59 protein-coding genes and 1 pseudogene (1 of these 60 only partly in view) are annotated in these 55,407 nt (G+C 62.4%); 31 read left to right on the forward strand and 29 right to left on the reverse strand.

What is annotated here, in order from left to right:
* Window positions 1–302: 302 nt before the first annotated feature.
* Window positions 303–930 (reverse strand): annotated as a pseudogene (locus AC0L14_RS27760) (glutathione S-transferase family protein).
* 110 nt (window positions 931–1,040) lie between these two features.
* Window positions 1,041–2,252, reverse strand: a complete 1,212-nt coding sequence (locus AC0L14_RS27765) for an NADP-dependent isocitrate dehydrogenase (RefSeq protein WP_473637712.1) — start codon at window positions 2,250–2,252, stop codon at window positions 1,041–1,043.
* A 217-nt stretch (window positions 2,253–2,469) separates the two neighbouring features.
* Between AC0L14_RS27765 and AC0L14_RS27770 the strand changes: the two genes are divergently transcribed.
* The 9 genes from AC0L14_RS27770 (at window position 2,470) to AC0L14_RS27810 (ending at window position 10,121) form a co-directional block, all read left to right on the forward strand.
* A complete protein-coding gene (locus AC0L14_RS27770) occupies window positions 2,470–3,315 on the forward strand; it encodes an RNA methyltransferase (protein WP_473751425.1) in 846 nt (281 codons plus the stop codon).
* Window positions 3,316–3,386: 71 nt separating this feature from the next.
* Window positions 3,387–4,043 carry a hypothetical protein gene (locus AC0L14_RS27775; RefSeq protein WP_473637714.1) on the forward strand — a complete coding sequence of 219 codons (657 nt, stop codon included), beginning with the start codon at window positions 3,387–3,389 and terminating at the stop codon, window positions 4,041–4,043.
* A gap of 115 nt (window positions 4,044–4,158) precedes the next feature.
* On the forward strand, window positions 4,159–4,971 hold the full coding sequence (gene murI, locus AC0L14_RS27780) for a glutamate racemase (RefSeq protein ID WP_473637715.1): 813 nt from the start codon (window positions 4,159–4,161) through the stop codon (window positions 4,969–4,971).
* Between the two features lie 62 nt (window positions 4,972–5,033).
* A complete protein-coding gene (locus AC0L14_RS27785) occupies window positions 5,034–5,222 on the forward strand; it encodes a DUF3008 family protein (RefSeq protein WP_095490797.1) in 189 nt (62 codons plus the stop codon).
* Between the two features lie 537 nt (window positions 5,223–5,759).
* Complete coding sequence (gene rpsD / locus AC0L14_RS27790; RefSeq protein ID WP_029353615.1) at window positions 5,760–6,377, forward strand: 30S ribosomal protein S4; 618 nt, start codon at window positions 5,760–5,762, stop codon at window positions 6,375–6,377.
* A gap of 137 nt (window positions 6,378–6,514) precedes the next feature.
* Window positions 6,515–7,399, forward strand: a complete 885-nt coding sequence (ttcA, locus tag AC0L14_RS27795; protein WP_473487911.1) for a tRNA 2-thiocytidine(32) synthetase TtcA — start codon at window positions 6,515–6,517, stop codon at window positions 7,397–7,399.
* Window positions 7,389–8,216, forward strand: coding sequence for an inositol monophosphatase family protein (locus AC0L14_RS27800; RefSeq protein ID WP_473751426.1), 828 nt, complete (start codon window positions 7,389–7,391; stop codon window positions 8,214–8,216). Before ttcA ends, AC0L14_RS27800 begins: the two co-directional genes overlap by 11 nt.
* Before the next feature lie 232 nt (window positions 8,217–8,448).
* A complete protein-coding gene (ppaT, locus tag AC0L14_RS27805) occupies window positions 8,449–9,627 on the forward strand; it encodes a pyridoxamine--pyruvate transaminase (protein ID WP_473751427.1) in 1,179 nt (392 codons plus the stop codon).
* Between the two features lie 86 nt (window positions 9,628–9,713).
* Complete coding sequence (locus AC0L14_RS27810) at window positions 9,714–10,121, forward strand: energy transducer TonB (protein ID WP_123149989.1); 408 nt, start codon at window positions 9,714–9,716, stop codon at window positions 10,119–10,121.
* Window positions 10,122–10,141: 20 nt separating this feature from the next.
* Here the strand turns inward: AC0L14_RS27810 and AC0L14_RS27815 are convergent, their stop codons facing one another.
* From AC0L14_RS27815 to AC0L14_RS27835, 5 genes are all read right to left on the reverse strand, one after another.
* Window positions 10,142–11,386 (reverse strand): multidrug effflux MFS transporter, encoded by a 1,245-nt coding sequence (locus tag AC0L14_RS27815; RefSeq protein WP_473751428.1) that lies wholly within the window; start codon window positions 11,384–11,386, stop codon window positions 10,142–10,144.
* Window positions 11,387–11,496: 110 nt separating this feature from the next.
* A complete protein-coding gene (gene grxD / locus AC0L14_RS27820) occupies window positions 11,497–11,832 on the reverse strand; it encodes a Grx4 family monothiol glutaredoxin (protein ID WP_029353656.1) in 336 nt (111 codons plus the stop codon).
* Between the two features lie 442 nt (window positions 11,833–12,274).
* The gene (locus AC0L14_RS27825) at window positions 12,275–12,508 is read right to left on the reverse strand and encodes a BolA/IbaG family iron-sulfur metabolism protein (RefSeq protein WP_023674714.1); all 234 of its coding nucleotides are present in this window, start codon (window positions 12,506–12,508) and stop codon (window positions 12,275–12,277) included.
* An 86-nt stretch (window positions 12,509–12,594) separates the two neighbouring features.
* Entirely contained in the window at window positions 12,595–14,835 is a 2,241-nt protein-coding gene (gene purL / locus AC0L14_RS27830) for a phosphoribosylformylglycinamidine synthase subunit PurL (RefSeq protein ID WP_473751429.1), read from the reverse strand.
* A gap of 148 nt (window positions 14,836–14,983) precedes the next feature.
* Window positions 14,984–16,396, reverse strand: a complete 1,413-nt coding sequence (locus tag AC0L14_RS27835; RefSeq protein ID WP_473751430.1) for an aminotransferase-like domain-containing protein — start codon at window positions 16,394–16,396, stop codon at window positions 14,984–14,986.
* Window positions 16,397–16,488: 92 nt separating this feature from the next.
* On the opposite strand from AC0L14_RS27835, the gene AC0L14_RS27840 reads away from it, so the two are divergent.
* Window positions 16,489–16,722, forward strand: a complete 234-nt coding sequence (locus AC0L14_RS27840) for a DUF1127 domain-containing protein (protein WP_473528264.1) — start codon at window positions 16,489–16,491, stop codon at window positions 16,720–16,722.
* Between the two features lie 91 nt (window positions 16,723–16,813).
* On the opposite strand, the gene AC0L14_RS27845 is transcribed toward AC0L14_RS27840, so the two are convergent.
* The 5 genes from AC0L14_RS27845 to purC are packed head-to-tail and all read right to left on the reverse strand — an operon-like array spanning window position 16,814 to window position 19,292.
* Window positions 16,814–17,224 carry a hypothetical protein gene (locus tag AC0L14_RS27845; RefSeq protein ID WP_473487918.1) on the reverse strand — a complete coding sequence of 137 codons (411 nt, stop codon included), beginning with the start codon at window positions 17,222–17,224 and terminating at the stop codon, window positions 16,814–16,816.
* 51 nt (window positions 17,225–17,275) lie between these two features.
* Window positions 17,276–17,944 carry a phosphoribosylformylglycinamidine synthase subunit PurQ gene (gene purQ / locus AC0L14_RS27850; RefSeq protein ID WP_352934825.1) on the reverse strand — a complete coding sequence of 223 codons (669 nt, stop codon included), beginning with the start codon at window positions 17,942–17,944 and terminating at the stop codon, window positions 17,276–17,278.
* A complete protein-coding gene (locus AC0L14_RS27855) occupies window positions 17,941–18,195 on the reverse strand; it encodes a hypothetical protein (protein WP_473487919.1) in 255 nt (84 codons plus the stop codon). The genes purQ and AC0L14_RS27855 overlap by 4 nt, the downstream gene beginning before the upstream one ends.
* An 18-nt stretch (window positions 18,196–18,213) precedes the next feature.
* On the reverse strand, window positions 18,214–18,456 hold the full coding sequence (gene purS, locus AC0L14_RS27860) for a phosphoribosylformylglycinamidine synthase subunit PurS (protein WP_023798246.1): 243 nt from the start codon (window positions 18,454–18,456) through the stop codon (window positions 18,214–18,216).
* A 41-nt stretch (window positions 18,457–18,497) separates the two neighbouring features.
* On the reverse strand, window positions 18,498–19,292 hold the full coding sequence (gene purC / locus AC0L14_RS27865) for a phosphoribosylaminoimidazolesuccinocarboxamide synthase (protein WP_023674725.1): 795 nt from the start codon (window positions 19,290–19,292) through the stop codon (window positions 18,498–18,500).
* Window positions 19,293–19,569: 277 nt separating this feature from the next.
* Here purC and AC0L14_RS27870 point away from each other — a divergent pair, with 277 nt between their 5' ends.
* Both AC0L14_RS27870 and AC0L14_RS27875 read left to right on the forward strand, forming a co-directional pair.
* Window positions 19,570–19,890, forward strand: a complete 321-nt coding sequence (locus AC0L14_RS27870; RefSeq protein ID WP_473751431.1) for a DUF1476 domain-containing protein — start codon at window positions 19,570–19,572, stop codon at window positions 19,888–19,890.
* Between the two features lie 209 nt (window positions 19,891–20,099).
* Window positions 20,100–20,873 (forward strand): HpcH/HpaI aldolase family protein, encoded by a 774-nt coding sequence (locus tag AC0L14_RS27875; RefSeq protein ID WP_473528263.1) that lies wholly within the window; start codon window positions 20,100–20,102, stop codon window positions 20,871–20,873.
* On the opposite strand, the gene AC0L14_RS27880 is transcribed toward AC0L14_RS27875, so the two are convergent.
* On the reverse strand, window positions 20,870–21,418 hold the full coding sequence (locus AC0L14_RS27880) for an RBBP9/YdeN family alpha/beta hydrolase (RefSeq protein WP_473528262.1): 549 nt from the start codon (window positions 21,416–21,418) through the stop codon (window positions 20,870–20,872). The two genes, AC0L14_RS27875 and AC0L14_RS27880, sit on opposite strands and share 4 nt — an antisense overlap.
* Before the next feature lie 305 nt (window positions 21,419–21,723).
* On the opposite strand from AC0L14_RS27880, the gene AC0L14_RS27885 reads away from it, so the two are divergent.
* Window positions 21,724–22,536 carry a VOC family protein gene (locus AC0L14_RS27885; protein ID WP_473751432.1) on the forward strand — a complete coding sequence of 271 codons (813 nt, stop codon included), beginning with the start codon at window positions 21,724–21,726 and terminating at the stop codon, window positions 22,534–22,536.
* A 16-nt stretch (window positions 22,537–22,552) separates the two neighbouring features.
* Here the strand turns inward: AC0L14_RS27885 and AC0L14_RS27890 are convergent, their stop codons facing one another.
* The 4 genes from AC0L14_RS27890 to AC0L14_RS27905 are packed head-to-tail and all read right to left on the reverse strand — an operon-like array spanning window position 22,553 to window position 25,728.
* On the reverse strand, window positions 22,553–23,125 hold the full coding sequence (locus AC0L14_RS27890) for an RBBP9/YdeN family alpha/beta hydrolase (protein ID WP_473487924.1): 573 nt from the start codon (window positions 23,123–23,125) through the stop codon (window positions 22,553–22,555).
* Window positions 23,125–24,432 (reverse strand): adenylosuccinate lyase, encoded by a 1,308-nt coding sequence (purB, locus tag AC0L14_RS27895; protein ID WP_473528259.1) that lies wholly within the window; start codon window positions 24,430–24,432, stop codon window positions 23,125–23,127. Before purB ends, AC0L14_RS27890 begins: the two co-directional genes overlap by 1 nt.
* 59 nt (window positions 24,433–24,491) lie before the next feature.
* Complete coding sequence (locus AC0L14_RS27900; RefSeq protein ID WP_473528258.1) at window positions 24,492–24,956, reverse strand: hypothetical protein; 465 nt, start codon at window positions 24,954–24,956, stop codon at window positions 24,492–24,494.
* 46 nt (window positions 24,957–25,002) lie between these two features.
* Window positions 25,003–25,728, reverse strand: coding sequence for a DUF2259 domain-containing protein (locus tag AC0L14_RS27905; protein WP_473528257.1), 726 nt, complete (start codon window positions 25,726–25,728; stop codon window positions 25,003–25,005).
* A gap of 141 nt (window positions 25,729–25,869) precedes the next feature.
* Here AC0L14_RS27905 and AC0L14_RS27910 point away from each other — a divergent pair, with 141 nt between their 5' ends.
* Window positions 25,870–26,124, forward strand: a complete 255-nt coding sequence (locus tag AC0L14_RS27910) for a DUF2171 domain-containing protein (protein WP_473528256.1) — start codon at window positions 25,870–25,872, stop codon at window positions 26,122–26,124.
* 47 nt (window positions 26,125–26,171) lie between these two features.
* Here the strand turns inward: AC0L14_RS27910 and AC0L14_RS27915 are convergent, their stop codons facing one another.
* Together AC0L14_RS27915 and AC0L14_RS27920 are read right to left on the reverse strand one after the other, a co-directional pair.
* The gene (locus AC0L14_RS27915; RefSeq protein WP_473528275.1) at window positions 26,172–27,191 is read right to left on the reverse strand and encodes a P1 family peptidase; all 1,020 of its coding nucleotides are present in this window, start codon (window positions 27,189–27,191) and stop codon (window positions 26,172–26,174) included.
* Window positions 27,191–28,264, reverse strand: coding sequence for a branched-chain amino acid ABC transporter substrate-binding protein (locus AC0L14_RS27920; protein WP_473528255.1), 1,074 nt, complete (start codon window positions 28,262–28,264; stop codon window positions 27,191–27,193). The genes AC0L14_RS27915 and AC0L14_RS27920 overlap by 1 nt, the downstream gene beginning before the upstream one ends.
* Before the next feature lie 191 nt (window positions 28,265–28,455).
* Here AC0L14_RS27920 and AC0L14_RS27925 point away from each other — a divergent pair, with 191 nt between their 5' ends.
* From AC0L14_RS27925 to AC0L14_RS27955, 7 genes are read left to right on the forward strand one after another with little or no spacing between them, the layout of a single operon-like run.
* The gene (locus tag AC0L14_RS27925; protein WP_123150093.1) at window positions 28,456–28,950 is read left to right on the forward strand and encodes a flavin reductase; all 495 of its coding nucleotides are present in this window, start codon (window positions 28,456–28,458) and stop codon (window positions 28,948–28,950) included.
* Window positions 28,951–28,982: 32 nt separating this feature from the next.
* On the forward strand, window positions 28,983–29,912 hold the full coding sequence (locus AC0L14_RS27930) for an AAA family ATPase (RefSeq protein WP_123149974.1): 930 nt from the start codon (window positions 28,983–28,985) through the stop codon (window positions 29,910–29,912).
* A gap of 3 nt (window positions 29,913–29,915) precedes the next feature.
* A complete protein-coding gene (locus AC0L14_RS27935) occupies window positions 29,916–31,166 on the forward strand; it encodes a vWA domain-containing protein (RefSeq protein ID WP_473751433.1) in 1,251 nt (416 codons plus the stop codon).
* A gap of 28 nt (window positions 31,167–31,194) precedes the next feature.
* Window positions 31,195–31,533: an XdhC family protein gene (locus tag AC0L14_RS27940; RefSeq protein ID WP_065008152.1), complete on the forward strand. Its 339-nt coding sequence runs from the start codon at window positions 31,195–31,197 to the stop codon at window positions 31,531–31,533.
* A gap of 10 nt (window positions 31,534–31,543) precedes the next feature.
* A complete protein-coding gene (locus AC0L14_RS27945) occupies window positions 31,544–32,248 on the forward strand; it encodes an XdhC family protein (RefSeq protein ID WP_473487931.1) in 705 nt (234 codons plus the stop codon).
* Window positions 32,245–33,855, forward strand: coding sequence for an NTP transferase domain-containing protein (locus tag AC0L14_RS27950; protein ID WP_473487932.1), 1,611 nt, complete (start codon window positions 32,245–32,247; stop codon window positions 33,853–33,855). Before AC0L14_RS27945 ends, AC0L14_RS27950 begins: the two co-directional genes overlap by 4 nt.
* A 32-nt stretch (window positions 33,856–33,887) precedes the next feature.
* The gene (locus AC0L14_RS27955) at window positions 33,888–34,763 is read left to right on the forward strand and encodes an alpha/beta hydrolase (RefSeq protein ID WP_473487933.1); all 876 of its coding nucleotides are present in this window, start codon (window positions 33,888–33,890) and stop codon (window positions 34,761–34,763) included.
* Here the strand turns inward: AC0L14_RS27955 and AC0L14_RS27960 are convergent.
* Window positions 34,760–35,809, reverse strand: a complete 1,050-nt coding sequence (locus tag AC0L14_RS27960) for a DUF1176 domain-containing protein (protein ID WP_473528254.1) — start codon at window positions 35,807–35,809, stop codon at window positions 34,760–34,762. The genes AC0L14_RS27955 and AC0L14_RS27960 overlap by 4 nt on opposite strands.
* A 122-nt stretch (window positions 35,810–35,931) precedes the next feature.
* On the opposite strand from AC0L14_RS27960, the gene AC0L14_RS27965 reads away from it, so the two are divergent.
* Window positions 35,932–36,438, forward strand: coding sequence for a DUF1993 domain-containing protein (locus AC0L14_RS27965; RefSeq protein ID WP_473528253.1), 507 nt, complete (start codon window positions 35,932–35,934; stop codon window positions 36,436–36,438).
* 43 nt (window positions 36,439–36,481) lie between these two features.
* Here AC0L14_RS27965 and AC0L14_RS27970 read toward each other — a convergent pair whose 3' ends face one another.
* Entirely contained in the window at window positions 36,482–36,646 is a 165-nt protein-coding gene (locus AC0L14_RS27970) for a hypothetical protein (protein WP_023798224.1), read from the reverse strand.
* A 369-nt stretch (window positions 36,647–37,015) separates the two neighbouring features.
* Between AC0L14_RS27970 and AC0L14_RS27975 the strand changes: the two genes are divergently transcribed.
* Together AC0L14_RS27975 and AC0L14_RS27980 are read left to right on the forward strand one after the other, a co-directional pair.
* Window positions 37,016–38,083, forward strand: a complete 1,068-nt coding sequence (locus tag AC0L14_RS27975; protein WP_473487935.1) for an aldo/keto reductase — start codon at window positions 37,016–37,018, stop codon at window positions 38,081–38,083.
* A gap of 60 nt (window positions 38,084–38,143) precedes the next feature.
* On the forward strand, window positions 38,144–39,403 hold the full coding sequence (locus tag AC0L14_RS27980; RefSeq protein WP_473528252.1) for a cysteine desulfurase-like protein: 1,260 nt from the start codon (window positions 38,144–38,146) through the stop codon (window positions 39,401–39,403).
* An 18-nt stretch (window positions 39,404–39,421) separates the two neighbouring features.
* On the opposite strand, the gene AC0L14_RS27985 is transcribed toward AC0L14_RS27980, so the two are convergent.
* The 5 genes from AC0L14_RS27985 to AC0L14_RS28005 form a co-directional block, all read right to left on the reverse strand.
* A complete protein-coding gene (locus AC0L14_RS27985) occupies window positions 39,422–40,453 on the reverse strand; it encodes a histone deacetylase family protein (protein WP_473487937.1) in 1,032 nt (343 codons plus the stop codon).
* The gene (locus AC0L14_RS27990; protein WP_473487938.1) at window positions 40,450–40,965 is read right to left on the reverse strand and encodes a GNAT family N-acetyltransferase; all 516 of its coding nucleotides are present in this window, start codon (window positions 40,963–40,965) and stop codon (window positions 40,450–40,452) included. The genes AC0L14_RS27985 and AC0L14_RS27990 overlap by 4 nt, the downstream gene beginning before the upstream one ends.
* Before the next feature lie 220 nt (window positions 40,966–41,185).
* A complete protein-coding gene (gene kce, locus AC0L14_RS27995) occupies window positions 41,186–42,115 on the reverse strand; it encodes a 3,5-dioxohexanoate:acetyl-CoA acetone transferase (protein ID WP_473528251.1) in 930 nt (309 codons plus the stop codon).
* 2 nt (window positions 42,116–42,117) lie between these two features.
* On the reverse strand, window positions 42,118–43,497 hold the full coding sequence (locus AC0L14_RS28000) for an aminotransferase family protein (RefSeq protein ID WP_473528250.1): 1,380 nt from the start codon (window positions 43,495–43,497) through the stop codon (window positions 42,118–42,120).
* A gap of 1 nt (window position 43,498) precedes the next feature.
* Window positions 43,499–45,139: a N,N-dimethylformamidase beta subunit family domain-containing protein gene (locus AC0L14_RS28005; protein WP_473528249.1), complete on the reverse strand. Its 1,641-nt coding sequence runs from the start codon at window positions 45,137–45,139 to the stop codon at window positions 43,499–43,501.
* A 157-nt stretch (window positions 45,140–45,296) separates the two neighbouring features.
* Between AC0L14_RS28005 and AC0L14_RS28010 the strand changes: the two genes are divergently transcribed.
* From AC0L14_RS28010 to AC0L14_RS28040, 7 genes are all read left to right on the forward strand, one after another.
* Window positions 45,297–45,545 (forward strand): ParB N-terminal domain-containing protein, encoded by a 249-nt coding sequence (locus AC0L14_RS28010; RefSeq protein WP_473751434.1) that lies wholly within the window; start codon window positions 45,297–45,299, stop codon window positions 45,543–45,545.
* A gap of 137 nt (window positions 45,546–45,682) precedes the next feature.
* The gene (locus AC0L14_RS28015) at window positions 45,683–46,168 is read left to right on the forward strand and encodes an SRPBCC family protein (protein WP_473528248.1); all 486 of its coding nucleotides are present in this window, start codon (window positions 45,683–45,685) and stop codon (window positions 46,166–46,168) included.
* Window positions 46,169–46,197: 29 nt separating this feature from the next.
* Window positions 46,198–47,151, forward strand: a complete 954-nt coding sequence (locus AC0L14_RS28020; protein WP_473751435.1) for an alpha/beta fold hydrolase — start codon at window positions 46,198–46,200, stop codon at window positions 47,149–47,151.
* A gap of 246 nt (window positions 47,152–47,397) precedes the next feature.
* Window positions 47,398–47,796: a GFA family protein gene (locus tag AC0L14_RS28025; protein ID WP_473487943.1), complete on the forward strand. Its 399-nt coding sequence runs from the start codon at window positions 47,398–47,400 to the stop codon at window positions 47,794–47,796.
* 167 nt (window positions 47,797–47,963) lie between these two features.
* The gene (locus tag AC0L14_RS28030; protein ID WP_473487944.1) at window positions 47,964–48,194 is read left to right on the forward strand and encodes a hypothetical protein; all 231 of its coding nucleotides are present in this window, start codon (window positions 47,964–47,966) and stop codon (window positions 48,192–48,194) included.
* Window positions 48,195–48,414: 220 nt separating this feature from the next.
* Entirely contained in the window at window positions 48,415–49,428 is a 1,014-nt protein-coding gene (locus AC0L14_RS28035; protein ID WP_473487945.1) for a glycoside hydrolase family 25 protein, read from the forward strand.
* Window positions 49,429–49,633: 205 nt separating this feature from the next.
* A complete protein-coding gene (locus AC0L14_RS28040; protein WP_473751436.1) occupies window positions 49,634–51,832 on the forward strand; it encodes an esterase-like activity of phytase family protein in 2,199 nt (732 codons plus the stop codon).
* A gap of 322 nt (window positions 51,833–52,154) precedes the next feature.
* On the opposite strand, the gene AC0L14_RS28045 is transcribed toward AC0L14_RS28040, so the two are convergent.
* From AC0L14_RS28045 to AC0L14_RS28055, 3 genes are all read right to left on the reverse strand, one after another.
* Complete coding sequence (locus tag AC0L14_RS28045; protein WP_473487947.1) at window positions 52,155–52,364, reverse strand: type II toxin-antitoxin system HicB family antitoxin; 210 nt, start codon at window positions 52,362–52,364, stop codon at window positions 52,155–52,157.
* Between the two features lie 4 nt (window positions 52,365–52,368).
* Window positions 52,369–52,446 (reverse strand): type II toxin-antitoxin system HicA family toxin, encoded by a 78-nt coding sequence (locus AC0L14_RS28050; RefSeq protein ID WP_245265364.1) that lies wholly within the window; start codon window positions 52,444–52,446, stop codon window positions 52,369–52,371.
* Between the two features lie 130 nt (window positions 52,447–52,576).
* Window positions 52,577–55,407: the 3' portion of a vitamin B12-dependent ribonucleotide reductase gene (locus tag AC0L14_RS28055; RefSeq protein WP_473528245.1), read on the reverse strand. 937 nt of this gene lie beyond the right edge of the window; the window shows 2,831 of its 3,768 coding nt (coding positions 938–3,768); its start codon lies beyond the right edge, outside the window — the gene reads right to left on this strand; it ends in the stop codon at window positions 52,577–52,579.

The raw sequence follows: 55,407 nt of genomic DNA on the forward strand, positions 1-55,407 counted from the left end.
TGGCCGCCAAACCGTCGAACAAAGGGATGGCCGCCTTGAAAAGGCCCCTTGACAGCGAAAGCCCCATACAAGGTGGCCGCCCACGGATCTTGCCTTTGGCAAGCCCGAGGACAGGCTCCGCGGCCGGAGAGGGGGCCTGCGCAATCAGACGAAAAGAAAGCCTGTGTCGGACGTATGAAAGACGTTCGAGGCTGGGTGTGCCGATTTCCCCTCTCCGTCTCGGCTTCGCCGAGCCACCTCTCGCCGCAAGCGGGGCGAGGAACCCAAGTTCTGGCCAAAGTTGCCATACCTCGCGCAGCGGTTCATTCAGCCTTTTCGGTCTTCGAAAAGCTCTCCCGCCCGGCGATGAGCGCGAACCAGTCCCGAATATCTGGAAATTCGGCCAGCAGCTTTTGCCCCTCCGCGACCTTGACGAAATAGCCGATGATGGGTGCTGCATGCAGGTCGGCGAGCGTCAGTTCCGCTCCCAACAGCCATGGCCCCTCGGCCTTCAGCGATGAGAGCGCCTGTAGTGTCGTTCTCGCCTGCCGAAGCCCATTGGCGATCAAAGCCTCGTCGGGCGCCCTTTTTCTCCAGCCGCTCGACGGCGACATCCCAGACCATGGCCCGATAGGCATAGGCGTCGAGCATGCCGATGATCTGGTTCATGGTTGCGTGAGGTCGGGCTTCGACTGGCTGCAACGCCGGTCCGTCGAAAGCCTCGTCGACATAGCAGGCAATCGCGCTGGTCTCGTAGAGGCGGAACCCGTCGTGCTCGAAGGCAGGGATGCGGCCGAACGGGTGATGGTCGAAATACCAGCCCGGAATGCCACCCGCCGCAAAGATGTCGACCGGCACAAGTTCGTAGTCGATGCCTTTTTCCTCGAGCACGAGGCGGACGATTCGCACGTAGACGCTGTAGTCCGCCCCGTAGACGACGGGTTTGGCCATGACGCTCACTACTGCGCCGCGCGTCTTTTCAGACGCGCAAAGGACGCTGTAGCACTTTGATTTTGCGCATGATCTTGTCCGAAAATGATTCCGATTTTCAGGGTCATGCGTCAGGCCATCGCCTTCTGCAGATTTTCGTCGATCTTGTCGAGGAAGCCGGTGGTCGAAAGCCATGGCTGGTCGGGACCGATCAGCAGCGACAGATCCTTGGTCATGAAGCCGGCCTCGACGGTCTGAATGCAAACTTTTTCCAGCGTCTCGGCAAAGCGCTTCAGCTCGGCATTGTCGTCGAGCTTGGCGCGATGGGTGAGGCCCCGGGTCCAGGCGAAGATCGAGGCGATCGAATTGGTCGAGGTTTCCTCGCCCTTCTGATGCTGGCGATAGTGGCGGGTGACGGTGCCGTGCGCGGCCTCCGCCTCCACCGTCTTGCCGTCCGGCGTCATCAGCACCGAGGTCATCAGGCCGAGCGACCCAAAACCTTGCGCCACCGTGTCCGACTGCACGTCGCCATCATAATTCTTGCAGGCCCAGACATAGCCGCCCGACCATTTCAGGCTGGAGGCGACCATGTCGTCGATCAGCCGGTGCTCGTACCAGATCTTTTTCGCCTTGAATTCGGCTTCGAACTCAGCCTCGTAGACTTCCTGGAAAATGTCCTTGAAGCGGCCGTCATAGGCCTTGAGGATGGTGTTCTTGGTCGAGAGGTAGACCGGATAATTGCGCAGCAGGCCGTAATTCAGCGAGGCGCGGGCGAACTCACGGATCGACTCGTCGAGATTGTACATGGCCATGGCGACGCCGGCGGCCGGCGCATCGAACACATCATGCTCGATCACCGTGCCGTCCTCGCCGACGAACTTGATCGTCAGCTTGCCCTTGCCGGGAAAGCGGAAGTCGGTGGCGCGGTACTGGTCGCCGAAGGCATGACGGCCGACGATGATCGGCTTGGTCCAGCCGGGCACCAGCCGCGGCACGTTCTTCATGATGATCGGCTCGCGAAAGATGGTGCCGCCGAGGATGTTGCGGATGGTGCCGTTCGGCGACTTCCACATCTTCTTCAGCTTGAATTCTTCGACGCGCTGCTCGTCGGGCGTGATCGTCGCGCATTTCACGCCGACGCCATGTTTCTTGATGGCGTTGGCCGAATCGATGGTCACCTGATCGTTGGTGGCGTCGCGGTGCTCGACGCCGAGGTCATAGTATTCAAGTTCGAGGTCGAGATAGGGGTGGATCAGCTTGTCCTTGATGAACTGCCAGATGATGCGGGTCATCTCGTCGCCGTCGAGTTCGACGACCGGGTTCGCCACCTTGATCTTCGCCATGGAAAGAATGCCTCATTGTTGGGGATCGTAACGGCCTTGCCCGCATGGCTTTGGCCGGGGATGCGCCCGTATATCAAAGCATTTTTGGCCGCGCAAACGGCGATCCGCGCCAGCGGGCTCGCCCCTGGCATCGGGCGTTCCTTACCAAAGCTTCATTTTCGCGGCCGGATATGGCAGGGGACGCTGAAATGCCGCAAACAGCAGTTCATTGACACCCATGCAAGCCAGCAACGACATCCCTCCTGCCGCAGGCCCGGCGATCATCCTGGTCGAGCCGCAGCTCGGCGAGAATATCGGCATGGTCGCGCGCGCCATGGCGAACTTCGGCCTTGCCGAACTGCGCCTCGTCAATCCGCGCGACGGCTGGCCGAGCGACAAGGCGCGCGCCGCCGCGAGCCGCGCCGACCATGTCATCGATGCCGCTAGAGTATTCGACGATCTGGCCTCGGCGGTCGCCGACCTGAATTTCGTCTTCGCCACCACGGCGCGCGCGCGCGATAATTTCAAGCCGGTGCGCGGACCGGTCGAGGCGGGCAGGGCGCTGAGAGCGCGCCAGCGATCCGGACAGCGCACCGGCATCCTGTTCGGCCGCGAGCGGTTCGGGCTCTACAATGACGAGGTCGGCCTGGCCGACGAGATCGTCACCTTCCCGGTCGATCCCGCCTTCTCTTCGCTCAACATCGCCCAGGCGGCCCTGCTGATGTCTTATGAATGGATGAAGTCGGGCTTGGAAGATGAGACGAAAACCAATTTTTCCAGCCCCGACATGATGCCGGCGACCAAGGAACAATTGCACGGCCTGTTCGCGTACCTGGAAGGCGCGCTCGAAGCGCGCGGCTATTTCCGCCCGGCGCCGAAGAAGCCGAAGATGGTCGACAATCTGCGGGCGGTGCTGACGCGCGCCGGCTTCGCCGAGCCGGAGCTCAAGGTGCTGCGCGGCATAATATCATCGCTGGACAGGTTCTCGCCGGCCATGCCGCGCGGCGACGGATCGCCGGGCGATGATCCAAGACGGCTTCCGGCAGCGGCGGCACGCGCCCGCAAGGTGACAGACAAAGAATAGAACCGATCGTGAGAACGGCTGCTTCACCAGTAACTGAATTTTATTCGATATGATCCATCGTCCGGCGAAGGGTGGATCCTCGGATGTTTAACTCAAATATCGGTCGTCTTCGCTTTTTCTTCTATTCCGCGGCCCTGCTGGTTGCGGAAATTGTGACATTTGTGCTTTGCATCGTATCGACCATCGGCATCGAGGGATTGGCCAATTCGAAACCTGGTCCTTCCAGGGAAGGGCTGGCCGCGGCCGTTCTCGTCGCTTCGCTGGTGATCGTGCTGTTCCGCGCGAATTTCGCCCGGCGTCGAAGCCGCGACGCGCAAGGACCCAAATGGATCCTTTGGTCATACATTGTGTTCTCGGCCCTGTTTGCGATTCTGCAGGCCGGCACTGTTCTTGTCGTGAAATTCGACGGCGAAGATTCGCATTCCGGCCTTAACCTGCTGGGACTCGCTCTCGTCGGGCTCTGGGCGGTCATCTTGGCGGCCAAGCCGGCGGGGGACAGCTTTGCGGATATGGCGTCTTCCCTAAGTTTCGATGATCTCGACCCTCCCAGGCCGTTGCGCGGCGGCCGGGCGCCCCATTCAGAGTCGGCCGCCGGCGTGACGGCCCAGGCTCCGGCGTACGCCATGCGCGCCGCACCGGCGCCGTCGAACCATCCTGCATCTCAACCTGCGTCTCTGCCAAACAGCCGGCCGCGGTCCGGCGGCTTCGGCAAGCGGGGCCTTGTGTGATCATCTCGCCGCATCAAGGCCATGATGGTTGCAGATAGAACCGTGCCAGGTAAAACGCATCATTGGCCTAAGCCTAGGCCAGCCTTCTCTCCCCAGCTCCCTTTCCTGAATGACAATGACCGATCTCTCAAACGCCCGCCCGATCCTGATGTTCGATTCCGGCATCGGCGGCCTGACGGTGCTGCGCGAAGCGCGCGTGCTGATGCCCGACCGCCGATTCGTCTATGTCGCCGACGACGCGGCTTTCCCCTATGGCGCTTGGGAGGAGCCGGCACTGAGGGCGCATATACTGGAACTGTTCGGCAAGCTGCTCGACCGTTTTTCGCCGGCCATTTCGGTCATCGCCTGCAATACCGCCTCGACGCTGGTCATCGATGCGTTGCGCGAAAGATTTCCCGGCCATCCTTTCGTCGGCACGGTGCCGGCGATCAAGCCGGCGGCGGAACGCACGCGCTCCGGGCTGGTTTCGGTGCTGGCGACGCCCGGCACCGTCAAGCGCCAGTATACGCGCGACCTGATCGGCAAATGGGCGCAGAAATGCCATGTCCGGCTCGTTGGCAGCGACAATCTGGCGGGACTGGCCGAGGTCTATATGCGTGAGGGCTTCGTCGATGAAGAGGCCGTGCGTGCCGAAATCGCGCCATGCTTCGTCGCACATGATGAGCTGCGGACCGACATCGTCGTGCTTGCCTGCACCCATTACCCTTTTCTGGCCAACCGCATGCGCAAGACGGCACCTTGGCCGGTCGATTGGCTCGATCCTGCCGAGGCGATCGCGCGACGGGCGCTCTCGCTGCTCGCGGACACCGAGGCCAGGAATGGCGGCGAGGCGTTGCCGGAAGGCGCCGATCTTGCCGTCTTCACCTCAAAGAGGGTTGATTTCCCGACTCGCCGCCTGATGCAGGGGTTTGGGCTGGCGATTTCCTGATATCTGGGAACATCACCCGGACCGGTGCGTTTTTCCCTCATTGCAAGACGGGAGAAACGATCATGCCAGCCACATCAAAGGCCCAGCAGAAAGCCGCCGGCGCGGCATTGTCCGCCAAGCGTGGCGAAACCAAAAAGAGCGAACTCAAAGGCCCTTCGAAGGGAATGTACAAATCCATGAGTGAAAAGCAGCTCGAGGAATTCGCCGAGACCAAGCGTAAGGGCCTGCCCGAGAAGAAATCGAAACACTAGCCTGCCGCGTGTCCGACTGGGCGCACCCCCAATGGGCGGTCGTTTCCGGGTCCACGTTTGACCAACCAGCGGTCAAACACAAAGCCGGTGCTACCAGGCCCGGTGGCCGCGCCGTACCTTGTAGCGGATGACCTTGCGATGACCACGATGCGGCATAACTTGTGATGTTTGTGTCCGCGCCAATGCCTGGCCTGCGCCGGCTCCGGCGCAAATGCCATCGAGCACTGCATTCAACGTCGAGGACCGCCTGCCATCACCAACGCCAGCCGCTGCAAGCTTGACACCAGTTAAATCTCCGTCTAATCAGCCCACCAACACCGGGCCTCAGCGTCCGGTGGCTTCTTTTTATGTGCGCAAGGCGTTTGGAAAGCCGCTCTATTCTTTCCGGAGTCTTGTCTAGAATGACGTGTCCCGTGGGTCTTCCGCCGCGTTGCGTGGGAAAACCCTGTCAGGTCTCGAAAACGGGGGCCAGAGGAGGGCGCGTTTCCTTCACCCGGACCATGAGGTTCCGGGTCTGTTGTTTTGAAAGGGAATGCGATGAGCAAGCGCGAATCCGCGAAATACAAGATCGACCGCCGTCTCGGCGAAAACATCTGGGGCCGCCCGAAATCCCCGGTCAACAAGCGCGAATACGGTCCCGGCCAGCACGGCCAGCGCCGCAAGGGCAAGCTTTCCGATTTCGGCCTGCAGCTGCGTGCCAAGCAGAAGCTGAAGGGTCACTACGGCGACGTTTCGGAAAAGCAGTTCCGCAAGGTCTATGAAGAGGCGGACCGCCGCAAGGGCGACACCTCGGAGAACCTGATCGGCCTGCTCGAATCGCGTCTCGACGCGGTCGTCTACCGCGCCAAGTTCGTGCCGACCATTTTTGCCGCTCGCCAGTTCGTCAATCACGGCCACATCAATGTCAACGGCAAGCGCGTCAACATCGGCTCATACCGCTGCAAGCCGGGCGACGTCATCGAAGTGCGCGAAAAGTCGAAGCAGCTGGTGATCGTCCTGGAATCGGTAGGCTTGGCCGAGCGCGACGTGCCTGATTACATCGAGGTCGATCATAACAAGATGACCGCGACCTTCGGGCGCATCCCCGGCCTGTCAGATGTTCCCTTCGCCGTGCAGATGGAACCGAACCTGGTCGTGGAATTCTATTCGCGCTGATCGATTTTCTTCATCTGCGACATCATCGAAGGCCGCCCTCGAGGCGGCCTTTTCTTTGGAGTTCTGAAAATCGATTTCGATTTTCGGGCCGATGCGCTACTCCGGGCAGCAACAAGGACTTTTGGGGCCGCCGCGCCATGAACATGCTGCCAGAAACAATCGAACCGATCGCTGATGCCGCAGGCGGCTTTCATCCGCTGTTTGCCGATGTGCCGTCCTCCGTCGAATTCAACAAGCTGCGCAAGCGGCTGCTGCGTCACGCCCGTCAGGCGATCGACGATTTTTCGATGGTCAGGCCCGGCGATCGCTGGCTGGTCGCCTTGTCTGGCGGCAAGGATTCCTACGGCCTGCTCGCTGTGCTGCTCGACCTCAAATGGCGCGGGCTGCTGCCGGTCGACCTGTTGGCCTGCAATCTCGACCAGGGCCAGCCGAACTTTCCGAAACACATTCTGCCCGATTATCTCAACGCATACGCCATTGCGCACCGCATCGAATATCAGGACACCTATTCGGTGGTGACCGACAAGCTTCCCCAGGGCAGCACCTACTGTTCGCTGTGCTCGCGGCTCAGGCGCGGCCATCTCTACCGCATCGCACGGGAGGAGGGCTGCTCGGCTTTGGTGCTCGGCCACCACCGCGAAGACATTCTCGAAACCTTTTTCATGAACCTGTTCCATGGCGGGCGCCTCGCCGCCATGCCGCCAAAACTGCTCAACGACGACGGCGACGTCATGGTGCTACGGCCGCTCGCCTATTGCGCCGAGGCCGATCTCGAAAAATTCGCCGGCGCCATGAAGTTCCCGATCATCCCGTGCGATCTGTGCGGCAGCCAGGACGGCCTGCAGCGCAATGCGATGAAGGCGATGCTCGACGACTTGGAAAAGCGCATGCCCGGCCGCAAGGACACGATGATCCACGCCATGACCAACGTGCGGCCCTCGCATCTGCTCGATCGCAAACTCTTCGATTTCGCCGCACTCAATGAAACCCTGACACGGCAAGACATCCCCAATGACATTTGACGATACCGCGATCGACTGGCTCGCCAAGCTTCTATCCGACGCCGCCATTGCCGAGATCATGCCGCGCTTTCGCCGGCTGGATGAGGGCGACATCCGCCAGAAGACCTCGGCAGCCGATCTGGTGACGGAGGCCGATGTGAGTGCCGAGCGGCTCATCACCGTCAGGCTGCGTGAGCGCTACCCCCAGGCGATGATCGTCGGCGAGGAAGCCTGCTCCGACGACCCGGCGCTCCTCCAGGGCCTCGGCGAAGCCGATCTCGCCTTCGTCATCGATCCCGTCGACGGCACTTTCAATTTCGCCTCAGGCGTGCCGCTGTTCGGCGTCATGCTGGGCGTCGTGGTGAAGGGCGAGACCGTCGCCGGCATCATTCACGATCCCATCGGCGAGGACTGGCTGATCGGCGCCAGGGGTGCTGGCAGCCACATACGGCATGCGCATGGCACTTTGGAGAAGGTGCATGTCGCCGAGCCTGCGCCGATCTCGCAAATGACCGGCGCGGTTTCCTGGCAATATATGCCCGAGCCGGAACGGTCACGGCTGGCGCGCAACCAGACGAAGTCCTTGTCGCAATTCGGCTATCGCTGCGCGGCACACGAATACCGCCTGCTGGCGAGCGGCCACGCCCACTTTGTCGTCTACAACAAGCTGATGCCGTGGGATCATCTGGCTGGTGTGCTGATCCATGCCGAGGCAGGTGGTTACGCGGCGCGTTTCGACGGCAGCACCTATCGGCCTTCGCATGTCGGCGGTGGCCTTCTTGTCGCACCGGACGAAGCAAGCTGGCGCGAACTGCGCCGGGAACTCTGGGCGGAATAGGCCGTGCGGGATAGATCCGGTCCCAAGCGCAAGCCGATCATGTTCACCATCGACGCGGCCTACACGCAGAAGAGCCTTGAAACGTCGTGCTAGGCGGCCTTCAATTCGATGCGCAAGGTGAAGAAGCTCGCCGGCGCCGAGCTGATGTATTCGCACGACATGGATAACTTCAAACCTATCGGACCGGCACGCAATTCTACGGCTGACCGCCGCCAATGCGGAGACAAAGACCATGCGCTATTTCGAACACGCCGAACCGGTCATCACGCTCACCGCCGGGCCGGTGAACGCCTATGCCGACGTGCTACGCGGCCTCGGCCGCACCGTGCTCTACGACTACGACCCGGCGTTCCAGCTCTTTTACGAGGCGGTGGTCGACAAGGCGCAGAAGGCAATGCGGCTGTCGAACAAGCCGGTCATTCTCCATGGCGAGCCGGTCCTTGGCCTGGAGGCCGCCGCAGCCTCGCTTATCACGCCCGACGACGTCGTGCTCAACCTTGTCTCGGGAGTCTATGGCAAGGGATTTGGCTATTGGGCGAAGCGCTATTCGCCGCGTCTGCTCGAAATCGAGGTGCCCTATAATGAGGCGATCGACCCGCAGGCGGTTGCGGCAATGCTGGAAGCGCATCCGGAAATCACCATCGTTTCCGTCTGCCACCACGACACGCCGTCGGGCACCATCAACCCGATCGACGCCATCGGCGCGCTGGTTTCGGCGCATGGCGTCTATCTGATCGTCGACGCCGTTTCGTCCTTCGGCGGCATGAAAACGCATCCTGAGGACTGCAAGGCCGACATCTATGTCACCGGCCCGAACAAATGCCTCGGCGCACCTCCCGGCCTGACGATGATGGGCGTCAGCGAGCGCGCCTGGGCCAAGATGAAGGCAAATCCACTGGCGCCACGCGCGTCGATGCTCAGCATCGTCGACTGGGAGCATGCTTGGTCGAAGGACAAGCCGTTTCCATTCACGCCGTCCGTGGCGGAGATGAACGGGCTCGACGTCGCGCTCGACCTCTATCTCAACGAGGGCCCGGCGGCGGTGTGGGCGCGCCACGCGCTCACCGCCAAGGCCATGCGCGCCGGCGTCGCCGGCATGGGTCTGTCGATCTGGGCCGCCAGCGACAATATCGCATCGCCGATCACGACCGCCGTCCGGACGCCCGAAGGCATCGATGAGACGGCGGTTCGCCAGGCCGCGCGCGCCCGCTACGGCGTGATGTTTTCGTCGGGCCGCGGCGGAACATTGGGCAAGCTGACACGCATCGGCCATATGGGCCCGACCGCCCAGCCGATCTATGCGATCGCGGCGCTGACGGCACTTGGCGGCGCGATGAATACTTTGGGCCAGGAACTCACGGTCGGCAAGGGCATCGACGCGGCGCTCGCCGTTATCGACGCTGACGTCTGAAGGGATTCATGCGACGCGCTGATACTCGATGAAGGCTTTCGTCGAAAATTCGATTACATTTGTCCGCGCGAAACCGGAGACCCGAGATGAAATCTCGGTTCGCAATTGTCGCACTGGTCCTTGCCCTTGCCTTGGTTGCCGGTCCGAACGCGGCAAGATCGCAGGAACGCGCATGTCGCAGTCCCGATCCCGTCGACACCATAGATGAGATGTTCTCCGCGATCTTCGCCTGTTGGGAGCCGCCGCCCGGAACCGCGGGCATGACCCTGACGCTGCAGTTCTCAATTCGCCGAAACGGCACACTTATCGGCAAGCCTCGCGCCACCTTCTCCCGTTTAGGGAATGATGACACCCTCAACCGGGCCTTCGTGGCTTCCGTCCTCGATGCTCTCGATAAGGCCCTGCCACTGCCCGTTTCGGACAGCATGGGGGGAGCGATCGCAGGGCGTACGCTGTTCCCTCGCTTCACAGCAGCGAGTGGGGGTGCATCCTAAAGCGTGTCCGGCAATGTGCATTAAACCGGCGGGTTTTGCGGCTGGAAGAACCTGCCGCGCTCGGCGATCAGCACCATCACCAATGCGCCAAGCGACACGCTGCAGAATCCGGCGGCCAAGGGCGTCACCGTGCCGTTGAAGGCTTGGCCGATCAGCGTGCCGAGCACGCCGCCGAGGAAGGTCTGCATGAAGCCCAGAATGGACGACGCTGTCCCGGCCAATTGGCCGAGCGGCTCCATGGCGAGCGCGTTGAAATTCGCGCCGAGTGCGCCGAACGGGACCATCGTGCAGGCAAAGAAGGTGATGAAAAGCCAGAGCGGCATCTTCATTTGGATGGAAACGACCAGCCAGGCGAGGCTGATGGCCAGAAACAAGAGCAGCGCGCTTTGCGACAGGCGGCGCATGCCGATGCGGCCGACAAGGCGCGAATTCAGATAGCTCGAAAAGGAGAGCACGCCGGCGATCCCTGCGAAAATCACCGGGAACATCTCGCCGACTTTGAACACATCGACATAAATCTGCTGTGCCGAGGCGATGAAGCCGAACATGGCCGCGAAGATGAAGGTGCTGGCAAAGGCGTAGCAGAGCGCGATGCGATTGGTCAGAACGATGCGGAAACCGCCAAGGACGGATGAAGCCGTCAGCGGCCGGCGATATTCGGGATGCAGCGTTTCCGGCAGCCGCAGCAGCGACCAGGCTGAGACGACCAGTGCGCCTGCCGCCATTGTGATGAAGATCCAGTGCCAGGAGGCAAACAGCATGATGAACTGGCCGATGCCTGGCGCCACTACCGGAATTGCCATGAACACCATGAAGATCAGCGACATGACTTCGGCCATGCGCCGGCCGTCGAAGGTGTCGCGCACGATCGAGACGGCGATGACGCGTGTAGCGGCCGCACCAATGCCTTGCACCAGCCTGCACAGAAGAAGAATAGCGAATGATGGGGCGATGGCCGCAGCAGCCGCCGCTGCGACGTAGATAACCAGTCCGACGACGAGCGGAGCGCGGCGTCCGAAGCGGTCCGAGATCGGTCCGAAGAAGAGCTGTCCGCCGCCAAAGCCGAGAATATAGGCGGCAATCACATATTGGCGATGGTTTTCATTTTCCACGCCCAGCGAAGCGCCGATCTGCTGCAGCGCCGGCAGCATGATGTCGATGGCCAGCGAGTTGAGCGCCATCAACGCCGCGCACAGCGCGATGAATTCCCAGCGCGGAATGGGCAAGGTGCTTGCCTGTTGCTGCGCTTCTGCATGCTGATCCACGGCAAAGTCCGATCTTCAAACGAAAAAGCGCCGGCGCACCGGCGCATTCATTCGTCTTGTGCCCCGATACCGGGGAGATAATCAGCTTGGCGAAGTGCCCTAAATGTTCGTCAGGCGGCGCCTTTGACGCTGACGCCCTTTTCGACGAGGAACGTCTGCAGTTCGCCAGCCTGGAACATCTCGCGGATGATGTCGCAGCCGCCGACGAACTCACCCTTGACGTAGAGCTGAGGGATCGTCGGCCAGTTGGAATATTCCTTTATACCTTGCCGCAGCTCGGCCGAGGTCAGCACGTCGACGCCCTTGTAGTCGGCTCCGATGTAGTCGAGGATCTGCACGACTTGACCGGAAAACCCGCATTGCGGGAAACCGGGCGTGCCCTTCATGAAAAGGACGACGTCGTTGCCCTTCACTTCGCTGTCGATGTAGTCGTTGATACCGCTCATAGAGAATCCTTTCATGCCAGCGGGAGTCGGGCTCGAAACATACCCTTTCAAATAAACCCATAGGTTGCCTGAAACAAGACGTTTGCCGCATCGTCACGCAAATGGCGCAAAAGGATGGCTTGATATTGGGCCAAGAGCATCGGCCAGCTGTTTTCCCAAGGAAGCGATAACAGGGCGAGATGGCGCGGCAATCCTGATTGGCATTGTGCTCGTTACTCTGGCCTTGATCTGGTGGCTCAGGCAATCGCGATCTGGTGCTCGCAAGTCAGTCTCGGCAGCTTTGCGCGCCTGTTCCGCAATGCGCTGCACTGTCCCAACGCGCTTTTCTTCGACGGAGTGGTCTCGGCGCTGTCGAATGGCGAGAGGATGATGGCCGGCGGAAACTATCCGGTAGGGCCAATGATTGCCGTCGAAAAAGTAACGAGGGGTTGGACGCCGAAGCTCAGTCCGGCACACTGGTCTGCAAAGCGAGCGCGTGCAGCACGCCGCCCATATTGCCCTTCAGCGCGTCATAGACCATCTGATGCTGCTGGACGCGGCTTTTGCCGCGAAAGCTTTCGGCCACCACCTCGGCCGCATAATGGTCGCCGTCACCGGCCAGGTCGCGGATCGTCACCTTGGCGTCCGGAATGCCTTCCTTGATCAGCCTTTCGATGTCGTGCGCGTCCATTGCCATGCGAGGATTCCTTGTTCAGGTCGTGATCTCATAGATATGATCGAAATGGCGGATGAACCACACCCAAACGACCCCACTCGATCATGTCAGGGGTCCACGACCTCATTTGCCATGAAGCGAGGAAACCAGGATTCATGGGCAGCGGTCAATTCGCCGATAGGGATCGCCCGTGCCTCGCCGAGTTTCAGGTTACTACCGCCGGTCGAGCCGATCCACGGCGCAAAAATACCGAGCTTGCTCTGCTGTTCGCGAATGGCGTCCCATTCCTTGCTTTGCGGATCGATCGACAGCGTCAAGAGATAGCGGCCCTGATCCTCGCCGAACCAGACCGGGATCGGATCGGTCCCGACCAGGCCGGGGACGGTTGCGCCGATGCCGGACGCCATCGCCATCTCGGCCAGCGCGACAGCAATGCCACCATCGGAAACGTCGTGCGCCGCGGTAACGACGCCGGAGTCGATCAGGGTGCGCACATGGTCGCCGACGCGCTTTTCATGGTCGAGGTCGACCGGCGGTGGCGGGCCGTCGGTGCGGCCATGAATGTCGCGCATGTAGGCTGACTGGGCGAGATGCGTTCCCCACATGGATGGCGCGCCGACCAGCAGGATCATCTGGCCCTCGGCGGCAAAGCCGATCCGCGCCATCTTGGACCAGTCGGCGATCAGCCCGACGCCGCCGATCGTCGGCGTCGGCAAAATGCCTCGTCCGTTGGTTTCGTTGTAGAGTGAGACATTGCCGGAAACGATCGGGAAGCCGAGCGCGCGGCAGGCGTCGCCAATGCCTTTCACGGCGCCGACCAGCTGGCCCATGATCTCGGGCCGTTCCGGGTTGCCGAAATTGAGATTGTCGGTGGCGGCGAGCGGCAGGGCGCCGGTGGCGGTAAGATTACGCCAGCACTCGGCCACCGCCTGCTTGCCGCCCTCGTAAGGATCGGCCTCGCAATAGCGCGGCGTCACGTCGGAGGAGAAGGCGAGCGCTTTGGTCGGATGACCTTCGACGCGCACCACGCCGGCATCGCCGCCCGGAAGCTGCAGCGAATTGCCCTGGATCAGCGTGTCGTACTGCTCCCATACCCAGCGGCGCGATGACAGGTCGGGTCCGCCGAGCAGTTTCAGCAGCGCCTCGGCGACGTCGGCTTGTGGTGCATCGCTGGCAGCCAGGGGCACCGGCTTCTTCGGTTCGGCCCAGGGACGGTCATATTCCGGCGCCTGGTCGCCAAGGTCCTTGATCGGCAGGTTGGCGACCTCGTCGCCCTGGTGCAGCACGCGAAAGCGCAGATCGTCGGTGGTCTTGCCGACAATGGCGAAGTCGAGGCCCCATTTGTGGAAGATCGCCTCGGCTTCCTTTTCCTTTTCGGGGCGCAGCACCATCAGCATGCGCTCCTGGCTCTCCGACAGCATCATCTCATAGGCGCTCATGCGCTCCTCGCGCACCGGCACCTTGTCGAGGTCGAGCTCGATGCCGAGGTCGCCCTTGGCGCCCATCTCGACCGCCGAGCAGGTGAGACCAGCAGCACCCATGTCCTGGATGGCGATGACGGCACCGGACGCCATCAGTTCGAGGCAGGCTTCGAGCAGGCATTTTTCGGTGAAGGGATCGCCGACCTGAACGGTGGGCCGCTTCTCGTCGATCTTGTCGTCGAACTCGGCCGAGGCCATGGTGGCGCCGCCGACACCGTCGCGGCCGGTCTTGGCGCCGAGATAGACGACCGGCAGGCCGACGCCCTTGGCTTCCGACAGGAAGATGGCATCGGTCTTGGCAAGCCCCGCCGCGAAGGCGTTGACCAGGATGTTGCCATTGTAGCGCGCGTCGAAATTGACCTCACCGCCGACCGTCGGCACGCCGAAGGAATTGCCGTAGCCGCCAACGCCGGCAACCACGCCAGCGACGAGGTGCCTGGTCTTGGGATGATCCGGCGCACCGAAGCGCAGCGCATTCATCGCCGCGATCGGCCGCGCGCCCATGGTGAAGACATCGCGCAGGATGCCGCCAACGCCGGTCGCCGCACCCTGATAGGGCTCGATGTAGGAGGGGTGGTTGTGGCTCTCCATCTTGAAAATGACGCAGTCGCCGTCGCCGATATCGACCACGCCGGCATTCTCGCCCGGCCCCTGGATGACCTGCGGCCCGGTGGTCGGCAGCGTGCGCAGCCACTTTTTCGAGGATTTGTAGGAGCAGTGCTCGTTCCACATCGCCGAAAAGATGCCGAGCTCGGTAAAGCTCGGCTCGCGCCCGACCAGGTCGAGGATGCGCTGATATTCGTCGGGCTTCAGCCCGTGCGCGGCAATGAGTTCCGGAGTGATCGGCACGGAATTGGAAATGGTCATGGGCGGCAATTTATATCCTTGGGATCGAGTCCCCTCTTATCGCAAGCGCGAAGGCCGATACACCCATCAAGCGACGAAAAACGATGGAAAGCCACAGGGGCAGCAACCAGCGAAAGATCGCTACTCGATCCGCAGGTTTCAAGCTGACTCAGGAGAAACTGTCGTAACCGGCACGGCCTTCGTCCAGAAGCCGCCTCATCGCGCCGACGCCGCCCGCGATGTCCTCTCGCCGACTCGGCTGTGAAACGCCGAAACGCACGCCGTGGAAAACCTGCTCGGAACGGCCCGCCTTGAACTCGTCCTCATCATCGATAAGCACGCCATGTTCGAGACAGGCATTCTTGAACGTGCCGGAAAGCCATGGATCAGGCAGGGTGAGCCAGACAAAGGGCACATTGTCCACGGCCTTGAAGTCGAACCCGGCCAGCGTCTCGCGCACGATCGCAATGCGCGCATTGATCTCGACGATGCTGCGCTTGCGCATCTCGCTGGCCTGGCCGGACAGCACCAGCCGGCTACACACTTCGGCCAGCAGGAAGGGGAGGCCGCCCGTCAGCATCTTGTGAGCGACCCGGATCCGGTGGCGATAGGCCGGCGGACAGGCGAGCCAGCCGCCGCGAACACCAGCCGCGACGGATTTCGACAGGCCGCCGGCAACGATGGTCCGTTCGGGGGCATATTCGGCCAAGAGCGGCGTCGGGTCGTCGGTCAGATCGCCATAGAGATCGTCCTCGATCAGGACGACATTGTGTTCGCGCGCGACGCGCGCGATAGCCTCGCGCCGCGCTGCCGACAGCGTCACCAGTGTGGGGTTCTTGGCCGTCGGCATCAAGAACATCATTTTCGGGTGTTTTTGCGCGCAGACGCGCTCGAAATCGTCTGGATCGATGCCTTCCTCGTCGGACGCCACCAGCGCGGTCCGGCGGCCGATCAGGCCGGCGCTGCGTGAAATCTGCGAGTAGGTGAGGTGCTCGAAGACGACATAGTCGCCAGGTGAGGTCAGTGCGGCAATCGCCGCCATAACCGCGGCATGGGTGCCGAGCGTCGGAACGATCCCAGCAGAGCTTGGGCGAAACGAATTCCGCGACAGCCAGTTGCAGCCGGCCTCGGACCAGCGGTCGGGAAAATCCCGCGTATAGCTTGAAATCTCATACGGATGGTCCTGCGCCGCACGCGAGAGCACATCGGCGACAATGTCGCCCTGGCCAATATCAGGCGCGGCCGTGCTGTCGAAGCGCAGCTTGCCGAGAGGCGCATCGATAGAGCGCGTGCCTTCCACCTGCGGATCGGGCGCCAACAGATCGGTTTTGGTGTCATGCCGGCCCAGGACATAGGTTCCGCGTCCGACTTCGCCGCTCACCAGCCCCCGCTCGCGCAGCAATTGGTAGGCCCGGCCAACCGTGCCGACGGTCGTGCCGATGTCGTATGCCAGATCGCGCTGCGGCGGCAGTTTTGCCCCCGCATCGATCACGCCGCGGTCGATGTCCGTTTCAATGGAATCTGCAAGCCGTTGATACAGGGGTCCGGAGCCGGACTTAAGGTCGGGAAGCCAATTTGTCATGGTGACAATTTTCTATATTGCACCGAATTGAGAGTCAATACATATCGATTTCGCAATAAAAAGGTACAATCTCGAATTCTGGTGGCAAGAAAATGGCTGCAATAGATACAATCCGTTACACGAGAGCTGAATTGCCCGGAGGCCGGCAAGGCTACATCCGCCGCCTGGTGCGCACGGTCCAGTCACTCGCAAACCGGATCGGCAGCCTGCTGGATCGCAGGCGCAGCCGTCTGGTCTTGCTGGAAATGACCGACGATCAGCTCAAGGACATCGGCATCTCGCGCGCCGATGCCCATCGTGAGGGTCTGAGGCCGTTCTGGGACTGAGAATGCGTCTCGCGTGCCCCCGTCTCGAATAGCGGCGTGGTATATCGGCAGGCCCACCAGGCTGGCGATCTGCAGCAAGCGGGCCGTGACGCTACGCAGCCGCACCGCAGGCCGGATTGCCTGTTTGCCAGCGCGCGATGTCCGAACCGATGCGTTCACCGAGCGGCTCGTTCATCAGCGGACCGTAGACGTCGACGCGGCGTGAATTGCCTTGCGCCTGCACGACCAGCAACGGCTTTCCGCCATAGTGCTTGGCTGGGACCAGCAGGAAGCGCGGTGTGCCGGTGAATGAATTCAGCTCATTGGCCATCTGATAGGGCTTGAAGGCGGGATCCTTGCTGGCGATCCAGCATTTGTGGGCGGCGATCGCCACCTGTTCCATGGCAAGCAGTGCCGCGCTCTTACCCGAAGCCGCCGGCGCGTTCTTCGGCTTCGATTGGCAGGAGGCGAGCACAAGGCCGACGGTGGCGACGAGAGCGAGGCGGGCAATCGTCTGTCTCATGGTCAGGCGGCGCCTATTTCGAGTTCGGAAAAGGGATGAGCGCCGAAGATATCAAGCGGCGATGCCGAGGGCACTTTCGAACAGTGCCCGGCCGTCGCTGCCGCCATGCGCCGCTTCGATCAGGTTCTCGGGATGCGGCATCAGGCCGAGCACATTGCCCTGGCCGTTGATGATGCCGGCAATGTCGTTTATCGAGCCGTTGGGATTGGTGCCTTCCGCATAGCGGAACACGACCTGGCCTTCGCCTTCGAGCCTGCGAAGCGTCTCGGCGTCGGCAAAGTAATTGCCGTCGTGATGCGCCACCGGCGAGCGGATGATCTGGCCCGGCTGATAGCGGCGGGTGAACATCGTGTTCGCGTTGGCGATCTGCAGCTTGACTTGCCGGCAGACGAATTTCAGCGATGTGTTGCGCATCAAGGCGCCCGGCAGCAGCCCGGCCTCGACCAGGATTTGGAAGCCGTTGCAGACGCCGATGACCATGACACCCTTGGCCGCCTTTTCGGCGACCGCCCGCATCACCGGCATGCGCGCGGCAATGGCGCCGCAGCGCAGATAGTCGCCGAAGGAAAAGCCGCCGGGAATGGTGATCAGGTCGACGTCGGGGATTTCGGTGTCGGTCTGCCAGACGGTGACCGGTGGCGTTCCCGAAATCTTGGTCAGCGCCGCGATCATGTCGCGGTCACGGTTGAGGCCTGGCAGGAGGACGACGGCTGATTTCATTTTGGTTCGTAAGGCCTCTGGGCTTCGGCAAGTTCGCGCAGGTCTAAGCGCCGTTCAATATGTTCCAGGCACTCGTCCTCGCGAGCCAGCACGCAGTAGATGTTCTTCACGTCACCCTCGGTGGCAATGAGGTGGCCGCGGATGGAGCCGAGTTCGGACCTTACCTCCCCGAGCGTCAAATCCATCCTGTCCAGCCGCGACTGAATGGACCTGAGGACTTCAAATATCAAGCTTCCATCAAGCTCGGCCATCTGCCCTCCGGCACAACCTCAGGTAATGGCCACACTATAGTTCTCAATCACCGTGTTCGCCAGAAGCTTGTCGCACATGGCTTTGAGATCGGCCTCCGCCTTGGCCTTGTCGCTCTCCGCAAGCTCGACGTCGAAGACCTTGCCCTGCCGCACCTGGCCGACGCCGTCAAAGCCCATTCCGGACAGCGCATGTTCGATCGCCTTGCCTTGCGGGTCGAGCACGCCGTTCTTGAGGGTTACGGTAATGCGGGCCTTGATCACGCTGGACATGCTCCTGTTCGAAGTATTGCGCGGCAAAAAACTCAGTGCGGCTTGCCTTTGACGCCATCGGTCGAGGCGACGAGCACCGGCCCGGCGGGGCGCGGCGGCTCGTTCTCGTTCATGATGCCAAGGCGGCGGGCGACTTCCTGATAGGCTTCGACGAGACCACCCATGTCGCGGCGGAAACGATCCTTGTCGAGCTTGTCCTGCGTCGCCACGTCCCACAGACGGCAGGAGTCCGGCGAGATCTCGTCGGCAACGACGATGCGCATCATGTCGCCTTCGAACAGCCGGCCGCATTCGATCTTGAAGTCGACGAGCTGGATGCCGACGCCCATGAACAGGCCTGAAAGGAAGTCGTTGACGCGGATGGCCAGCGCCATGACGTCGTCGATCTCCTGCGGGCTCGCCCAGCCGAAAGCGGTGATGTGCTCTTCAGACACCATCGGGTCGTCGAGCGCGTCGGCCTTGTAATAGAATTCGATGATCGAGCGCGGCAGCACGGTGCCTTCCTCGATGCCGAGACGCTTGGCCAGCGAACCGGCAGCCACGTTACGCACCACCACCTCGAGCGGGATGATCTCGACTTCCTTGATCAGCTGCTCGCGCATGTTGAGCCGGCGGATGAAATGGGTCGGAATGCCCATCCGGTTGAGATGGTTGAAGATGTGCTCGGAAATGCGGTTGTTGAGCACGCCTTTGCCATCGACGATTTCGTGCTTCTTTTTGTTAAAAGCGGTCGCGTCGTCCTTGAAGAATTGGATCAGTGTTCCCGGCTCAGGTCCCTCATAGAGGATCTTGGCCTTGCCTTCATAAATGCGGCGGCGATTTTTCATCTGATCTTTTCTCTGGATTTCCGGGCAGGCGGCATGCGACCAGTTCCTGTCCGTTTGCCTAAATTAGTGCGGCAACGGTAGGGGTTCAATGCCGGTGTCTATCCCAATCACACTGTTTGCTCAATCGGCAAATCCTTTCAATCACCGCTTTCCGGAATGAAATGCCGCAGCGCAGCAAGTGACATACCATATTGACCGGCCCGCGGGCTTTTGGTTTGTGCTGCGGCAATACACATATTTCGACTGCCAACGAATCGGATTTGACCGGAGGGATGCCATGAGCAGCATGAAAGATCGCGAGGAGGGCTTCGAGCGCAAGTTCGTAATCGACGAGGAACTCCGGTTCAAGGCTTCGGCCCGCCGCAACAAGGCGCTCGGCCTGTGGGCCGCCGAAAAGCTCGGCAAGGCCGGGGCCGACGCCGAAGCCTATGCCAGCCAGGTCGTCCTCGCCGACATCGAGGAAGCCGGCGATCACGACGTTTTCCGCAAGATCCGCAAGGATTTCGACGAAGCCGGGGTCGCCCAGTCGGACCATCAGATTCGCCGCACCATGGACGACCTGATGGCGCAGGCAATCGAGCAGATCAAGAACACCTGATCCTTGCTCTGAGCCAATTGACTCACTGGACCAATCGACCGCCTGGTCTCTCCAGGCGGTTTTTCTTTGCCTTTGCGGTCGTTTCCGGCTGAACTGCATTAGAGCGACATGCATCCATTCGGACGCACAAAGTACGCTCTAAAACTTTGAGTCCTCGCATCGGGCTTTCCGATTTTTTGGGCCGATGCGAGCGAATAAGGAAGGCGCCCATGTCCCTGAAGTCACGCCTTGCGGCCGATGAAACGTTGTGCACCGCATGGTCTGGCGTGCCTGATGCCCTGACGGTCGAGATTCTTGCCAGACAGGGTTTCGATGCCGTCACGCTCGACATGCAGCATGGCGGACATCACGAGGACAGCGTGCTGCGCGGCCTTGGGCCGGTGCTGGCCGCCAACAAACCGGCGCTGGTGCGCATTCCGGTCGGCCGTTTCGACATGGCCAGCCGCGCGCTCGATTTCGGCGCCGAGGCGGTGATTGCGCCGATGGTGAATTCGGTGGCGGACGCGCGGCTGTTTGCCGCCGCCATGAAGTACCCGCCACTCGGCGAGCGCTCCTGGGGCCCGACCTATGCCTTTCCGCGTCATGGCAAGGGCGACTATGCCGACTGGCTGCGCGACAGCAACGAGCGCACCATGGCCTTCGCCATGGTCGAAACGCGCGCCGCCCTCGATGCGCTCGACGGCATCCTCGACACGCCGGGTATCGATGGCATCTTCCTTGGCCCATCGGATTTCTCGATTGCCTGGTCGAACGGCGCCGCCGTCAACTCGACGCTCGAAAGCATGATGGAAACTGTTGCCTCGATCGCCGAGCGGACACGCAAGGCCGGCAAGCATGCTGCAATCTACGTCATCGAGCCGGCCATCGCCGGCCGTGTGGTGTCGATGGGCTATCGGCTGCTGGCGATGGGTTCCGAGCATGCGCTGATCGGTCTGGGGGCAAAGACCCTGCTGAAGAGCGTGAGGGACTCGATCGGCCCCTAAAGGTCGGTCAGAAATTTCGCAAAAGTCATCGATCCTTCGGGCCATGGGCCGAAGCCGGAATCCGCATTGAGATGGCCAGCATCGCCGGCATCGATGAACAGCGAGCCCCAGGCGCCGGCAATGTCCTCGGCCACATCGAACATGCAGAACGGATCGTTGCGGCTGGCGATCACCACCGAGGGAAATGCCAGCGGCTCGCGCGGGTAGGGACCGAAGGTCATCAGGTGCCTGGGTTTTATCTTGGGATTGGCGACGTCGGGCGGCGCCACGAAGAAGGCTCCGGCGACCAGACGCCGGAACTGCGGCATTGCCTGGACAACGGCGGCGACGCCGAGCGAATGCGCGACGATAACGACCGGTCGTTCTGCCTCGTTGACCGCCTTCGCCACGCTCGCCGTCCAGTCTTCGCGCACCGGCTTCGACCATTCCGCCTGCTCGACACGGCGCGCCGTCGACAATTTCGATTGCCAGCGGCTCTGCCAATGGTCAGGCCCGGAATTGGTGTAGCCCGGCACGATGAGAATGTCTGCATCCCTGACTTTCATGGCGCGCATGTAGCGAGGGACACGGTTTCGTGCAACCGTGCATGATCCCAAAAAGTGTGAAGCGGTTTTTGGACAAGATCATGCGCAAAACAGGGTCTAATCGGTGCGATTGCTCACAAATAGTGAACACCATGTTCGCTTTTTGCCGTCTTGTGTGAACGATCGCGATCGACGATCTGTCATCGGGAAGAAACAGCCGTGTAAATGAGAACCCGGATTTGGACCTGACACGACGTACAATGGTAGGTGGCGCCGGGCTCCTGGCTTTTGGGATCTCGTCGAAGGCCGCCCAAACGGAGACTTTGATGAGCGAACTGCCTTTTGCCGCCACGACCCCGGTCAGCGTTGCCCGCGTCGGGTTGCGCGCGCGGAATGCCGAAAGCCTGGCCGCTTACTATCGCAACGTCGTCGGTCTGCGGGAACTGAGCCGCGCCGGCGGCACGATCACGCTGGGCGCCGCCAATCGTCCCTTGCTCGACATCGAGGCGGATGCAGCGGCGAAGCCCGACGATTCGCGCAGCGCCGGCCTCTTCCACACAGCCTTCCTGCTGCCCAGCCGGACCGATCTCGGGCGCTGGATCAACCATGCCATCGCCAACAAGATCGGCATTGAAGGCGCATCGGACCATCTGGTCAGCGAGGCACTTTACCTGACCGATCCTGAAGGCAACGGCATAGAGATCTATGCCGACCGCCGCCATGAGGACTGGAAGTGGAATGGCGACAAGATAGCGATGGCGACCGAACGGCTGAATATTTCGTCGGTCGTCGCCGACGTGCCGGCCGGCGATGCCGGCTGGCATGGCATGCCGGACAACAGCATTATCGGCCACGTCCATCTGCGCGTCGGTCGCCCGGAAGACGCCGAGGCCTGGTGGCACCAGGAGTTCGGCTTCGACACGGTGGCGAAATATGGTAGCGCGGCGGTATTCCTGTCGTCAGGCGGCTACCACCACCACATCGGCGCCAATTCGTGGCAGAGCGCCGGCGCCGGCCGTCGCGATTCTTCCCGGTCCGGCCTGGCCTGGGTCGAAATGCGTTCCGATAATGTGACTGAGGCAACCACCCGCGAGGATCCATGGGGAACGGTGATCAGGACCGCTCCCGGCAAGGCTTGAGCGTTCTGGAAGCCTGTTAGAGCCGGGCCTTTTCCAACAAGCGGCCGAGCATGAGCAGGCCCGCCGGCCAAAGGCCGAGGCGGGTTTCGTTGCCCATATGGCCGAGATCGCCGGCGTCGGCGAGGTCCGCGCCCCAGGCGGCGGCGAAGGCGGTCGCCTGGTCGAAGGTGACGCGCGGATCGGTACGGCTGGCCACCACCAGGGTCGGAAACGGCAAGCGTTTCAGCGGCATCGGCGCAAAAGGGCGAACCAGGTCGAAGGAAGGATCAGGGTCGTCGACATTGGTTGCGGCAACCAGCAACGCGCCCGCAACCTTGTTGAGTTGGCTTTCGCTGGCGCTGGCCGCCCACTTCACCGCCGTCGCCACCGCCAGTGAGTGCGCAAGCAGCACCACGCGCCGAGGTGCCGCGGCAATCGCTGCGTCCACCCGGCCAATCCAGTCCTCGGGGGTCGGCCTGTCCCATTCGGCCTGCAGCACGCGGCTCGAATTGGGGAACGCCCGGCACCAATGCGACATCCAATGATCCGGCCCGGAATTGCCGCGTCCTGGCAGGGCGAGAAAATCGAATTCTCCAGCCGCGGAAATCATCACGCTTCCCCGAACACACGCTTGAAGATCGTGTCGACATGCTTGGTATGATAGCCGAGGTCGAATTTTTCACGAATCTCGGCTTCGGGCAAGGCTGCGGTGACCTCTTTGTCAGCCAAAAGTTCCTCAAGGAAATCAGCGCCTTGCTCCCACACTTTCATGGCGTTTCTCTGCACCAGCCGGTAGGCGTCCTCACGGCTGACACCGGCCTGGGTCAGCGCCAGTAGCACACGCTGCGAATGCACAAGGCCGCGGAACTTGTTCATGTTCTTCAGCATGTTGTCGGGATAGACGAGCAATCTGTCGATGACACTGGTCAGCCGCGACAGTGCGAAATCGAGCGTCACGGTCGCATCCGGGCCGATCATGCGCTCGACCGACGAATGCGAGATATCGCGCTCGTGCCAGAGCGCCACGTTCTCCATCGCCGGTAGCGCGAAGGAACGCACCATGCGCGCAAGCCCGGTGAGGTTTTCGGTAAGCACCGGGTTACGCTTGTGCGGCATCGCCGACGAGCCTTTCTGTCCGGGCGAAAAATACTCTTCCGCCTCCAGCACCTCGGTGCGCTGCAGATGGCGGATCTCGATCGCCAGCCGTTCGATCGACGATGCGATGACACCGAGTGTCGCGAAGAACATCGCGTGGCGGTCGCGCGGGATCACCTGCGTCGACACCGGCTCCGGCTTCAATCCGAGTTTCTTCGCCACATGCTCTTCGACATAGGGATCGATGTTGGCGAAGGTGCCGACAGCACCTGATATGGCGCACGTCGCAATATCCTCACGCGCGTGCACCAGTCGCTCGCGGCAGCGCGAGAATTCGGCATAGGCCTGCGCCAGCTTGACGCCGAAGGTGGTCGGCTCGGCATGGATGCCGTGGCTGCGGCCGATGGTGATTGTGTCCTTGTGTTCGAAAGCGCGGCGCTTGAGCGCCGCAAGCAGGCCGTCGATGTCGGCCAGAAGGATGTCGCTGGCGCGGGTGAGCTGCACGGCAAAGCAGGTGTCGAGAACGTCCGAGGATGTCATGCCCTGATGGATGAAGCGGGCATCCGGCCCGACGAATTCGCTGAGATGGGTGAGGAAGGCGATGACGTCGTGCTTGGTCACGCGCTCGATCTCGTCGATGGCCTCGACGTCGAATTTCGCGGCCCCGCCCTTTTCCCAGATGGTCTTGGCGGCCTCCTTCGGGATCACGCCGAGCTCGGCCAGGGCGTCGCAAGCGTAGGCCTCGATCTCGAACCAGATGCGGAACCGGGTTTCGGGCGACCAGATGGCCACCATTTCCGGCTGGGAGTAGCGAGGAATCATCCGTCAGTCCTGACTTGCGAGGGCATTCGCCCGCGTCCTAACAGAGCCGGACAAAATGCTCAACGCTGCTGCCGCGCAAACCAGATGCTGGCGAGAGCTAGCGCGATGAAACCGAGCGGAAAATAAAGCCGGATGCCCAGAACGATGAATTGATAGAACGCCGTCGCCACGGTGTGCACGAACTGGATGGACCAGGCGATGGTCAGTGCAGGTTCATGCCACTGGGCATAGTAGGAACGGTATTGCAGCGCAAAGAGCCCACCGGTGGGGCCGATCGTAGCGGCAAGAAGGCAGACAAACGCGGCCGCCAAGGCAACTTGCCAATGCCGTCCGAGCGAGACAAGCCGCGCCAGGAACAGGCCAACCGGAAAAGCGAGCGCTCCGCCGGCCGCATAGAGCAACGAGACGAGGCGGATCTTTGCCGGAGTCTCCCAGTCGTCCAACAGCAGATTGGCAAGCGCGCTGGCGCCCATCGCTGCGCCCCACAGCAGGGCGCCGCAAACCGCGGCGCGCGGCGATGGCAAGCCTTGCCGATACGATCCAGTCGGTTGTGTATGGCGGGGAGCGGCGTCACAGCCGGCCGGTCACCGCGATCCAGCGATAGTCCGGCCCTTCGAAGCCGTACTGGCGCACCGCGATCAGCACGGCATAGGCGCTGAGGCCCTGGATGGAAAATGTCTGCACCGCGCCGATCCGATAGCCGTTCGGGCAGCCTCTGCTCTTAGGGATCGACTTGTCTTCGTGCAGAAGCTCAGTCTTGCCGCCGTCTTTCGCCTCGATGCGCAGCAAACGAAAGCCGTTGATCTCGCCGAGGCTCTGGCAGGCTTCCGTGTCGTTCATACCGATCTCGTCGAGCCGGAACTCGAGCGGATCATCGACCGGCGAAAAGATCGGCCGCGGGTTGACCACCATGCGGAACGGATCGGCCGAAAGTTCGGTCACCGGGTTGAACCCGGCGGTGATGCCGCGATTCGCGGTCAATTCCGCCTGCTTGATGATAGCTTCGCCTTTCTGCCGAGCTGCAAGGCGCGCCGCGTCGAGCGTTGCGTTCTCGTTGTCAAGCCGCACCCTGATCGGCGTGCCCTTGAGAAAACTGTCGTCGGCCGTGTCGATGTAATAGCGATTGGCATAGGGGAATCCCGACCCGTCCTGGACACCATATTCCTCGAAGGCGAAGATGCCGCCATCCCCAGTGAAGCCGAGGATTTCAAGCTCGGCGACGTCGCCGGTATGCGCGGCGAGCGACATTGCAAACTGGGCAAGGAGAGAAACGGCAAACAGGGCAAGAATTCGCATCGGATTCCGTTTGAGCAGCCAGCGTTGTTTCGATCACTATCACGACATCGTCAAAACGTCGTGCCCTCTGAGACGCAGGCCCAATGCATCCAATCGCGCTGTCATTTGTTTATGTTGGCAGCTTCAAATGGAGAACCCACAATGACCGATGCAGCCAGCATTCGCGAACATATGGAAGTGATCGGCGCCGACGGCGTCCATGTCGGCACCGTCGACAAAGTTGAGGGACAACGAATCAAGCTGACCAAGCGCGACAGCGGCGAGGGCGCTCACAGGGGGCATCACCACTTCATTCCGCTCAGCCTCGTAGCCGAAGTCGAGGGCCAGAAAGTGCGGCTGTCGGCAAAATCGGATGTTGCGGTCACATTCGAGGAAGAGAAATCCGACCCCACCTGATCACGGCCAATAATGACGACCCCCTTTTTGATTACGGCAGCGCGCATTCAGCGCGACGACCAGACCGGAAACAGGTCGCCATCGGCTGGCGTCGCGGCAAAGACGCCGCGGCTGATGGCGCGCGCCATGGTGGCGCCTGCCGCTGCGTAGAGGTCGATGGCGTCATTGGGCGCGAGCTCGATGCCGCTCTTGCCGGTCGCCAGCGCGAAAACCAGATCCCCGTCGGCCGGCGTGTGTGTCGGCCAAATGGCGCGCACGAAGCCGTCATGCGCTGATATCGCCAGGCGTTTGGCGGCGGCCTTGGTGAGGACAGCGTCCGTGGCGATGATGGCGATGGTCGTGTTGCCGCCGACCTTCGCCCGTTTCCCGATATGCTTGTCGCGAAACTTCAGCAGGATCGTTTTCGCGTCCTCCGGCATAGGCGAGGGATAGCCAAGCCCGCCGAACTCGTCGCCGATCTCGAAGGGCGCTGCCCAGAAGTGGCGTGTTTGGGCGATCGTCACCGAGCCGGTCGGATTGACGGCGGCGAGCGCGCCGATGGTGACGCCGCTGTCGAGCACCGTCGAGGCCGATCCGAGGCCGCCCTTCAGGCCGGAACTCAACGCACCACTGCCCGCGCCGACAGTGCCGAGCGGAAAATCGATGCCGACTGCCTGTGCCGCCTCATAGCCGAGATCGCGATAGGGCGGATAGCGACCCCAGTCCTTGTCGCCGCCATTGCGCAGGTCGAACAAGATCGCCGCCGGCACGATCGGCACGCGAAAGCCGCCGACCTCGACACCGATGCCCCTTTCACGCAGTGCCGCCTGTACGCCCGCGGCGGCGTCGAGACCGAAGGCCGAACCGCCCGAAAGCACCACAGCATGGATCGCCTCGATCGAATTGTGCGGCTCGAGCAGGTCGGTCTCGCGGGTGCCCGGCGCACCGCCCAGGATCTGGACACCGGCCACCGCCGGTTCGTCGCAGACGATGGTGGTCACCCCGGACTTCAGCCTCACGTCGGAAGCGTTGCCGACGCGCAGGCCGGCGACATCGGTGATGAGATTGCGCGGCCCTGTCCGAAACATCATTTGGCCTCCGCCGGCACGAAATGCGCGCCGTCGAAACGGAAGACCCGATAGAGGTTCTCGGTCAAGTCGCCCTTGCCGTCAAAGCGGATAGGCCCGATCGCGGAGCTGAAGTCATGCGCGGTAAGCGCATCGGCCAATGGCTTGCCGGAGGTTTCCGCCAGCGCCGTCGCCGCTTCGGCGATCTCGACCGCCGCAAAGGCCGGCAGCGTGTAGCCGTCCGGCACGATCTTGTGCGCGGCAAAGCTGTCGAGCACCTTGGAGGCGGCGACATCATCCCATTCGGGCGGCGCGATCATCAGCGTGCCCCTGGCATAAGCCACGTCGCCGGGCGGTGTGCGCAGCGCTTCGCCGCCGGCAAAGGTGATTCCGGCATCGAGCTGGCCGGCGTCGCGACCCATGATGGCGATGTCGTCGCCGTCGCCGCCGGCGAAGACATGCGTTGCGCCGGCTTTCCTCAGCCGCCCGATCAGCCCGATCTGGTTGTCGAGCTGCGGCCGGAATGTGTCGACGAACACCGGTTTCAGCGCCGCCTGCTCGGCTGCCGCCCGAAGCGTCTCGGCGATTTCGCGGCCGTAGATGGTGCCGTCGTCGACGACGGCGAACAGTTCGTTCTGCCATTGGCGGGTGAGGATGGAGGCGACTGCGTTGCGCTCGTCGTCGCCGCGCGGCCCGAGACGAAAGATCGGCCAGCCGGTCTTGGCGCGCCGGTCGGTCAGGCTTTCGGTGCGCACGCCGACGGTGATGACCGGTATGTTGGCGTCCTTCAGGATCGGCAGTGCCGCCTCGATCGCCTCGGTGCAGAGGAAGCCGACGACCACGCCGACTTTCGCCGCAGCGAATTCCCTCGCCGCGGCAGCCCCGCCATCGGCCGTGCAGGCGTCGTCGACAACCTTGAGTTGAGCGCCGTTCGCCGCTGCCGCCAGGCCAGCGCCCGCCTCGATCTGCTTGCCGAGGATCGCCGACGGCCCGGACAGTGGTGCTGCGACGCCGACCAGCAGCGTCTCAGCGTTCGCATCACCAGCGAGAGACAGCCAGGCCAGCACCGCTATTGTCGTTGTCCTGGGTCGCATGCGAGCGAAGAATTCCTCTGCCGCGGTCGCCTGTTTGCCGGGGCCACTTCCTGCCAAGACCTAAAGGCTGGTCAGCTTTCACGCAACACGCGAAATTCAAGATGCATGTCAACCACTTCGCTTGTGGCATTCAATATGCCGCCATATATAGCGGTTCGGTTCACCTCGCTTCAAACCAATGGAAATCGCCGGTGCTGAAGAAGAACGACATAGGGCCGCAGGCCTATCGCGACGCGATGAGCCATTTTGCCGGCCACGTCCATGTGGTTACCACCGACGGTCCCGCCGGCAGGCGCGGTGCGACTGTCATTGCAGCCTGTTCGGTCTCGGACACGCCGCCGACCATCCTGGTCTGCCTCAATTGCGAAAATCCCAAGAATGAGCCGTTCGTGAAGAATGGCAGGTTCGCCTTGAACACGCTGGCTTCGGACCAGGAGGCGCTGTCGGTCGGCTTTTCCGGCCTCACAGGTCTGCCCGTCGAGGAACGTTTCGCGTTGGGCGATTGGGACGTGATCTCGACCGGTGCGCCGACGCTGAAGGGCGCGCTCGCCGTGTTCGACTGCGAACTGATCGACACCAAGGATCTGGCCACCCACCGTGTGCTTTTTGGCAAGGTGACAGGCCTGCGCACCGGCGATAATTTGCGGCCGCTGATCTATCACGACCGCGGCTATCACGCTCTGTAGAGGCCCTGGATGGCTGCACCCACGGAGAGAGAATGACCGAGTTGAAACCACGCCCGGCGCCGCCGACGATCGACGAGACTCTCGATCTGCTGACCGGTGCGGACTATATGGCGGATCGGTCACTGGCGACCGTGCTGTTCTTATCGCTGCGCATGAAGCGGCCGCTGTTCCTTGAGGGCGAGGCCGGCGTCGGCAAGACCGAGATCGCCAAGGTGCTGGCGCAAGCGCTCGGCCGCCGGCTGATCCGCCTGCAATGCTATGAAGGCCTCGACGTCTCGTCCGCCGTCTACGAGTGGAACTACGCCGCGCAGATGATCGAGATCCGCATGGAAGAGGCGGCCGGCAAGGTCGACCGCTCCGACATGGAGCGCAACGTCTTTTCCGAAAAATACCTGATCCGCCGCCCGGTGCTCGACGCACTGACCGGCAAGGCGGGCGCCGCCCCGGTCTTTCTGATCGACGAGCTCGACCGCACCGACGAGGCCTTCGAGGCATTCCTGCTCGAAATTCTCTCCGACTTCCAGGTGACGGTGCCCGAACTCGGCACGATCAAGGCGCAGGAACCGCCGATCGTCATCATCACCACCAACCGCACCCGCGAGATCCATGACGCGCTGAAGCGCCGCTGCCTCTATCACTGGGTCGACTACCCGAATGCCGAGCGCGAGCTGGAGATAGTGCGCAGAAAAGTACCGCAGGCCAACAGCCGGCTGTCGGCAGAGGTGGTTTCGTTCATTCAGAAGCTGCGCCAGATCGAGCTGTTCAAGGTGCCGGGGGTTGCCGAGACCATCGACTGGGCAGGCGCGCTGACCGAACTCGACAAGGTGGCGCTCGATCCGGAAACCGTTTCCGACACGATCGGCGTGCTGTTGAAATACCAGGACGACATTGCCCGTATAGAACAGGGCGAAGGCCGGCGCATCCTCAACGAGGTGAAGGCCGAGCTTTCGGCGGCGGAGTAGGCGATGGCAACGCCGCGTCCCGAACCGAAAGAGGCCACGTCCGATGGGAGGATCGCCGATAACATCGTCTATTTCGCCCGCACCCTACGCAAGGCCGGCATGCGGGTCGGCCCGGCCTCGGTAAAAGATGCGATCGAGGCGGTGCTGGCCGCCGGTATCGGCTCTCGCGACGATTTCTACTGGACGCTGCACGCCGTACTGGTGTCGCGGCACGAGGATCACCCTACCTTCGACGAGACTTTCCGGCTGTTCTGGAAATCGCACGAGCTGATCGAAAAGATGCTGGCGATGTTTTCGCCAGTTGCGCCGAACAGTCGTGAGAAGCAAAAGCCGCGGGCTGCGGAAACCCGCGTCAGCCAGGCAATGTTCGAGGGCCACCAAAAGAACCAGCCGGTGCAGGAAATCCCCGAGATCGAGGTCGACGCTCGCTTCACGTTTTCCGGGAACGAGGTGCTGAGGGGCAAGGATTTTGCCCAGATGAACGCCGCCGAGATGACTGACGCCAAGAAGGCGATCGCCGAGTTGCGGCTGCCCTTCGACATGGTCAGGACACGGCGTTTCAAATCCAACGCGCATGGCCGACGTATCGATCCGCGCGCCATGATGCGCTCGGCCGCGCGGACAGGCGGCGAACTGATCCTGCCGAAATTCCGGTCGCCGCGCGAGGTTCACCCGCCGCTGGTCGTGCTTGCCGATATTTCCGGTTCGATGAGCCAGTACACGCGCATTTTCCTGCATTTCCTGCATGCGCTGACGGAAAAGCGCCGGCGCGTGCACGCCTTCGTCTTCGGCACCAGGCTGACAAATCTGACGCGGCAGATGCGCCATCGCGATCCTGACGCGGCACTCGCCGATTGTTCGGCGGCGGTGATGGACTGGTCGGGCGGCACCCGTATCGGCGATACGCTGGCCGAATTCAACCGGTTGTGGTCGCGGCGTGTGCTGGGGCAGGGCGCCGTGGTTCTCCTGATCACCGACGGGCTGGAGCGTGACGACGTTGCCGGCCTGTCGGAGGAAATGGAACGCCTGCACAAATCCTGCCGGCGGCTGATCTGGCTGAACCCGCTGCTGCGCTTCGACGGCTTCGAGGCGCGCGCCCGCGGCGTCAAAGCAATGCTGCCGCATGTCGACGAGTTCCGCTCGGTGCACAATCTCGACGCGCTCGCCGATCTGTGCGCGTCGCTGGACAAGAATTCGGCGCGCTCCGTCGACCCACGCAGATGGATTGAGGGTGGCGCGAGAAGCGCCGCATAGCCATATGTTTCCTCCGGGAGAAACGGTGATGGAAAACAGCATTTATCTTGATGAGGCGCGCGATCCGCTGATCATTGCGGAAGGCTGGATGAAAGACGGCAAGGATGTTGCCATTGCTACCGTGGTCGAGACCTGGGGCTCGGCGCCGCGCCCGGTCGGCAGCCATCTGGTCATTGACGCGGAAGGCAATTTCCACGGCTCTGTCTCGGGTGGCTGCGTCGAAGGCGCGGTGGTCACCGAGGCGATCGATGTCATCGACAGCGGCAAGGCAAAGATGCTGGAATTCGGCGTTGCCGACGAGACCGCATGGCAGGTCGGACTGTCCTGCGGCGGCCGCATCAAAGTCTATGTCGAGCGCTTAGGTTAGGCCAGACACGATGGATCCCTACGCGCTGAAAACGCTGAACGTCGAACGCCGCGCCCGCCGCGCGGCGATCTTGGTCACCGATCTCGGCGACGGCCGCGACCGCATCGTGCGCGAGGGCGATCAGGTCGCCGGCGAATTGGGCGCTGCGATCGCCAAGGCGTTTCGGTCAGGCAATTCGGGCTCGGTCGAGGCGGAAGGGCGAACCTTCTTTCTCAACGCCCACCTGCCGCAGCCGCGCCTGATGGTGATCGGCGCCGTCCATATCAGCCAGGCACTGGCGCCGATGGCCAAGATCGCCGGCTATCCCGTCGAGATCGTCGATCCGCGCACGGCCTTCGCCACATCAGACCGCTTTCCCGATGTCGCGCTGCATGCCGAATGGCCGGAGGATGTGCTTTCGCGCCAGCCGCTCGACAGCTATACGGCGTTGGCAGCCGTCACCCATGATCCGAAGATCGATGACTTCGCGCTGAAGGCGGCGCTCGACGCCAACTGCTTCTATGTTGGGGCGCTTGGCAGCCGCAAGACCCATGCTAAGCGCGTCGAGCGCCTGCTGGCATTGGGCGCGACCGCCGACCAGATCGCCCGCATCCACGCGCCGATCGGCTTGGACATTGGCGCTGCCAGCCCGGCAGAGATCGCCGTCGCGGTGCTGGCGCAAGCGATCAAGGCATTTCGTTCGCGCGGCTTCGAAGCGAAGGACGCGGCGGCGTGAAGTTTGGGCCGATCCCCGTAGATACGGCTGAAGGCGCGGTGCTGGCGCACGCCACCACCGCCGGAGAACGGCGCTTCCGCAAGGCGCATCGGCTGAACGCCGATGATGTATCTTTGCTCAAGGCAGCAGGGATTTCGGAGGTTGTCGCGGCTGTTCTCGCTCCCGACGATTTGAGCGAGGACGCTGCCGCCGAAAAGATCGCGGACAGCATGATTCATCGCAACATCGAGGCCAAGTCCGCTTCGACCGGCCGGGTTAATCTCCACGCTCAGGCGGCCGGCATCTTCACCGTCGATGCGGCGATGATCGACGCCATCAACGCCGTTGATCCGACGATCACCATCGCCACCTTGGCGCAGCACGCGCCGGTTGAAAAGGGCCAGATGGTTGCAACGGTGAAGATCATTCCCTTCGCGGTCAGCTCCATGCTGGTCGATTCGGTGGCGAGGATCTGCGCCGGCGGCGAGATCTTTGCCGTCAATGTCTATCAGCCGGTCCGTGTCGGCGTCATCCAGACGGTTCTGCCCGGCATCAAGCAGAGCGTGCTCGACAAGACGTTGCGTGTCACCGAAGCCCGCTTGGCGCGGTCGGGCGGCCGGCTGACGGCGGAGCGCCGCACGCCGCACGACGTTGGCACCGTTGCGGAGGCTGCGGTCTCGCTGGCGCGCGATAACGACATGGTGGTGATCTTCGGCGCCTCGGCGATGAGCGATTTTGGCGACGTCGTCCCGGCGGCGATCGAGAAGGCCGGCGGCATCGTCATCCGCGCCGGCATGCCTGTCGATCCTGGCAATCTGTTGGTGCTCGGTACGCTTGGCGGCAAGCGCGTCATCGGCGCACCGGGCTGCGCCCGCAGCCCCAAGGAGAACGGCTTCGACTGGGTTCTTGACCGGTTGATCGCCGGCCTCGACGTGACGGCCAAGGATATCGCCGGCATGGGTGTCGGCGGTCTGTTGATGGAAATCCCGACGCGGCCACAGCCGCGCGAGCCGCTGCCGGCCAGAGCCGAGTTGAAGGTCGATGTCGTGCTGCTGGCCGCCGGCCGCTCCAGCCGCATGGGCGGCCCGAACAAGCTGCTGGCGCTGTTCGACGGCAAGCCGCTGGTCCGCCGCACCGCCGAGCGCGCGCTCGGCTCGAAAGCCTCTGATACAATTGTCGTCACCGGCCATCAGCGCGAGCGCGTGCGGACAGCGCTGTCGGGCCTGGACATCACCTTCGCCGACAATCCGGATTTCGCTGACGGCCTGTCTTCGTCGCTGAAGGCCGGCATCGCGAAAGTTGCCGGCGACGCTGCCGGTGCCATGATCGTGCTTGGCGACATGCCTGGCGTCGCGTCAGCCGATCTCGACAGGCTGATCGATGAATTCCGCAAGTCCGAGGGCCGATCGGTCGTGCGCGCCTCTCATGAGGGAAAGCGAGGCAACCCGGTGCTGTTGCCGCGCTCACTGTTTGCGGCGATCGCTCATCTCGAAGGCGATACCGGCGCGCGCCATCTAGTCGAGGCCGAAGGGCTCGATGTCGTCGATGTCGAGATCGGCAAGGGTGCGTCGATCGATGTTGACACCCGCGAGGCGCTGGAAGGCGCCGGCGGCGTGCTGCAGGATTGACAAACCGAGGCCGAAAAACGCATCCCTGAGGGATGGCTCTCCGTTTACAGCTTCTGACCTTGATTTTTCTTTTGTTTTCGGGTTTGGCGTACGGTCAAACGCTGTCGCTAAAGCCCTTCAAGGACGACCTGTTCGCCTATCCGGCCATCCTCTCTTCCGAGGGCGCCTATACTGTCGTCGACTATCGCGAGCTGCGCGATATCAACGCTCGCGACAAGGTGCCGGAGCGCCGCGCGCAGCCGCGATATGTCGACACCGGTGTGCGCAAGGTGCAGCAGGATCTGCTGCTGAAGACCGACGCCGGCAATATCCGCCACGTCGCCGTCGGTCGCACGCAAGGTGCTGCCATCATCGTGCTCTATTTGCATGGACAGGGCGGCAGCCGTAAGCAGGGCGTCGACGATTTCACCTTCGGTGGCAATTTCAACCGCATCAAGAACCTGATGGCCGGCAATGGCGGCCTCTATCTGTCGCCGGACTTTTCCGATTTCGGCGACACAGGTGCTGCCCAAATCGCCGCGCTGATCGGTCACTATGCCGAACGGTCGCCGGACGCGAAGATCTTCGTTGCCTGCGGCTCGATGGGCGGCGCACTGTGCTGGAAGCTTGCCGCCCGCAAGAATACGGGCGGCCGCATCGACGGGCTGCTGCTGCTCGGTTCGCTGTGGGATGAAAGTTTCTTCTCGAGTCTGGCCTTCAAGCGCCGTGTTCCGGTCTTCTTTGGCCAGGGCAGCAAGGACCCGGTGTTTGCAGTCGAGAAACAGGAAGCCTTCTTCCGTTCGATCCTGACCAAATCGAAAACCTATCCGGCCCGCTTTGTCCGCTTCGAGACGGGCACGCACGGTACGCCGATCCGCATGACCGACTGGCGCGGCACGCTCAACTGGATGCTGTCGAAGGCCCCTTAAGGCGCGGTGTTGTAGTCCACCACCGTCTGCGGGTTGATCTCGCCGTCATAGGAGGCGTCGACATCGTACTGCACCAGCGAGAAATTGCCGTTGCGAAACAGATAGGTCCCGACTGACGAGGCATCGCCGACGCCGCGCCACTTGTTGAGCGACGAGATCGTCTTGGTGGCGTCGTCATATTCGGAATTGACCAGCTGGTCGTCGGTCTGGAAGCCAATGACGTTGATCGCCTCGACCTTACCTTCGCTATTGTTGTTCTCATAGTGGATATCGAGTTCCGGCGAGGCGAACTGCAACTGCCGGACGCCTGATACGTCGTCGTAGACATAGTAGACGACACTCTCATTATAGGCGGCCATCGAGCAGAAAAAGCGGAATAGCCGCGTCTCGAGTTCCGGCTCGTCGGCCTCGGAGCCCGGATACTTGTAGCGGAGGGAGTAGGCGTCCGGCTCTGCCAAGGGCTCGCCGCCTGGCATTTCCTTGTCGCATTGTTCGCCATAGGTGGCTGCAAACGCTTTCTTGACCTGCTCCAGCGCCGCATCTTTCTTCGGCGGCGGCGGTCCGTCGCCGCAGCTTGCCGGCACCGCGTCCTCGAAATCGGCCTTGGATGGTTTCAGCGCGCCCTTGTCGATGAAGATCGGGCGGAATGGCGGTTCCTGGATCTGGGCGTTGATCTGGCGCAACGTATAGCAACCGGCAAAGACATTTTCGCTGCCGTCCTTGGCTGTCGCCCGGATGGCGACCGGAACATTGTAATAGATGCTGCCGGCCGCACCGTCTTCGGACACACCACCGGTTTTGACTTCGACGGTGTCGGTGCCGTCATAGCCTTTAACGAAGGCGCCGAAATCCTTGGCCGGCTTGGTTTCGCCGAAATAGTCCCAGGCGCGCGCGAATTCTTGCCGGTTGATGGCGCTGTAGAACGAGCGGATGACCGCTTCGGCGTTCGACCTGTCGTCGACATAGGGCGCTTCGGCGGCGAGCACTGGCTGGCCTGTCACGGCAAGGGAGAAAAAAGCGGTCGCTGCGAAAAGGGCGCTTCTCATCGGGAATCTCCACCAGATGGGAATCCTATCATACCGATTGCGGCGACGTGGTGGCGCTTGAAGAATCGCCCGCGGAGGCGCTAGGTGCCGCCCTCGGCGTTCCCGCCGGATAGGAGATTCATGTGACCATATCGATGTACGAAGCGTCCGTTCCGGTGTTTTCGGCCAGGTTGAAGGCGCTATCCAACGTGCTGAACATCGCCGAGCAGAATGCGCTCGACCGCAAGATCGATCCGCAGGTGTTTTTGACGTCGAGGCTGGCGCCGGACATGTACGCGCTGACCAGGCAGGTGCAGATCGCCACCGACCACGCTAAGGGCGCGCCATCGCGGCTTGCCGGCCGCGAGGTGCCGAAATACGAGGACAGCGAGGCGAGCTTTGCCGATCTCCAGGCGCGCATCGCCAAGACCGTCGACCATCTGGCGACATTTTCGGCTGCCGATATGGACGGCTCCGATGACAGAATGATCGAGCTGAAGCTTGGCCAGCGCGAGTTCTCGATGGCCGGCATGCAGTATCTGCTGCATCTCGCCATGCCCAATTTCTATTTCCACGTGACCACCGCCTACGACATCCTGCGCCACAATGGCGTGCCGCTGAGCAAGGCGATTTTCATGGGATCGCGTTGAAGAATGGCGAGGAGATATCCCGGTCGAGCCGGGATATCCGTGACTAACGTGAGGACATTTCGCGAGCGACACGCGGAAAATCGGCTGGTTTGATGCCGATGTCGGCACGGTCGGCATTGCTCATCGAATGAAGCAGCGCCAGAGCCGCGCGGTAGCGCAGATGTTCCTGCGGACGCGGACGGGCGAACATTTCAGTGAGAAAACCCATGATTCAAGCCCCTGGTTGGTCCTCCCCGAGTCGCAATATAAGCAAATCATGACAATTGTGCAGTGCAGCATTTGCATGGCAGCCATGCTGCACAGGTTTTTTTGATTACCGGTGAAACTTCCGGCGCGGACGGACCGTATAGCTGAACGCCGGCACAGGGCCGGTTTTTCCTCGCCATTCCTGGCGAAATTCCGGACTGCATGAAAAATGCAGTCCGGCTTTTTGTTGTCTGCTGCGTAGCCGTTGGCTGGATTTCATGGAAAAGTCGTCGGCGATTGGCGGCGGGCTTGGAGACAGCCCTCGCATTCCTGTATGCTGTGCCTTCCTCCCCGCGCAGCCGCGCAAAAACTTCCCGCCGGAGAAAGTTCCATGCACAAACGCCGCCTCGGTCGGACCGATCTTCTTGTTTCCCAGATCTGCTTGGGATCGATGACCTGGGGCCAGCAGAACACCGAAGCGGACGGCCACGCCCAGATGGATCTGGCCTTTTCGCGCGGCATCAACTTCATCGACACTGCCGAGCTCTACCCGATCCCGCCCAAGGCGGAGACGCAAGGCTGGACCGAGAAGATCATCGGCAGCTGGATGAAAGCGAAAGGCAACCGCGATCAGGTGATCCTCGCCTCGAAGGTGGTTGGCCGCACCGCCAATGCATGGTTCCGCGGCGGGCGTCCGTCGAAGCTGGTGCGCGCCGACATCTTGGATGCCGTCGAAAAATCGCTGACCAGGCTCAACACCGATTATCTCGATCTCTATCAAATCCATTGGCCGGAGCGCGCCGTGCCGTGGGGCGCCAACCCGAACCGCGTCGGCGCCGTGCCGCTGCGAGCCGATGCCGTCGGCACACCGGCCGGCGAGACGCCGATCGCCGAGACCCTCGCCGTCTTCGACGAATTGGTGAAGGCCGGAAAAATCCGCCATTTCGGCCTGTCGAACGAGAGCTCCTGGGGCGTCATGCGGTTCATCGCCGAAGCCGACAAGGGCCTAGGTCCGCGGCTGGTGTCGCTGCAGAACGCCTATAACTTCGTCAACCGCGGCTTCGAGGTGAATCTTGCCGAAGTCTGCGAGCGCGAACAGGTTTCCCTGCTCGCCTATTCGCCGCTGGGACAAGGTTACCTGACCGGAAAGTACGACCATGGCGCGCGGCCGCTGGGCTCGCGTTCTCAGCTCTTCAACCGCGGTCAGCGTTACGAGACGCCCAATGCCGCGGAGGCGCAGCTCGAGTACAACGAGCTGGCGCGCTCATTCGGCATGGAGCCGGCACTGTTTGCCAACGCCTATGTCGCGAGCCGGCCTTTCGTCACTTCGAGCCTCATTGGCGCGACGACCCTTTCGCAGCTCGAAATGGCGCTGTCTTCCGCCGATGTCGTCTGGACCGAGGAAATGCAGAAGGCGGTCGACGCAATCCACCAGCGTGTCGGCAACCCGTGTCCGTGAGCTGCTTTCCGGCGCTGTAAGGTGTGATTGCCAAACGATTACAAGAGGGAGGGAGAAAAAGTGACTTTTCCGATTGAGGTCGTGCGCGAGAAATTCCCGGCACTGTCGCTGACCGACAAGGGCCGTCGCCGCATCTATCTCGACAACCCGGCCGGCACCCAGGTGCCGCAAGCGGTAGCCGACGCGGTGTCACGCTGCCTGCTGACCACAAACGCCAATCTCGGCGGCTTCTTCGAAACCACGATTGCGGCGCAACAGATCGTCGACGACGCCCATGCGGCGATGGCCGATTTCCTCGGTGCTGCGAGCCCGCAGGAAATCATCATCGGCGCCAACATGACGACACTGACCTATCACATGTCGCGCACGCTTGGCTGCACGATGCAGCCCGGCGACGAGATCATCCTCACCCGCATGGACCACGAAGGCAACGTATCGCCCTGGCTGCAGCTGGCCGAAGACCTTGGCCTTGTCGTGCGCTGGCTGCCTTTCGACCAGCAGAGCTGGCAGATCGAGGAGGCGGCGCTTGCTGCGCTGCTCACCGACAGGACGCGACTGGTCGCCTTGAACTACGCCAGCAATCTGACCGGCTCGATCAACCGGGTGAAGGCGCTGACGCGCATTGCCAAGCAGGCCGGCGCGCTGGTCTATGTCGACGCCGTGCAGTTCGCGCCGCACGGCCTGATCGACGTCAGGGATCTCGGCTGCGATTTCCTAATCTGCTCGGCCTATAAATTCTTCGGCCCGCACATGGGCATCCTATGGGGCAGACTTGACGTCATCGACGCCCTGAAACCGTATAAATGCCGCTGTTCGTCCAATGCTCTGCCGGAGCGGTTCGAACTCGGCACGCCGCAGATCGAACTGATGGCCGGACTGACGGCCGCGGTCGATTATTTTGCGGAGCTGGGCGCGGCGGCAGGCGGTTCGCGCCGCGCCAGGATCGCCAAGGCGTTCGAAACATCAACAGCTTACGAAAATCCGCTGGCGCAAAGGCTGATCGACGGGCTGTCGGACGTTTCAGGCCTGACGATCCACGGTATCACCGATCCGGCGTGTATCGGGGAGCGCGTGCCGACGGTCTCGTTCACCGTCGACGGCATCGTGCCGGAGACGATCGTACGGCAGATGAATGCGGACAACATCTTCCTGTGGTCCGGCCACAACTACGCCTGGGAGATCGTGCATCAGCTCGGCATTCCGGCCGAGCAAGGCGTCATACGCATCGGCATCGCCCACTACAATACGGCGTCCGAGATCGACGAGACGCTGGAGAGCGTGCATCGGGTTATCGCGATGCTGCGACAGGAGCGATCCTGACGCGACATCCGGCTGATATTAGCGTTTCTTGCCGCCGCCGAACCCGGTGAGGAAGGCAGTAAGATTGTCGCCGAGTTCGTCGCAGAGATAGCCGCCTTCCTGGACGATTACCGTCGGCAGGCCGCGACCGGCGATAGCCTCGCCGATGCGCGAGAAGCCCTGCGTCGTCAGCGATAGTCCGCCGAACGGATCGCCCTCGAAGGCGTCGAGGCCGAGCGCCACGACAAGCGCTTCCGGCGCAAAGGCGCGGATACGCTGGAACGCCACGTCGAGTGCTTCGAGGAACGCGGCATCGCCGGATTTGCGCGCCAGCGGCAGGTTGAAATTGTAGCCGAGTCCGGCTCCTTCGCCGCGTTCGTCTGCATGACCCCAGAAGAACGGATAGAAGCGCACCGGATCGGCATGCAGCGAGACGGTGAGCACGTCCGGCCGTGCGTAGAAAATGCCTTGCGTGCCGTTGCCGTGATGCAGGTCGACGTCGAGGATCGCCACCCGCGCAGCTTGCTTGCGGAGCACCTGTGCCGCGACCGCCGAATTGTTGATGAAGCAGAAGCCGCCGGCGACATCGGCAAAGGCGTGATGGCCGGGCGGACGGCAGAGCGCATAGGCAGCCGGTGCGCCCGACATCACGCCCTCAGCGGCCTCGACCGCGCTCCAGGCGCTCCACAGCGCGCTCCGCCACGTCTCGCCGGAGATCGGGCAAGCGGTGTCGGCCATGTGGTAGCCGGCCTGGCCGACCGCCGATGCCGGATAAGAGCCGCCCCGCGCGATCGGATGGATGTTGGGGATCACTTCGGCCGAAGCGCCTTCGATGCGCTGCCAGCGCACAAAGATGTGCTCGAGAAAATCAAGGTATTCGGGCGCATGGACCGCCGCAACCGGACCAAGCCCGTGATCTCTCGGCCGTTCGATCGTGCAGCCGGCGGCCTTGGCGCCGACGAGCAGCCGTTCGACGCGTTCCGGCTTTTCCGGATTGGGTTTCTGGGCGCCGCTGGAGAGGAACGCCTTGGGATCGTGGCGCTTCTGCTCTTCGGCATAAAAGGCTTTCATCTTGGCTCCTCATCATCGGGTGCATCGGCGAAGGCAAAGAACGCGTCGCCGACGATCTTCTGCACCTGCTCGTAGCTCGACCAGGCAATGCCCAGCCTTTCGTAGAAGGCCTTGGCGGTTTCATTGTCGGTATCGACGGACAGTCTGAGATAGGCGCCGCCGTCCTTCCGGCATTCTCGCGCGGCACGCCGCAGCAGGCGTTCGCCGATCCTGCGGCCGCGAAACCGATCCTCGACATAAAGGTCCTGCACATAAACGCCGGGCCGCCCCATCCAGGTCGAGAAGATCGGGAAATGCAGGCACAGGCCGGCAAACTCGTCGCCGACCTCGGCGATCAGCGTCGAGAAGGCAGGGTTTTCGCCAAAGCCATAGGTGCGAAGGTCCTCGGCCGTAGAAGTGATTTCCCCGGGCGCGCCGATATGAGCGCCAAGTCGCAGGATTGCGGCATGGATCGTTTCGACGTCCTCGACGGTGCCGGGCCGGATGAGAATGTCGTTTGCAGGATCGGTCACGATAAGTGGGGCGCCAAGGTACCCCCCTCTGTCCTGCCGGACATCTCCTCCGACAGGGGGGAGATTGGCAGCGTCAATCTACCCGCACATCCTGCGACGTTCGCGATTGGCGAAAACGACTGGGACATCCGATCTCCCCCCTTGCGGGGAAGATGCCAAGTGGCGGCAAAGAGGGCAGGACAGAGGGGGGTGGGACGGAACGCAAGCATCTCAGATCGTCTCAAAAAGCTACCCTATCGCCACCCTTGAGCGCCAGCATCTCGCGCACCTCAGTGGGCGTGGCGACGTCCAGCGACAGCCCGTCGAGCACACTGCGGATACGGCGCACCTGATTGGCATTGGACTTTGCCAGCTGGCGGCCGTCGTAAAGGCTGTCCTCCAGCCCGACGCGGACATTGCCGCCCATCGCCGCCGCAATCGAGATCATTGGCATCTGGTGGCGCCCGGCGGCCAGCACCGAAAACTGGTAACTGTCGCCGAACAGTTTGTCGGCGATGCGCTTCATATGGACCAGATTGTCGGGATCGGCGCCGATACCGCCGAGAATGCCGAACACGAACTGGATGAACATCGGTCCCGACACCAGCCCCCGGTCGCGAAAATGCGCCAGTGAGTAGAGGTGGCCGACATCGTAGCATTCAAATTCGAAGCGTGTGCCGCAGCCCTTTCCAAGTCTTTCGAGCACGGTCTCCATATCGGCAAATGTGTTTTTGAAGATCGTGTCGCGTGTCGCTTCCAGCAGTTTCGGCTCCCACTCGTACTGCCATTGCCTTGGCCGGTCGAGCATCGGGAACAGCGCGAAATTCATCGAGCCCATATTGAGCGAGCACATTTCGGGCTCGGCCCTGAGCGGTGCGGCCAGCCGCTGGTCGAGCGTCATCAGCGATGAGCCGCCGGTGGTGATGTTGATCACCGCGTCAGTCGCCTGCTTGATGCGCGGCAGGAACTGCATGAACACATCAGGATCGGCGGTCGGCCGCCCATCCCCGGGATCACGGGCGTGAAGATGCAGGATCGAGGCGCCGGCTTCGGCGGCCGCGATCGCTTCTTCGGCGATCTGGTCCGGCGTCACTGGCAGGTGCGGCGACATCGACGGCGTGTGCACCGACCCGGTGACGGCGCAGGTGATGATGACTTTTCGTGGCGCCATTTTCAGCTTTCGACCGGCAGGTCGAGCTCGCCGGCCAGCACCTGCAGCGAGTCGCCGATGATGGCGACGATCTCGCCGATCTGCTCGGCAGTGACAATCATCGGCGGCGCCACCATGAAATTGTCGCCGTCGACGCCGCCCTTGACCTTTCGCCCATAGATGATCAGGCCACGTTCATAGGCGAGGTCGAGCAGACGCTGGGTGGCCTTCTTCGCCGGTGCGATCGGCTTCAGCGTATCGGGTTCGGCGACCATCTCGGCACCTAGCAGCAGGCCCTTGCCGCGCACGTCGGCGATAAACGGAAACCGCTTGGCCAATCCCTTCAACTCGGCCATCAAAATATCGCCCATGTCAGCCGCGTTGGCGATCAGGTCCAGACGATCCATCTCGCCGAGCACGGCGAGCCCGGCGGCGCAGGCGAGCGGATTGCCGGCGTAGGTATGGCCATGCTGGAAGCCGCCGGAGGCGAGCAGCGGCTGCACCAGCCGCATCGGTGCGGCCAACGCGCCAAGCGGCGCATAGCCTGAGCCTAGCCCCTTCGACAGCGCGACGATGTCAGGCTTGCAGTTCCAGTGGTCGCCGCCGAGGAACTTTCCGGTGCGGCCCGCACCGCTCATCACTTCGTCATGGATGAGCAGGATGCCGTAGCGATCGCAGATTTCGCGGATGCGCGGGTAGTAGCTGTCCGGCGCCACCAGCGCCGCTGTGGCAGCACCGCCGACCGGCTCCATGATGAAGGCGAGGACGCTTTCCGGTCCCTCGGCGAGGATTTTCTCCTCCAGCATGTCGGCGTAGCGAATGCCGCGCTGTTCCATCGAGAGATTGTCACGGTCGCGCCAGGCGGCCGGCGCCGGCACGGTCGGCATGACCTGCATCATAGGCGCAAAAGTTTCGGCCAGCGCATCGTCGCCGGTGACGGACAGCGAACCAAGCGTGCCGCCATGATAGGAGGGAAAGCGGGTGATCACCTTCCAGCGCCTGGGCTGGCATGTCGCCACTGCCCACTGCCGGGCAAGCTTAATGCAGGATTCCGTCGCTTCCGAGCCGCCCGAGACGAAAAAGATGCGGTCCATGCCTTCGGGGAGTTTGGCGGCTAATGCCCGCGCCAGTTCCTCGGCCGGCTCGTTCTCGAAATGCAGCCGGTAGGCGAAGGTGGCGCGGTCCATCTGCCGCTTCATCGCATCGAGCACGTTGCGGTTGGAATGACCGATATTGGCGACCATCGGTCCGCTCGATCCGTCGATGAAGCGACGGCCATCCTGTGTCCAGATGTAGATACCTTCGGCGCGATCGACCAGCGGCCTGCGCAAACTGGACAGATAGAACAGATGCGACGGCGGGCGCGTCTCGGTGTCCGGGGCAGGGGTCTGGGACTTCAGCATGTCAGGATTTTCCGAGATAGCGGTCGAGTACATTCTTGGTGACGCGCTCGACCATCGCGTCCTGCCTTAGCAGGCCGGCGACCCATTCGCAGCTTCCGGCGTGGAACACCTCGCCCTTGCCGCGCGGGAAATTGACGATCATGCCGTTGCCGCGCTTGACCTTTTCGAGATTGGCTTCGCTCGCCTCGCCGAACAGCGTTTCGGCGGTGAAGCGTCCGTCCTCGTCGCCGAGAAACTGGTCTTCGAACGCGATGTCGGCGCTCTCCTCGACTTGGGCAGCCATGCCGACCGCGAGAATTTGCAGCCCGTCCGGTGCGCCGCTGTCGGGGGTGGGGTAAGGCAGGCCGCCACGGATTTCGTGATCGAGCCCATCGACCTCATAGCCATAGACATGGCTGTCGGCGCCGAGCAGGTCGCCGTAGTAGATGCCTGTGCCGGCAAACGCCCAATGCTCCGGCCGGTAGACCGGATAGCCGCGCACGCCGCGCGGCGCGCAACCGCCCCAGCCGGCGTAAAGGCCCCTGGTCGCATTGAGCCCGAAGGTCATGGCACCCGGCCGGCCGATTTCCGGCGCTTCCCAGGAATTCGTGGCGCGGCTCACGTCGCCGCCCCGATAGGCCGGATCCTCGTCGCGGGCGCGGTATTTGTAGCAGATCTGGCGGCGGCCCTCGTCCTCCAGCCTGGTCTGCCACATGAAATTGCCGGCAAAGCGCGCCGCATGGCCGCCGCGTTCGACATGGGCATCGACAGCGTCGCGCATCTCCCAGGTCCAATATTCGTCATGGCCGACGAACACGACGCAGTCATAGCCGTCGAGGATTTCGGGCGAGAAATGCAATTCGTGCTGGCTGGCAAGGTCGACGGCATAGCCGGCGCGTTCGGCAAAACGAAAGAAGTGGCTGTCATAGCTTGCCCAGCCGGACGAGGCGTATTTCTTCGAATGGCCGGTGGCGAAAGCCCATTCCATATGCGGATAGCGCGGCGCGGTCTTCGGCGGCACGGCGACCTCGAGCGGCACGCGCGGCGCCTCTTTCGGCAGAACAACAAAGCCGCGGCACCATGGCCGCTGCGTCGACACCATTGGGGCATACTGGTCGCGGTTCGGGCCGGTGATGCCTTCGTAATGATTGGAGCCGCCCCAAGTGTTGTAGGCAAGCCAGGTGCCGGTGGCGGCAACCTGCAGCACACGACCGCGTTTCTTGCCGGGCTGCGGGGTAACCATAAAAAGATGGTAGCAGCGGATCGGCTTGCCGTCGCGGCCATCCGCCGTCAGCGTGGCGCGGTAGGCTCCGGACGGCCAGTCGTCGCCGACGCGGAATTCAAACGATGCGTCCCAGCCGCAGCCCACGACCGAACATTGGTCGGGTGTATCCTGCCAGCGCGCCGCGATCCCGGCCGTCTCGAACATTTTCGTTTCGGTGCCGCCGTCGCGGACGATCGCCACGCTGAAGCTGGAGGCTGTCGAACTGACATGCAGCGCCACTGTCTCGCCCCGGCTGTATGAAAAACGGTCGCTGTAGCACCAGATCTCGCCGCGTTCGCCATCCATGCCCGGCCACTCCCAGTAGTGGCCGCGCACGGCTTGCCGGCGCTGGTGGGGCGTCAGTCCGAAATCGGGGAATTCGGTAGGAAGCTTGGTCATGAACGCCTGTGAAGGGTCGAACGCGTCATTTCGACCATCTGCCGGGCAAGCGTCAATTGGAAACGATCGGGCCAGCGATAGCTGACAGCCGGCCTTGGCCTTGCCTGCCAAACAGATTATCTCACAAAGGGCGGCCTTTTCCGCCACGGGAGCCGACATGCTGAGAGTGCAAAAGGTTAAGGTGGACGACATCTATGTGCCGACCGCGCGCAGGAAGACACTGCATCCCGAGACCGTCCGGCATCTGGCCGAGGACATTCTGGAAAACGGCATGAAGACGCCGATCCAGGTGCGCCACGACGGCAAGCGCCATATCCTGGTCGAAGGCCTGCACCGGCTGGAAGCGGCGAAGTGGCTCGGCGAGGCCGAGATCGACGCCTATCTGGTGCAAGCCAAGCGCCACTAAGCTCTCATTCGGCGTCCGCCGGAATCGGCCAGGCGAAGTTTTTCGCGAGACCCTGTCGGGCTGCGCGTTGCCCACTCGTCCTTGAGACGGAAACGGGCATTCAAGCCAACTCTTTAGCAGCAAGTGAGGAGACCATCATGACGACCAAGCTCGATATCGCCCCCAGCTCCGACCGTGAACTGGTTCTTGCCCGCATCATCGATGCGCCGCGCGAGAACGTCTATCGCTGCTGGACCGAGCCGAAACTCGTAACGCAATGGTTCGCGCCAAAGCCGTGGACGACGCCGCGCGCCGAGATGGACGTTCGCACCGGCGGCTCCAGCCTGATCGTCATGGCCGGTCCCGACGGCAACGAGTTCGCGAACCCCGGCGTCTTCCTCGAAGTCGTGCCAGGCAAGAAGCTCGTCTTCACCGATGCCTATACCAAGGCGTGGGAGCCTTCCGAAAAGCCATTTATGACCGGCGTGGTGACACTCGAGGACGAGGGCACGGGCAAGACCCGCTACATCGTACGGGTCGGCCATTGGAGCGTCGCCGACCGCGAACAGCACGAAAAAATGGGCTTTCACGAGGGCTGGAGCCAATGTGCCGACCAGCTCGAAGAAGTCGCTAAGCGGCTTTGATCCACCGGCAAGAAGGGGAGGAGGCCGACATGTCCAGATCGATATTTTTCGCCATTTTCGTCTCGGCCGCAGCGTTCTTCGCTGCGCCGAGCTCCACCAAAGCCGAGGAGGCAAAGCCCGCCATGACCGAAACGAAAGCAATGCCGAAGCCGGCGAAATCCGGCCTGCTGCCGATCAACGGCCTGAACTACTATTATGCCGTCTACGGCAAGGGCGAGCCGCTGCTTCTGCTGCATGGTGGTCTGGGCACGACCGACATGTTCGCGCCGATCCTGCCGAAGTTTGCCGAAAACCGTACCGTCATCGGCGTCGACCTGCATGGTCACGGCCGCACCGCGCTCGGCGACCGGCCGCTCAGCCTGGAGGCGATGGGTGACGACATGGCGGCGATCGTCAAGGCGCTCGGCTACGAGCAGGTCGATGTCATCGGTTACTCGCTGGGCGGCGGCGTTGCCTTCCGCATGGCCGTCCAGCATCCCGAAGCCGTGCGCCGGCTGGTCCTGGTCTCGACCGGCTATGCCTCGGACGGCTTCTATGCCGACATGCGCACCCAGCAGGCGCAGGTCGGCGCGGCGATGGCCGACATGATGAAGGACACGCCGATGTACAAGTCCTACGCGGCGGTTGCGCCGCATCCGCAGGACTTTCCGAAGCTGCTCGATCAACTGGGCGCCCATATGCGCAAGGACTACGACTACTCCGCCGACGTGGCGAAGCTGAAGATGCCGGTCATGCTGGTTTTTGGCGACAGCGACATGTACCGGCCCGAGCATGAGATCAAGTTCTATCAGATGCTCGGCGGCGGGCTGAAGGACGCCGGCTGGATGCGCGAGAACCTGTCGCAGAACCGCTTGGCCATCCTGCCGAACCGCACCCATTACGACGTGTTCTTCGCGCCGGAACTGGTGGCTGCCGCGCTGCCCTTTCTCAATGGCGAGACCAAGGTCAAGACCTGGGACGAGATCGTCAGCGAAACGAACTGACCGCCTGACAACTGCCTGCCGGCCGTCTCCGGAGATGGCCGGCGACGCTTGTTTCACGTCACGCCTGACCAGAACAGCAGAGCGGCTGCTGAAACCGCACCGCAAGTCCCGCCGGCCGCATCACGCCAACAGATGGCGCCATCAAAGCTTTTCAATTGACGCTGCTATACCGGCAGCTACCTTGCCGCCAATCTTCAGAATGAGGGATGCAGATAATGAGGGGTGCAGATAATGAGGGGTGCAGATATGGCCGGGTATCAGGGTGGCTGCCTGTGCGGGGCGGTGCGCTATCGCACTGATGCTGCACCGATCAACGAGCGCGTCTGCCATTGCCGGCTTTGCCAGAAGGCGTTGGGCGCGGCCTTCAACGCCCGCGTGCTGTTCCGCATCGACGACGTGACGACAGAAGGACCGGTGGCGCTGGTGAATTCCTCGCCCGATCTCAAGCGCGGCTTTTGCCCGGGCTGCGGCACGACGTTGTTTTCCCGGCGCGACTCCGCCGGCATCATCGGCGTCACCTCCGGCTCGCTTGACGATCCTTCCGTGTTCAAGCCACAGATGCATATGTGGACCGCCTCGAAGCAGCCCTGGGTACAGCTCGACGACGGACTGCCGCAATATGAAGGCGCCCCACCCCCGAACTGAAGCACAGGCGAACTGAAGCACAGGCGAACCGAAGCACAGGCGAACTGAAGCACAGGGAGTGCCCAATTTTTTTCATCCGGGACACGAGATCGCCGGCAAAGCGTCATTGGCGAGCCATCATTGCCGCCTATCTATTACGTGCGGGTCGGCAGTCGAGGAGGCGACGGATGAAGGACAGAATCAACACCCTGGATGAGCTTTTGAGCGATCCGATGGTCAAGCTCGTGATGGAGCGCGACCGCGTGCAGCCGGCCGAGCTTCGCTCGCTGCTTGAAGAAAAGGTTCGCCGGGATGATGCGCCGGTCAATCCCGTCACCGATCGCCCCGACACCGACCGCTTCGTACCGCCCGCTCACATGGTAGCCGAGAGCTGCCATAAGCTATGGCTGTGCGGCTAGGCAGCGGGCCTGCAGGCATCGGCGATCCTTCGCGCCCTCTCTGTCCTGCCGGCGTTCCAAGCAATCACCGCTGCGGCGATGAAGCCATGTATTCTGCTTGCCCTCTCGTCCTAACAATTTGATTCAAACTTTGTTGGTAATTTCTCGTTAGTAATCTGGACTGGTTTGTCCGGCGGCGTTGTCTTGCCCTCGGTCTGTTGTGTTCTGCGTACAGGTCCAGATGCGGTTTTCAGGCGTCGTCATCTTTGTGCTCGCGTCTCTGTGCCTTGCCGGCTGCACATCCACGTCCGGCGTCGACGCGTTGCAAGTGCCGTCCAGCGAGACGACCAGTTCGGTTGTGCGGCCGCCCGCGCCGGTAGCGTCGGTCGGTGCGGCCGATGCGGCACCCGACTTCGCGCAGGAAGAGGCGGGGCAGACTGTGGCTATGGCCACTCCAGAGCCTGTGGAAAGCATCGAACCACCCGCCGAGCCGATTGCCCTGGTGGCGCCGACGCGGCTGGCACAGGCAGCACCGATGCTCGCCGAGCCGGTCCAGCGCTATCGTTTTCGTGACGCCAAGCCGATCAATTTCGGCAGGGCCTCGCCCAGACACCTCGCCGTTCACGGCGTCGACGTCTCGCGCTGGCAGGGCAACGTGAACTGGGGCAAGCTGCGCGCGCAGGGCGCGAACTTCGCCTACATCAAGGCGACCGACGGCGGCGATCATCTCGACCCGATGTTCAGGAAGAACTGGCGCAATGCCGACGCCGCCGGCCTCAAGCGCGGCGCCTATCACTTCTTCTACTGGTGCCGCACGGCAGGCGAGCAGGCCGACTGGTTCATCCGCAACGTGCCGAGGGTCGAGGGCGCCTTGCCGCCGGTGATCGATGTCGAGTGGAACGGCGAATCCAGCTGCAAGCGGCGGCCGTCGCGGCAGAAGGTGCTGGAGAAGATGCAGGTCTTCATGGACAAGCTCGAGCGCCACTACGGCCAGCGGCCGATCATCTACACCGCGCCCGATTTCTACCGCGACAATCTGCGTGGCGCATTTCTGGACTATCCATTCTGGCTGCGCGCGGTGGCACAGCACCCGGCAAAGGTCTATCCCGGCCGCAAATGGGTGTTCTGGCAGTATTCCGGCTCCGGCCTGTCGCACGGGGTGAGGGGCCGCATCGACCTCAACGTGTTCCACGGCGACGAGGAAGCCTGGCGGAACTGGGTTGGTGGGCGGCAGATGGTGGCCGAGGCGGAGTAGGGCGTCCTTCCGGGGCTGGAGCTTCTTGCTGTTCGCGCCTGTGGGGGCTGATCGCGGCCGCAGAAAGCCGCCATTTGCAGGCCAGCATGAGGTGAATATCGACGGACCCTGACCGCCTGTCGCGGAAGTGTCATCGATCCGTCATCGCTTTGAAATGTGGTTCCCGCAAATCAGGTGGCTTCCATTCGAACAGGAGACGCCACCCGTGCCCCGCCATTCCGCGCTTTTCGTCCTGACGGCAGCGCTTGCTGCCTCCGTTTCGCTGCCGGCCCATGCCGACATGATGTTCAACCGGGTCGCGAGCTTCGCGGTCGCCGGAAACCTCCCGGCGGACGTCGAGAAGACCACGCCGACTTCGTCCGAGATCATCACGGCGAGCGAAGACGGCATGACGCTGGTTTATTCCGATAGCCCGCTCGGTGCGGTCGGCTTCATCGACATCGCCGATCCCAAGGCGCCCAAGGCCGGCGGCATCGCCAAGATCGACGGCGAGCCGACCTCGGTTGTGGTCATCGGCGGCAAGGTGCTGGCCGGCGTCAACACGTCTCAGAGCAAAGCCAAGCCTTCGGGCAACCTCACCGTCATCGATCTTGCCTCCAAGGCGATCGAAGGCACCTGCGACCTCGGCGGCCAGCCGGACTCACTGGCGTTCAGCAAGGACGGCAAGTTTCTGGCCATCGCCATCGAGAACGAGCGCGACGAGGATCTGAACGACGGAGAGATTCCGCAGATGCCGGCGGGCGACCTCAAGATCTTCACGCTTGCCGAAGGCCACCCTGATTGCGCGACAATGAAGACCGTCAACCTGGCGGGCATTGTCGAAGTCGCGGCGGAAGATCCGGAGCCGGAATTCGTCGCCTTCAACGAGGCCGGCGAGATAGTGGTCACGCTGCAGGAAAACAACCACATCGCCATCGTCAACGCCGAAACCGGTGCGATCGTCACGCACTTCTCCGCAGGCTCCGTCACGCTGGACAAGATCGACACCAAGAAGAACGGCGCCTTGTCCTTCGATGGCAAAATGGAAAACGTCGCGCGCGAACCCGACGCCGTGAAATGGCTCGACAATGACCGTCTCGTCGTCGCCAACGAAGGCGACTACAAGGGCGGCTCGCGCGGCTTCACGATCTTCAGCAAGAAGGGCGAGGTTCTCTACGAATCCGGTCCGTCCTTCGAGTACGAGGTCGCCAATGCCGGCCATTATCCCGACGACCGCAACAAGAAGGGCGTCGAGCCGGAAGGTCTCGAGACCGGCACGTTCGGCGAGGACGGACTGATTTTCGTCGCTTCGGAGCGTGGCTCCGTTGTCGGCGTCTACAAGGACACGGGTGCGGAGCCTCGGTTTGTGCAGATCCTGCCGTCCGGCATCGGCCCGGAAGGCCTGGTGGCGATTCCGTCGCGCAATCTCCTGGTCACCGCCAACGAGGCCGACCTGGTCGAGGACGGGCTCGCCCGCTCGCACGTGATGGTCTACGAGCGCTCCGAGGGTCCCGCCACTTACCCGATGATCACGGCAAAGCTCACGGCAGACGGCACGCCGCTGGGCTGGGGTGCGCTTTCGGCGCTCGCGGCAGGCGACACCGCCGGCAAGCTCTTCGCAGCCTCGGACTCGTTCTACGCCAACGCGCCGTCGATCTTCGAGGTCGATGCCACGCAGACGCCGGCGCTGATCACCGGCAAGACCATCGTCACGCGTGGCGGCCATCCTGCACAGAAGCTCGATATCGAAGGCATTGTCGCCGACGGTGAAGGCGGCTTCTGGCTGGCCAATGAAGGCGATCCGGCAAAGCTCGTCCCGCACGCCATCCTGCGCGTCGACGGCAAGGGCGAGATCAAGCAGGAAATCGGCTTCCCGACAGAATTGCTCGCTCATCAGAGCCGCTTCGGCCTCGAAGGCATCACCACCATTGGCGAGGGCGACGACCTGACGCTGGTGATGGCGGTGCAGCGCGAATGGGCCGACGATCCGAAGGGCCAGGTCAAGCTTTTGGCCTACAAGCCGCAGGCCAAGGAATGGTCGGCAGTGCGCTATCCGCTCGAAGCGACCGAAGCTGGCTGGATGGGGCTGTCGGAGATCACCGCGCATGACGGCAAGCTCTACATCCTCGAACGCGACAACCAGATTGGCGACCTGGCCAAGGTGAAGCGCATCTATTCGGTGGCGCTCGACGCCTTCAAACCGGCCAAGCTCGGTGGCGAACTGCCGTTGGTCGAAAAGACGCTGGTGCGCGACATCGTCGGCGACCTGAAATCAGCCACCAACGGCTATGTCATCGACAAGGTCGAAGGTTTCACCATCGACAAGAACGGCGATATCTTCGTCGCCACCGACAATGACGGCGTCGACGATTCTTCCGGCGAAACGCTGTTTTTACGCTTGGGCAACATCAGCGCCGTGAACTGAGGGTGTTATATGGAGCGTCCCCCTCATCCGTCCGCTTCACGGCCACCTTCTCCCCGCTGGGGAGAAGAGGCTGGCATCAACGCTGGCGAACTCCTCTCCCCTTGGGGAGAGGTCGGATTGCCCCGAATTGCCCTTCGCAATTTGGTTGGCAATCCGGGTGAGGGGGCACTTCCGCGAAGCCGGGCGTGGCACGGTCGCTTAGCCAGCGCGCGACGTCTTCCCTGACGGGACATAGACAGGTCTTCGCTGCGGCTGGTTTCGTCGGTGGCATCCGCGGCCGTTTCCACAAGACCCAAGCCGCAGCACATCGGTTGCGGCGTAGCTAGGGCACCTCTACATATTCCGCCAGGCTGACCCCTTTGGGCACATCCAGCCCATCGGCATGCAAGCCTTCGATATGAAAGCGTATTGCGTCGCGAATTTCGGTTTCCACGTCAGGAACCGACGCGCCGGTCGCGATGCAGCCGGGCAGGTCCGGCACGTACGCGGAAAAATTGTTTCCGGCTTTTTCGATCACCACCGCGTAGCGCATGTCATCACTCCTTTAAACCGGACTGCTTGAGGATGCTATTCAGTGTTCCCGGTGCAACCTCTTCAGACGGCTTGCCGGCCACCGTGACGCGGCCGGCTTTGATTTCATGCTTAATATTGGCGATGACTGCATTTAGTTGCAACCAGATACCAGCTGTCGGTTTCCAGCAGGCGAATGACTTCGCGGACCGTAAGCCGAGGTGGCATCGGTCCTCAGCTGCACCCGCTCGTCGAGCCGCAGGTGTCGCACTTCTCGCACGTGCCGTTCCGCACCATCGTAAAATTGTGGCATTCCGAGCATTCGTTGCCGGTGTAGCCCTGCATCAAGGATTGCTGACGCCTTGTAGCGGCAAGCGCTTTCGCCTCGGCCGCCTCCTGCGCGGCGGCATCGGTGAACAGGCCCGAAGCCTCTTCGGCTTCCTCGTAGACGATATCCTCGACCAGTTCCCTGGCCCGCTCCTCATAGTCACGCTTATAGGCGATCGCTTCGTCGCTGGCCGGCTTCAGCGCCAGCACATTGGAGCCTGAGAACGCCGTCGGCGCCGAGCGAGTGGGGGCGGGAGAGGGACTTGAACCGCCAAACCCCTTAGGGTCGGCGCTCATTCCCGACACCAGTTTGACCGGCGAGACGCCGCGCGTCAGCCCCTTCGAGAACGGCGTCGCCTTGCCTTCGTTGATGCCGCGGCCAAGTGCGGTCTTGTCGAAATCCGACTGGTCGACATGAGCGAGGTCGTGGCGTTCGAGATAGGAAACCGCAAGTTCGCGGAACACATAGTCGAGGATCGACGTGGCGTTCTTGATGGCGTCGTTGCCCTGCACCATGCCGGCAGGTTCGAACTTGGTGAAGGTGAAGGCTTCGACATATTCCTCGAGCGGAACGCCATACTGCAGGCCGAGCGAGATGGCGATGGCGAAGTTGTTCATCATCGCCCGGAAGGCGGCACCTTCCTTGTGCATGTCGATGAAGATTTCGCCAAGACGACCGTCATCGAATTCGCCGGTGCGCAGATAGACCTTGTGGCCGCCGACGACCGCTTTCTGGGTATAGCCCTTGCGGCGGTTCGGCAGCTTTTCGCGGTCGCGATAGAGGCGTTCGACGACGCGTTCGACGATCTTTTCAGTCACCTGCACGGCGCGCTGTGAAGCCGGCGCCGCGATCAGCTGTTCGACGGCATCGTCCTCGTCGTCCTCGACGTCGGCGAGCAGCGAGGCGTTGAGCGGCTGCGAGAGTTTCGAGCCGTCGCGATAGAGCGCGTTGGCTTTCAGCGCCAGCTTCCACGACAGCATGTAGGCGCCCTTGGCGTCTTCCACCGTCGCGTCGTTCGGCATGTTGATGGTCTTGGAAATGGCGCCGGAGATGAAGGGCTGGGCCGCCGCCATCATCTGGATGTGGCTATTGATCGACAGCGAACGCTTACCGATCTTGCCGCACGGGCTGGCGCAATCGAACACCGGCAGATGTTCAGCCTTCAGGAACGGCGCGCCTTCCAGCGTCATCGCACCGCAGACATGGATGTTGGCGGCCTCGATGTCCTTCTTCGAGAAGCCCAGCGCCGGCAGCATCTCGAACGAGAAATCGTTGAGCTGCTCGTCGGTGAAGCCAAACGTCTCCTTCACCCAGTCGGCACCAAGCGTCCACTGGTTGAAGACGAACTTGATGTCGAAGGCCGATTTCAACGCTGCGTTGAGTGCCGCGATCTTGTCGTCGGTAAAACCCTTTGCCCTAAGCGAGCCGGGGTTGATGGCTGGCGCCTGGTTCAGATTGCCGTGGCCGACCGCATAGGCCTCGATCTCGGCGATCTGGCTTTCCGAATAGCCGAGCGTGCGCAGCGCTTCCGGGACAGCGCGATTGATGATCTTGAAGTAGCCGCCGCCGGCCAGCTTCTTGAATTTCACCAGCGCGAAGTCGGGCTCGATGCCGGTGGTGTCGCAATCCATGACCAGGCCGATCGTGCCGGTCGGCGCGATCACGGTCGCCTGCGCATTGCGGTAGCCATGCTCTTCGCCGAGCTCGATGGCACGATCCCAGGCAGCCTTGGCATGGGCGGCAAGCTCCGGCTGCTTCAGGTCGGAGGCGACCAGCGGCACCGGGTTGACGGCGAGTTTCTCGTAGCCGTCCTTGTCGCCATAGGCAGCGCGGCGATGGTTGCGCATGACGCGCAGCATGTTCTGCGCATTGCGGTCGTAATCGGGGAAGGCGCCGAGCTCGGCGGCCATTTCGGCCGAGGTGGCATAGGCCGTGCCGGTCATAACAGCGGTGAGTGCTGCGCAGATGGCGCGGCCCTCGTCGGAATCATAGGGAATGCCTGATGTCATCAGCAGGCCGCCAATATTGGCGTAGCCGAGGCCGAGCGTGCGGTATTCGTAGGAGAGCTTGGCGATCTCCTTCGACGGGAACTGCGCCATCATGACGGAAATTTCCAGCACCATGGTCCACAGCCGAACCGTGTGCTCGTAGGCGGCGATATCGATGCTGCCGTCCGCGTTGCGATAGGGCAGCAGATTGATCGACGCCAGATTGCAGGCGGTGTCGTCGAGGAACATGTATTCCGAGCACGGGTTAGACGCCCGGATCGCGCCGGCCGCGGCGCAGGTGTGCCAGTCGTTCATCGTCGTGTTGAAGTGCAGGCCCGGATCGGCCGACGCCCAGGCGGCATAGCCGATCTTTTCCCACAAATCCCGGGCCTTCAGCGTCTTCAGCACCTTGCCGTCCTTGCGGGCGGTGAGGTGCCAGTCGGCATCCTCTTCGACGGCGCGCAGGAAATCGTCTTTCAGCGAGACCGAATTGTTGGAGTTCTGGCCCGAAACGGTGAGGTAGGCGTCCGAATCCCAGTCGGTGTCGTAGGTCTTGAACGACATCGAGGTGTAGCCCTGCTTGGCGAACTGGATGACGCGGTAGATGTAGTTCTCCGGCACGCCGTCCTTCTTGGCTGCCTTGATCTCGCGCTTCAGCGCGGTGTTGATCGCCGGGTCGAAGCAATCGTCGTCCTGGCCTTCGCAGTTGATGCAGGCCTTCATGATCGCTTCGAGGTGCTTCTTCACGA

This window comes from Mesorhizobium sp. WSM4841 (genome assembly GCF_055811515.1).

Bases quoted from the DNA above. Each gene is read 5' to 3' on its own strand.
- AC0L14_RS27765 (WP_473637712.1), bottom strand. From the start codon at position 2,252: ATGGCGAAGATCAAGGTGGCGAACCCGGTCGTCGAACTCGACGGCGAC.
- AC0L14_RS27770 (WP_473751425.1), top strand. From the start codon at position 2,470: ATGCAAGCCAGCAACGACATCCCTCCTGCCGCAGGCCCGGCGATCATC.
- murI (WP_473637715.1), top strand. From the start codon at position 4,159: ATGACCGATCTCTCAAACGCCCGCCCGATCCTGATGTTCGATTCCGGC.
- AC0L14_RS27785 (WP_095490797.1), top strand. From the start codon at position 5,034: ATGCCAGCCACATCAAAGGCCCAGCAGAAAGCCGCCGGCGCGGCATTG.
- rpsD (WP_029353615.1), top strand. From the start codon at position 5,760: ATGAGCAAGCGCGAATCCGCGAAATACAAGATCGACCGCCGTCTCGGC.
- ttcA (WP_473487911.1), top strand. From the start codon at position 6,515: ATGAACATGCTGCCAGAAACAATCGAACCGATCGCTGATGCCGCAGGC.
- AC0L14_RS27800 (WP_473751426.1), top strand. From the start codon at position 7,389: ATGACATTTGACGATACCGCGATCGACTGGCTCGCCAAGCTTCTATCC.
- ppaT (WP_473751427.1), top strand. From the start codon at position 8,449: ATGCGCTATTTCGAACACGCCGAACCGGTCATCACGCTCACCGCCGGG.
- AC0L14_RS27810 (WP_123149989.1), top strand. From the start codon at position 9,714: ATGAAATCTCGGTTCGCAATTGTCGCACTGGTCCTTGCCCTTGCCTTG.
- grxD (WP_029353656.1), bottom strand. From the start codon at position 11,832: ATGAGCGGTATCAACGACTACATCGACAGCGAAGTGAAGGGCAACGAC.
- AC0L14_RS27825 (WP_023674714.1), bottom strand. From the start codon at position 12,508: ATGGCAATGGACGCGCACGACATCGAAAGGCTGATCAAGGAAGGCATT.
- purL (WP_473751429.1), bottom strand. From the start codon at position 14,835: ATGACCATTTCCAATTCCGTGCCGATCACTCCGGAACTCATTGCCGCG.
- AC0L14_RS27835 (WP_473751430.1), bottom strand. From the start codon at position 16,396: ATGACAAATTGGCTTCCCGACCTTAAGTCCGGCTCCGGACCCCTGTAT.
- AC0L14_RS27840 (WP_473528264.1), top strand. From the start codon at position 16,489: ATGGCTGCAATAGATACAATCCGTTACACGAGAGCTGAATTGCCCGGA.
- AC0L14_RS27845 (WP_473487918.1), bottom strand. From the start codon at position 17,224: ATGAGACAGACGATTGCCCGCCTCGCTCTCGTCGCCACCGTCGGCCTT.
- purQ (WP_352934825.1), bottom strand. From the start codon at position 17,944: ATGAAATCAGCCGTCGTCCTCCTGCCAGGCCTCAACCGTGACCGCGAC.
- AC0L14_RS27855 (WP_473487919.1), bottom strand. From the start codon at position 18,195: ATGGCCGAGCTTGATGGAAGCTTGATATTTGAAGTCCTCAGGTCCATT.
- purC (WP_023674725.1), bottom strand. From the start codon at position 19,292: ATGAAAAATCGCCGCCGCATTTATGAAGGCAAGGCCAAGATCCTCTAT.
- AC0L14_RS27870 (WP_473751431.1), top strand. From the start codon at position 19,570: ATGAGCAGCATGAAAGATCGCGAGGAGGGCTTCGAGCGCAAGTTCGTA.
- AC0L14_RS27875 (WP_473528263.1), top strand. From the start codon at position 20,100: ATGTCCCTGAAGTCACGCCTTGCGGCCGATGAAACGTTGTGCACCGCA.
- AC0L14_RS27880 (WP_473528262.1), bottom strand. From the start codon at position 21,418: ATGAAAGTCAGGGATGCAGACATTCTCATCGTGCCGGGCTACACCAAT.
- AC0L14_RS27885 (WP_473751432.1), top strand. From the start codon at position 21,724: ATGAGCGAACTGCCTTTTGCCGCCACGACCCCGGTCAGCGTTGCCCGC.
- AC0L14_RS27890 (WP_473487924.1), bottom strand. From the start codon at position 23,125: ATGATTTCCGCGGCTGGAGAATTCGATTTTCTCGCCCTGCCAGGACGC.
- purB (WP_473528259.1), bottom strand. From the start codon at position 24,432: ATGATTCCTCGCTACTCCCAGCCGGAAATGGTGGCCATCTGGTCGCCC.
- AC0L14_RS27905 (WP_473528257.1), bottom strand. From the start codon at position 25,728: ATGCGAATTCTTGCCCTGTTTGCCGTTTCTCTCCTTGCCCAGTTTGCA.
- AC0L14_RS27910 (WP_473528256.1), top strand. From the start codon at position 25,870: ATGACCGATGCAGCCAGCATTCGCGAACATATGGAAGTGATCGGCGCC.
- AC0L14_RS27915 (WP_473528275.1), bottom strand. From the start codon at position 27,191: ATGTTTCGGACAGGGCCGCGCAATCTCATCACCGATGTCGCCGGCCTG.
- AC0L14_RS27920 (WP_473528255.1), bottom strand. From the start codon at position 28,264: ATGCGACCCAGGACAACGACAATAGCGGTGCTGGCCTGGCTGTCTCTC.
- AC0L14_RS27930 (WP_123149974.1), top strand. From the start codon at position 28,983: ATGACCGAGTTGAAACCACGCCCGGCGCCGCCGACGATCGACGAGACT.
- AC0L14_RS27935 (WP_473751433.1), top strand. From the start codon at position 29,916: ATGGCAACGCCGCGTCCCGAACCGAAAGAGGCCACGTCCGATGGGAGG.
- AC0L14_RS27940 (WP_065008152.1), top strand. From the start codon at position 31,195: ATGGAAAACAGCATTTATCTTGATGAGGCGCGCGATCCGCTGATCATT.
- AC0L14_RS27945 (WP_473487931.1), top strand. From the start codon at position 31,544: ATGGATCCCTACGCGCTGAAAACGCTGAACGTCGAACGCCGCGCCCGC.
- AC0L14_RS27955 (WP_473487933.1), top strand. From the start codon at position 33,888: ATGGCTCTCCGTTTACAGCTTCTGACCTTGATTTTTCTTTTGTTTTCG.
- AC0L14_RS27960 (WP_473528254.1), bottom strand. From the start codon at position 35,809: ATGAGAAGCGCCCTTTTCGCAGCGACCGCTTTTTTCTCCCTTGCCGTG.
- AC0L14_RS27970 (WP_023798224.1), bottom strand. From the start codon at position 36,646: ATGGGTTTTCTCACTGAAATGTTCGCCCGTCCGCGTCCGCAGGAACAT.
- AC0L14_RS27975 (WP_473487935.1), top strand. From the start codon at position 37,016: ATGCACAAACGCCGCCTCGGTCGGACCGATCTTCTTGTTTCCCAGATC.
- AC0L14_RS27985 (WP_473487937.1), bottom strand. From the start codon at position 40,453: ATGAAAGCCTTTTATGCCGAAGAGCAGAAGCGCCACGATCCCAAGGCG.
- kce (WP_473528251.1), bottom strand. From the start codon at position 42,115: ATGGCGCCACGAAAAGTCATCATCACCTGCGCCGTCACCGGGTCGGTG.
- AC0L14_RS28000 (WP_473528250.1), bottom strand. From the start codon at position 43,497: ATGCTGAAGTCCCAGACCCCTGCCCCGGACACCGAGACGCGCCCGCCG.
- AC0L14_RS28005 (WP_473528249.1), bottom strand. From the start codon at position 45,139: ATGACCAAGCTTCCTACCGAATTCCCCGATTTCGGACTGACGCCCCAC.
- AC0L14_RS28010 (WP_473751434.1), top strand. From the start codon at position 45,297: ATGCTGAGAGTGCAAAAGGTTAAGGTGGACGACATCTATGTGCCGACC.
- AC0L14_RS28015 (WP_473528248.1), top strand. From the start codon at position 45,683: ATGACGACCAAGCTCGATATCGCCCCCAGCTCCGACCGTGAACTGGTT.
- AC0L14_RS28020 (WP_473751435.1), top strand. From the start codon at position 46,198: ATGTCCAGATCGATATTTTTCGCCATTTTCGTCTCGGCCGCAGCGTTC.
- AC0L14_RS28025 (WP_473487943.1), top strand. From the start codon at position 47,398: ATGGCCGGGTATCAGGGTGGCTGCCTGTGCGGGGCGGTGCGCTATCGC.
- AC0L14_RS28030 (WP_473487944.1), top strand. From the start codon at position 47,964: ATGAAGGACAGAATCAACACCCTGGATGAGCTTTTGAGCGATCCGATG.
- AC0L14_RS28035 (WP_473487945.1), top strand. From the start codon at position 48,415: ATGCGGTTTTCAGGCGTCGTCATCTTTGTGCTCGCGTCTCTGTGCCTT.
- AC0L14_RS28045 (WP_473487947.1), bottom strand. From the start codon at position 52,364: ATGCGCTACGCGGTGGTGATCGAAAAAGCCGGAAACAATTTTTCCGCG.